Below are 53,761 nucleotides of genomic sequence, written 5' to 3'. Positions count from 1 at the left end.
CCGGCGTCGTCGTGCTGGTGTGGCCTTCGGGCGATGCGCGCGTTCACTCGGGCGGGCTTGCGGCCCTGGTGGCGGCCCCCATCATCTGGTCCTGGGGCACGCTGCACGGGAAACACTTCGTCCACGGCGGTGGGCTGCTCACCAACGTGGGCATCCAGATGGCCACCGCAGCGGTCATCGGACTCACGGTCGCGCCCCTCACCGGCGGGTTCCTGCGGGGACCGCTCACCCACAAAGCCTTGGGGGCGGCCGTCTACCTGGCCCTGTTCGGCTCCATGCTGGCCTTCTCCGCCTACGTCTATCTGGCCAAGGTCTGGCCCCCGGCGAAGATGGGCACCTACGCCTACCTGAACCCGCTGGTGGCCGTCCTGCTGGGCAGCCTCATCCTGCACGAGGCCTTCGGCCTGCGCCAGGTGCTCGGCATGGCCATCATCCTGGGAGCGGTGGCGCTGGTGCAGCTGCGGATGGGGCCCGCCGCTCCGGTGCCGGAGGGCTGACCGCGGGGGGGAAGCCGGGCATGGCTTCCAGATCGTGGAAGAGCTGCGCCATGGCTTTCCGAAGAGACGCCTGGAGCTGGCGCTCGCGCCGGGCCTGCTCGATGGGGGGGAAGGCCTTCAGCTCCCGGCTGGCCCACAAGACGTAGTAGGTTTCCTTCCAGAGCGGCTTCTCCTCGCCGGCGCGAAAGAGCCGTGCCTCCACCACCGCTGGACTGGACCACCGGCCCACGAGGACCGAGCCGCCAATCCAGAAGGCGCTCTCCTCCAGCACCTCGTAGAGGCCGAGGCCCACGGCCAGCCGCGGGTCGTGGGCCAGCAGGCCCACCCCCACGCCCCAGCCCACGCCGCTGGCGATGCCCCAGGCGATGTACTTCGTCCGCACCTCGCCCAGGCTGGTGATGGTCAGGTCCAGGCGCAGGTCCGCGGCTGGATCCAGGTGCAGGCCCCGGGCGGCGGCTTCCGCGCGCAGGTCCGCCTCAAAGGCCGCGCGCTGGACCTCCAGGGCGGCCCGGCGTGTGGCGGGCGTGTCCACCTCCCCTCCGGGATCCTTGAGGCGCGCCAGTTTCCGGCTGTGGTCTTCGATGCGAACGTCGAGCGCCAGGATGGGCCCCCCGGGTTCCGGCCCCAGGGTGGTCAGGGGTGAGCGGCAGGCAAGGCCCGTTAGTGCGAGGGCCGCAAGCAGGAGGGCGGGGAGCCTCATCCGGCAGAGGGTCCCTTCAGGAGTCGCCAGGCCACGGCAGCCAGCATCAGCACGGCGATACCCGCCACCCAGGGCATCCAGGGCCGCGCCCGCTCATCGGCGCCGATGCGGCGCGGGAGGCCCTGGGGATCGGGTTCCCTGGGGCCGAGGACCAAGGGCGCGGTCGAGGCCAGGGCGCGGAGGGAGGGCAGGGCGCCCAGGTTGCCGGGGGCAGGCTTCGCCTCGCCGCCCAGGTGCAGCGCGTAAGCCTGCCCCGCCTCCTCAGGAAGGATCAGCGTCTGCCGCCGGACCAGGACGCGCAGGCTTTGCGGTGTGGCGCCCTCGGGCAGGCTGACGGTGATCGTCTTCACCAACGCGGGCATCAGGGCGATGCGGGTGGAGCGGGTGCGGAGGGCCGGGAGATTCCACACCAGGTCGCTGCAGGCCCAGGGCCGCTCCGCCGCCGGGCCTTCTCCCAGACGGATCTCCGGCGCGAGGGGCGCCGCGGGCGGTGCCAGGACCAGATCCAGGCCCACCACCCGCTCCGTGTCCGGCAGCGTCAGCCGCCACGTGCGGGGCTGGCCTGGTTCGGGGGTGAGGGTCCCGTCGAGGGCCAGTTCCGTCTCCAGGGCCTCGGGACGTGTTTCCGCGCGGACCGAAAGGCCACGGATCCGCGGGGCCTCGCCTTGGGAGGCCGCCAGGGTCAGCCGGTAACGATGGCCATCCCAGGGCAGGACGAGCGTGCGGCGGGTGCCGGAAGACGCCAGGTCGTAGAGGTGCGCTGGCGAGGTGGGATCGTAGGCGATGAAGTCCCCGCCATCGCGCTGGCGTTCGGCCTTCACCTGGGCCACCCAGGGGGCGCGGCCCTCGAGATCGAAGTCGAGCTTCAACGTTTCCCGCTCGCCCACCTGCCAGCCCTCGGGGAGCTTCAGGGAGAACTCCACGGTCGGTCGGCCTTCGGCATCCCGTCCCGTCAGCAGATGCTCCAGGGGCAGGGTGCGGGATTCCCAGAGGCCTTCGCGGGCTTCCAGGAAGGGAATGCTCCGACCGGCGGCATCGCCGATCCAGGCGCCTTTGAGCTGGCGCTGGGCGTCGGCATCCAGGGGCAGGCGCGCCCACCCGCTGGTGGCAGCCGGCGGGATGGGTCGGCGATGCAGAGCGGCGGTGTCCTCGCGGGCGCAGGCGAGACAGAGGATGGACGTGAGCAGGAGAGCCGGTTTCATGCATTCCCCTCGGGGTGGTGCCGGTGGGCGAGGATGGCGGCGGCCATGCCGATGGCGCCCACACCCAGGAAGGCCAGGGCCCGCAGCGGCGTGTCGGCGCGGTCCAGATCGGACACGATGAGCTTGAAACTGGCGATCCCCATCCAGGCATAGCCGGCCGCCAGCAGCGCCCGGCGAGCGGTGTCACGCTGGCCCAGGCCACGCATCCACTGCCAGGCGCCGGAGAGGGCCCAGACCAGGGTCATGGCGATGGAAGCGGCCCGTGAGGGCCCCCAGCCCCAACCCGGGGCGCGGGGTGCCTGCAGCCATTGCACCAGGCGGGCGGCCTCGAAGGCCAAGGTCACGTTGGCCGTCACCTCCAGTGCGAGGAAGGAGATCAGGCCGAGCGGGCCGCCCCTTCGTGTGAGCAGGAACCAGGCGACAGAGGCCAAGGCCCCTTCCGCGAAGGCAGGGTTGAAGACGGGCGTCAGCCCGCCGCCGAAGGAGAACAGGCCGTCCAGGCCATGGATGGCCCAGCGCAGGGTGGTGAGCAGGGCCATGCCCGCCGCCAGCCAACGCAGGGCGGTGGCTTCCTGGGTGAAATCGCCGGCTTCGGCCTTGAGCGAAGCCCAGGCCAGGCCCAGGGCGAAGGCGCCCCAGAGCGGGCCGACCCAGCGCCAGGCCAGGGCCACCGGAACGGCCAGGGCCAGGTGCCCCGCAGCCAGGGCGAGGAGGCCCCAGTCCGCCTGGCGGCTCTCCAGGCGACGACGCAACGGCTTCACCAGGGCCAGATTCAGGGTGGCGATCGCGAGGACGGGCAGGGCGAACGCTTCGGGGGCGAGGCCGAGCTGTTTCCACAGCAGCCACCCGTAGGATGTGGCGAAGATCGAGGCGACGAGCCAGAGCACGGTGGGAGTGCCAGGCTTCTCCTCCCGGCCGGGCAGCCAACTCCAACACCCGGCCAAGGCCAGATGGAGGACCAACAGGCCCGCCAGCATCGTGGCGTCCGCCTTGGTGACCTCAGCGCAGGCGGAGAGCAGCAGGAGCCAGGTGCCGATCAGCGCCGTCCACCGGGCGCCATGCCAGACACCTCCAGTGCCCGCGAGATAGGGGACGGCCAGGGCGGCGGCCATGAGCACCGCCAGATAGATCGCCAGCGCCACTTCGTGGTGGCCGCCCTGGCTGAAGACCAGGGGCGCGGCCAGGCCCGAGACCAGGGCCACCGTCAGGGCCCCGCCGCTGCGGCCCCGAGCCGCCAGCCCGCCTGCCACCAGCGTCACCAGGGCCACGGCCGCAAGGCCAAGCGAGGCTGGGTAGAAGTGGTAGGCCATGGCCCCGGCCCGAAAGGTGAACTGCAGGGTTCCCAGGCCCGCCAGCAGCAGGGCCACGCCCAGGGGGCGGTTGTGCCCGAGGATCAGTTTCGCCGCCAGCGCGGCGATGGCGCCCCCGGCCAGCAGGCCCAGCAGGAAGCGGAGTTCGGCGCCCAGCCAGCCCTGCTGGATGGCCCAACGGAAGAAGAAGATGGCGCCCACGAGGAAGATCGAGGCCCCGGCGCCGGCGATCCACACCACCGGGGACAGCTGCTTCCGGGGTGGGGCGGGGACGGGCCGCGGCCGTGGAGGGGGCGGGGTGGTGGTCGGAGCCGTGGGCGCCTGTTGCCGCTGGAGGAGCCAGGCCACCTGTGCCTCCAGGCGCGCCACCCGGCTGGCAAGGTCCTGCGATCCATCTTGATTCAGTGGCAGGTCGGCCATGAGGTCTCCATACGGAAGCGTATGGAATCATGTGGTGGCGGTCCAGGCCGTGTCAAGAGACCTGGGGCTGCCCGGGAATCAGCCGATGACGCGGTCCCGGCCCGCGGCCTTGGCCTGGTAGAGGGCCTTGTCCGCCCGGGCCAGCATCCGTTCCAACGTGTCGCTGGTGCCTTCCCAGGTGGCGAGGCCGACGCTCAAGGTCACCCGGTCGTTCTGGGGGAGGCCCGGCAGGGGTTCCAGGGTGACGTGCTCGCGGAGCCGCTCTGCCAGCGCCCGGATGCCCTCCATGTCCGTCTGGGGTCCATAGGCCAGGAATTCCTCGCCGCCGATGCGGCCCAGCTGGTCCACCTTCCGCAGCCCGAAGGACATGCGCTGCGCCATGACGCTGAGCACCTGATCGCCGGTGGCGTGGCCGAAGCGGTCATTCACCGCCTTGAAGTGATCGAGGTCGATGAGCATCAGGGACAGGTTCTGGCCGAAGCGTCCGCACTGGTCCACCTCGATCTTCAGCATGTCGAGGATGTGGCGCCGGTTGAACAGGCCCGTCAGGGGGTCGCGGATGGCCTGGTGGTACAGGCGCAGGCGGGAGTCCTCCAGGGTGAGGAGGCGGCCCAGTTCCTCGTTGGCGATCTCGAACAGCCGCTCGTACTCCTCGACCGAACGACGCTCGGCGAAGAACCCCAGGGCGCCCACGGCGGGGTAGCCAGGCATGAGGGCGGGCAGGACCCGCAGGATGGGATCCCGCAGGGCGCGGCGGCGCTCATCGCCATCATCGACGGGATGCCAGTGGCACTCTGCCGGAACACCGATGGGGGCGAGCTGGAGCGCGGCGGTCTCCAGGGCCCTCCGGTCCTCATCGCTGGAGGAAGTCCCGTGGACGCCGTGGCAGACAGTCCCCTCCTCGCCCATGTAGGCCACCAGGAGGGCGCCGGGCAGCACGAGTTCCTGCAGGATCTCGATGAAGCCCCGGATGAGCCGCAGCGTGTCGTGTTCGACGGTGTAGAGCCGGGAAATGGAATCGCGCAGCGCGGTCTCCACCACCCGCTGCTCCAGGGCCTGGGCCAGACGGCGCTGGATGGCGTCCACTCCGAAATTCTCCTGGGCCAGTCTGGGGGTGCCGGGAAGCGGGCGCACTCGGTCCGTCTGCTCCACGAGGGAGGTGGCTGCCTCCACCACATGGTCCAGGTCCCGCCCCTTCACCAGGAAGCGGTCCGCCCCGCAGGTCTTGGCCCAGAAGCGCGCCAGGCCCACGCCTTGGGCGGTCAGCAGGAGCACCGGCAGGTTGCGCGTGGCCCGATCGTCCTTGAGGAGGCGGCAGAGCTGATAGCCGTCCAGGAGGGGCATGACGCAGTCGCTGACCACCACATCCGGGCATTCGGTGGCGAGGACGATGAGGGCTTCGGCGCCGTTCTTGGCTTCCAGAGTGGTGTGCCCATGGCGCTGGAAGAGGTGGTGCAGGAGGCTCAATTGGATAGGGTTGTCGTCCACCAGTAGGACCTGGAGGGTCTTGGAGGCCTTGGGGGCGGCAATCGTCATGGGGTCCAGTATCAGTGAAAGGAGTTCCGGCGGTGAATGGCGGTCCGGGCCATCCCCGGGCCGGGCATGGGATGCTGGGGCAGGGAGGCTGCCCCATCATGGCCATCGTCGGGTGGAAAGAACAGAGAAAGGTGAGTTCGTGGATGCTCCCCTGATTCTAGCCCTGGGACGGGCCTGGCTCCGCGAGCGCGGGGAACTCCCCCTGGAGTCCGTCTGGGCCTCGGGTCGGGCCCTGGGCCTGCGCTGGGCCGGGCGGAAGGCCGCCGAGGGCTGGGTATTGCTGCTGCAGCCGCGGCCCGAACTGTGGCTGCTGGACGCCAACCACCCGGCCTGGCTGCGCCTCCAGGCGGAAACCCCCCGGGACAGCGGGAAGCTGTGGGGCCCCGTGCTTTCGGGGGCCCGCCTGAAGGCCGTCGAAGGAGATCCCCGGGAACGCTGGTTGGGCCTTCTGTTCCAGCGACGGGCCATCACCGGCCGCCTGGAGACCCTGCGCCTGGCCTTCCAGGCCATTCCCGGCCGGGCCGGCATCCGGGTGGATGGCCTGGACGTGCTGGTGCCCCGCCTGGGATTGGGGGCCCCGTTTCCGGCGGCGGCCCCGGAGCCGCAGGAAGACCCGCCCCCCCTCCGCCGCTGGCGGGAGCGCTGGGGCTCCGACCTCGAGCGCGCCCTGGCGGGGGAGATCCCCGAGGTGCTCGAGGGTGAGGGCGGTCTGCTGGATCGGCACCGCGCCTGGTCCGAGGCCCGAGCCGAGGCCCTCGTCCTCGAGCCTGCCCGGGCAGCGGTGGAACGCAGACGACAGGCCGAGGCCGCCCGCATGGAACGCCTGGCCCAGGCCCTGGCCCGGGACCGGGCGAAGCATCTGGGGGTGCTGCCCTTGAAGCTCCAGGCCCAGCGCCTGTCGGCGGAACTCTACCGATTGAAGGGCGTCACGCGGGAAGCGGTGCTGCTGGACGGCACGCGCATCGAGCTTCCTGAAGGAACCCAGGCGGAAACCGCCGTCCAGGCCTGGTTCGCCGTGGCCAAGAAGGCGGAGCGGGGCCTCGCACGGGTGGCCGAGCTGGAAGCCGAACTCGGCCGTGAGCGGGCCGCCTGGGTGAAGCGGCTGGAGGCCGAAGGCGGGGGCCTTGCGCTGGAACCCCCACCCGCGAGACAAACCATTGGCAAGGGCGCGGCCAAGGGCAAGGGCCCGGCGAAGGACAAGGGGACGAAGCGGATGCAGGCAGAAGGTAAGCGGAAGGATGGCAAGGGCGTGGCCTTCCGGAGCGTCATGGTGGACGGCTTCGAGGTGCTCATCGGCAAGGGCGACGCAGAGAACGACCAGCTCACCTTCAAGGTGGCCGACAACACGGACTTCTGGCTGCACGTGGCCAGTGTGCCCGGCAGCCACGTGGTGATCCGCAATCCCGACAAGCTCAGCGAGCTGCCGCGCCACGTGCTGGAGCGCGCTGCCGAGCTGGCGGCCTACCACAGCAAGGCCCGGGATGGCGGCAAGGTGGAGGTCCACCTCGCCCGCATCGCCGATATCAGCAAGCCCCGCGGCTTCGCCCCGGGCAAGGTGATCCTAAAAAAGTGGATTGGCATCCGCGTCTACCCGAAGCCGTGATTCGTCAAGAAGCCGCTCTTCTATTCGGGAGGTTTCAGGTCGGATTGCAGCTGGTTTGATGCGGCGGAAAGCTGACTCAAGGCTCTGTCTGCATTTTCCTCATTTCCCGTCCGTAGAGCCTGGGCGATCTGATGGAACAGTTCCTCCCGCCTGTCCGAATAGCGCTCGACAGACTCGATCCATCCGGCCCGGACTTTCGGGTTCTTTGCCAGCACCTCCAGCCGGGATCGAAACTGGTGAAGCGTGGGGATGACCTCGCCTTCGATGGCGTCGGCAAAACCGATATCGCTCAGGGTTCCTGAACGGACCTTGGTCGCAGCCTCCTCTAACTGACTGAGGGCCAGCTTCTCGATCTTCTCGGCCTGAGCTACTTGGCTAGCAATCCCCCTGTCCTTCGGAAGCGCGAGGACCAGAACGATCAACCCGACCGCACCCCCAGCCAAGACCAGGAGGTTCGTCCGGGTTCGACGCGAGGCGCCTTCGGCCGTGGGGGGGAGGGCGATGGCATAGCCGCAGATAAAGCCTCCCAGAAGGCCGCCCAGGTGGGCTGCCACATCGATTCCGGCCTTGGCCAATCCAAACACGAGGTTGTAGCCGAGGAAGATCAGCGCGTTCTTCGCGGTGTGCTTCAGGACCTCCTTTGGGATGGACTGCCGGTCCCGCAACAGGAACCCAAGGAGGACGCCATAGAGGCCGAAGATCGCCCCGGAGGCACCCGCTGAGACCACATCGGGATCCCATGCGATCGAAGCGAGGCTTCCGCAGAGTCCCGCCAGCAGATAGACCAGTGCGAACCCGGCGTTGCCCACCAGCCGTTCCACGAGGCAGCCGATGCCGAACAGCACGACCATGTTGAACACCAGGTGGATGATCCCGATGTGGAGGAACATCGAGGTGAGCAGCCGCCACCACTGTCCTCCGGCGGTGAGCGGGCCGACATTGGCCCCCCAGGCCGTAAGGTCTTGGATACCCGGTGACAGGATGCCGGCCCCGGTGGCGGCCATGCCGATGAACAAGGCGACATTGAGCCCCAGCAGAGTCACCGTGACCCAAGCGGTCGTGGGCGGGCCCTCCCGGGTCTCGATGAACGTCTGGAGCGGCTCTTCGCCCGGAGTGGATTCCTCACTCTTCAAGGGCGCATGCCCGCAGGCATCGCAGACGGCTCCATGGGCCGGAAGAGGGTGTCCGCACGCAAGGCATTTGGCCGGGTAGTAGGGGATGTCCATCGATGGCCTGGGGAGAAAGGGCTAGGCAGAGCCTCGCTGCGCCGAGAGATCAGAGGGGGCGGGGATGGTGGGGAAAGGGTAGCGCTGGAGAAGGGGAGTCGATAGGGCCTTGGACAGAGGTAGAAACACCACCGGCCAGGGACGGTACAGCGGTGCGCGGGCCTCTCCGCTCCTAGTCCACCTTCACCGCGAAGGGCTTGAACCCGGCCTTCTTCAACTTCTCGGCGGTCTTGTCGATGGCCGCGCGATCCGCAGACTTCGCGAGGCGCACCTTCAGTTGGCCCTTTTCCTTCAGGGTGGTGGTGGGGAAGCCCGCGGCCTTGGCCTTGTCGGCTACGCGCTTGGCCTCGCCCGCATCGGAGGTGGCGACCAGTTGGAGGGTCCAGACGCCGCTTTCGGCGGGTGCGACCTCCCCCTTCGGTTCCGCTTTGGGGGCCGTGGCGTCCACCCTCGGTGTGGTCACGAGCTTGTCCGGGCCTTCGCCTTCGAAGATCTTGAGCTGGTCCAGGAGGGGCTCGGGCAGATCCTTCAGTTCCTCCTCGACGCCCCGCTGGGCGGGCCGGCGCAGGGCGGCGCCCTGCTTGCCCACCTGGACCCCGAGGACGAACGCCAGGGTCACCAGGCCCACGCCCACACCCGCCACCCAGAGGATGGACTGGCTGCCGATGCTGATCTGGTCGCGATGGGTCATGACCGTTCCAGCCTAACGCTGTCGAGAAGGGCCGCGAACTGGGCTCCGGAACTGGCAGGGGCGGTGACGAGGGTCCGGTCGGAGGGTTCCAGCAGGGCCGCCGCCAGCAGCTGGCCGCCCGAACCGCCGAATTCACCCCAGAGGGTTTTGGGGAAGCAGGGGATGGGCCAGTCCGGCTGGGACGCCGCCAGGCGGGCCTCCAGGGCGTCAAGGCGATCCAGGCCGTTGCCGCCACCGATCCAGCGGGTGGGTTGGTTCCCGTCGAGCACCTGCTCCGCGACCCGGGCCATGGCCCTGGATCGCCCCTCCTTGCCAGGGTCCGGTGCGGAGCGTTCGGCCAGGGAGTGCAGACTCGCCCGGGGCCGGACGCCGCGCGCCTGGGCGTGGGCGGAGGTCTCCAGCAGGAAGGCCTGGGCCCCTTCGCCCAGCAGGAAACCCCGGCCGGAGCCCACTTCCGGATCCTGGTGGCGAGCGAGCAGACGGGTCCCGGCGCAAATGTCCGAGAGCAGGGGGAAGAGTCCATCCGCGCCGAGGACGAGGGTGGCGTCCGCCAGACCGGCGTGCAGCCAGTGGACCGCCTGGTCGAGGGCTGCGAAGGTGGCGTTCTCCCGGTCGACAAAAGTGGCGCTGGGGCCCTTGAGACCGAAGGCCAGGGCCAGGTGGCCACTGGCCGCGTTGGCCACGGTGTTGGGGAAGATCAGCGGGGAGGCCCCTTCCGGGCCCCGTTGGAGGTAGGGCCGCATGAAGGCTTCGCTGGCCTCGCTGCCGCCGCTCATGGTGCCCACGGCCACGGCGATGCGGGCGCCCATGGAGGTCGGGTCGAGGTCCGCGTCCCGGAAGGCCTGGTGGGCCGCGACCCAGGCGAACCGGGAGGCCCGGTCCAGGCGGCGCAGCTGCATGGGCGGGATGATGCCCACGGGGTTGAATGATGCGCAGGCGGCGCCGCGGCCGCGCCCCAACGTTTCGGGCAGCTCCGCGAAACAGGGCGTGCCCGAGGCGAGGCTGGCGCGAGCCGCCTCCAGGCCATCTCCGCAGGGCAGCACCAGGCCGAGGCCGGTGATGACGAGGGCGCCACTCATGCGCCCTCCCAGCGGCGGAGGGCCAACGACACGTTGTTGCCGCCAAAGGCGAAGGCATTCACCAAGGCGGCGCGGATTCGCCGCTGCCGGGCCACCAGGGGTGTGCAGTCCAGGTCACAGACCGGATCGGCCTCCTCCAGGCGCAGCGTGGGACTCACCGTCTGATCCCGCAGGGCCAGGAGGGTGGCCGCGGCTCCGAAGGCTCCGGCAGCGCCCAGGGTGTGGCCGAACTGGCTCTTGGTGCTGGTGACGGAGACCGCGTCGGCCGCCGGCCCGAGAGCTCCGCGGATGGCCAGGCATTCGGCCCCGTCGTTGGCGGGGGTGGCGGTGCCGTGGGCGGAGACGAGATCCACCTCCGCGGCGGCCGTCCGTCCCGTGCGCAGGGCCATGGCCATGGCCCGGGCGGCCCCTTCGCCTTCGGGGTGGGGGGCCGTGGGGTGGTGGGCATCCATGCTCGCGCCGTAGCCCAGCACCTCGCCGTAGATCGTAGCGCCCCGGGCGAGGGCCCGGTCCAGGGGTTCGAGGAGGAGCTGGACGGCACCCTCGCCCAGGTTGAGGCCCGCCCGGTCCCGGCTGAAGGGGCGGCACTTCCGGGGGTCCACCGCCTTCAGGCAGGAGAAGCCGGCGTAGGTGGTGCGGCACAGGCCTTCGGCGCCCCCGGCCACGGCCAGATCCAGTTCCCCGGCGGCGAGGCGTTCCCAGGCCTGGCCCAGGGCCAGGAGGCTGGAGGAGCAGGCGTTCATGATGGTGCCCCGGGGACCCTCGGCACCCAGGCGGCGGGCCAGGGCATCGGTGACGGTGCAGGGGCTCTGGTAGGCGGGTTCCACCGCCCGGCCCCGCCGCCCGGCCAGACGGTCCTGCAGGTAGGCCTCTGCCACGGGCAGACCACTGGTGCCCGCGCCCTGGAAGATCCCGATGCGAGCCGGGTCGCCGTCCGGGTGGAAGCCGTCCAGCGCCTCCTCCAGGGCCAGGAGGGCCATGCGCTCGCAGAGGGTCTGATGCCGCCGTGGGCCGAGGGGCACTTGGCCCGCGATCTGGGCGGGCTCCGCAGGCAGATCCAGCCGGGTGAGGGGGCCCAGGCCATCGCGCCCCTCGAGCATGGCGGCCCAGGTACCCTCGCGGCTAAGGGCCAGTGAGCTCACGATGCCAAGGCCCGACACGACGACGCGGTTCATAGGCGCTTCACCAGCAGGGTGGCGGTGCAGAGCTCGCGATCTTCGCAGGTCACGGCGCCCTTCAGCTTCATCAACCCGGCGAAGGCCCCCTCGGAGGTCACCTCCAGCCGCAGCCGGTCGCCGGGGAAGGCCGGGGCCCGGAACCGGGCATCCTTGACGCCGGCCAGGAAGATGGCGGCGTCGTGGAGGGTTCCGGCTTCCAGGAAGCCGCCGGCCTGGGCGAGCATCTCCAGCAGCAGCACGCCAGGCACCAGGGGGCGGCCTTCGAAATGGCCCTGGAGGTAGGGCTCGCCGTTCGTGACGAGCTTCTCCGCCACCACGCGCACGCCCGGTTCCCGCTCCAGCACCCGGTCTACCAGGAGGAACGGGTAGCGGTGCGGCAGGTGGGCCGGGATATCGGTCATGGGGCCTCGGGATCAGCCCTTGGTATGTTCGGCGATGAAATCCGTGAGGGCCTGGACGGACTTGAAGGCCTTCAGGCCCGCGGCCTCGTCCTCGATCTTCACGCCGAACACCTGTTCGATGCCCAGCACCAGTTCGAGGGCATCGATGGAATCGAGCCCCAACCCATCCCCGAAGAGGGGGGCCTGGTCTTCGATCTGGTCGGGGGTCATGCCTTCGAGCTTGAGGCGCTCGATGATCATCTCTTTGACGCGCAGCTTCAAATCGCTCATGACAATCCCGGCAGAAGGGTGGGGAGATTGATTCTATCCCTAACCGGAGACCCCGGTGGGGTTGTGATATTGGCACGGTTTCGGGATCTGCAAAGGGCGCTAAGCTGGATCCTCGCGGAACCCTCCGCCCGAGAGCGCCATGGCCCATCCCGCATCGCCTTTCCTGCCGATCCTGATCCTGCTGCTGATCGCCGCCGTGACGGCCATCGCCATCCTCGTGCTGTCGGGCAAGGTGCTGCCCCTGCTGAAGCCCAACAACCCGCAGGAAGCCAAGCTCCGGCCCTACGAATGCGGCGTGCCGCCCCTGCAGGAAGGCGCCCGGCACAAGTATTCCGTGAAGTTCTATCTCACGGCCATGCTGTTCATCCTGTTCGACGTGGAAGCCGCCTTCCTGCTGCCCTGGGCGGTGAACTTCAAGCATGCCCTCTGGACCTTCGCCGCCATGTTGAGCTTCATGGCCACCCTGCTCGTGGGCTTCATCTACGCCTGGGGCAAGGGCGCCTTCGAGTGGGAGCACTGATCATGGCCGAGATGAACATCAACGACGCGGTGGTGACCACCCGCCTGGACGCGGTGGTCAACTGGGGCCGCAAGAACAGCCTCTGGCCGCTGCCCTTCGGCACGGCCTGCTGCGCCATCGAGTTCATGAGCATGATGGCGTCCAAGTACGACATGAGCCGGTTCGGCGCCGAGGCCATGCGCTTCAGCCCCCGCCAGAGCGACATGATGCTGGTGCTGGGCACCGTCACCAACAAGATGGCCCCCATCCTGCGCACCATCTATGCGCAGATGGCCGAGCCCAAGTGGGTGATCTCCGTGGGCGTCTGCGCCTCCTCCGGGGGCATGTACCGGACCTACGCGACCCTCCAGGGCGTGGACCGGGTGATCCCCGTGGACGTCTACGTCCCCGGCTGTCCGCCCCGGCCCGAGAGCATGATCTACGGCGTGATGAAGCTGCAGGAGAAGATCGAGAAGGAATCGCTCTCCATGCGCAAGGAGCACATCGCGCGGTTCTACGAGAGCCTGGCCCGGCAGGATGCCATCCAGGCGGAACAGGGCCTCACGGGCCAGCAGACCATCCGCAACATGCTGATGGATGCCGCCGAGCGCGGCGCGGGCACCATCTTCTAGGCGGGGCGGACCATGATCATCGAGCACATCGACGCACAGCTGCCGGGCGCCGTCACGGACCGCCACGATTTCCGGGGCGACCAGACCATCGTGGTGGCGAAGGCGAACCTCCTCGCGCTGGTGGACCTCCTCTACCGCGAAGGCTTCCAGCTCCTGGTGGACATCACGGCGGTGGATTGGCCTGAGCGGCCGAATGCCGAAGGCGCCGCCGCCGCTGGGAGGTTCGACGTGGTCTACCACTGGCTGAATCTGGCCAGCCAGGAGCGCCTGCGGGTGAAGGTGGCCGTGGCCGACGGCGAGACCGTGCCCACCCTGGCGGGCCTGTTCAAGACCGCCAATTGGTTCGAGCGGGAAGTCTTCGACCTCTTCGGCATCCGCTTCGAGGGCCACCCGAACATGAAGCGCCTGCTCACCTGGGACGACTTCCCGGGCCACGCCCTGCGCAAGGATTTCCCCCTGGATGGCGGGGATCCCTTCTGCATGGAAGGCTGCACCGCCCCCTACAACAACGGCGAACGGGGTTGAGGACATGACCATGGATTCCATCGCCCTTTCCCGGCAGCAGCTCGACGGCGATCACATGATTGTCAACATGGGGCCCTCGCATCCCACCACCCACGGCACCTTGCGCATCATCCTCGAGCTCGAGGGCGAGACCATCCTGAAGGCCACCCCGGAGATGGGCTACCTCCACCGGGGCGTGGAGAAGCTGGGCGAGAGCCTCAGCTACCAGCAGTTCATCCCCCTCACGGACCGCCTGAACTACTGCAGCTCCATCATGAACAACGTGGGCTACACCTGCGCCGTGGAGAAGCTGCTGGGCATCCAGATCCCCAAGCGGGCGCAGCAGATCCGGGTGCTCGTCTCCGAGCTGGCCCGCATCGCGGACCACATCGTGTGCGTGGGCGTGAACGCCGTGGACATCGGTGCCTTCACCGCCTTCCTCTACCTCTTCCGCCAGCGCGAGACGGTCTACGACCTCTTCGAGATGGCGGCCGGCCAGCGCCTGCACACCAGCTTCACCCGCATCGGCGGCCTCTTCCGGGACATCCCCGAGGGCTTCGTGCCCCTTTGCGAGCGCTTCCTGGTGGAGTGTGCGGCCTCCGTGGACGAGTGCGAGCGCCTGCTCACCCACAACCCCATCTGGCATGACCGCACCAAGGGCATCGGCGCCATCAGCCCCGAGGACGCCGTGAACTGGGGCTACACCGGCCCCTGCCTCCGCGCCGCGGGCGTGCCCCAGGATCTCCGCAAGGCCCAGCCCTACCTGGGCTACGAGACCTACGACTTCGACATCCCCGTGGGCACCACGGGTGATGTGTTCGACCGCTACCTGGTCCGCATGGAGGAGATGCGCCAGAGCCTGCGCATCATCCGCCAGGTGCTGGACCGCCTCGAGCCGGGCCCCGTCAACGTGGATGATCCCAAGATCGCCCTGCCCCCCAAAGAGAAGGTCTACACGCGGATGGAAAGCCTCATCCACCACTTCAAGCTCATCATGCACGGCATGGAGATGCCCGTGGGCGAGGTCTACAGCGCCACCGAGGCCGCCAACGGCGAACTGGGCTTCTACATCGTGAGCGATGGCGGCAAGAACCCCTATCGCATCCGGGTCCGTCCCCCCTGCCTCCCCATCTTCAGCAGCTTCCACGACCAGGTGAAAGGCGGCCTGATCGCTGACGCCGTCGCGGTGCTCGGGGCTATGAATATCATCGCCGGCGAACTGGACCGCTAAGCAACCACAACCTGCAGCGGCGCAGGCGCCATGAGGACGAGCACAACGAGTCCCACGGTGCCGCAGGCACCGCCCGAAGGGCGAGGCGTGAGGCGCCGAGTGAGAATTATTGAGGGTGAGCTGGACCGCTAAGGCCGCATCCGCTGGCTACTTCCCCAAGGCCTCCAGCTGGGTCCGATAGTCGTCCCGCAGGCGCTCCAGCATGGCCAGAAGCTGATCGCGTTCCTCCGCGCTGAGGCAACGGTCCACCTGTCGGCTGAGGGCCTGATGGCAATCATGCATCCGGGCCTCGAGGGCCAGGCCCTTGGCCGTGATCTGCACCCGGCTGCCCCGCCGGTCGGCCGGGTTCTCGCAGCGCTTCACCAGGCCCCGGGCCTCCAGGCGGTTCACGAGGCGGGGCACGTCGGCGAAGCGGTAGATCATCCGGCAGCGGATCTCCTTCACCAGATAGCCATCCTTCCCGCCGCCCTTGAGGATGCGCAGCACGTTGAACTGCTGGTCGGAGAGATCCTCCGGTTCGTAGAGGGCCTGGTCGAAGAGACGGGCCACGTATTCCCGGGTCAAGAGGAGCGCCAGGGCCACTTCGTGACCCGGCTCGAGCGGCTTGGTGATCTGGAGTTCTTCCTGGATGTGCATGGCCCTGCTCCTGCAGATCCAAGATTGACAGATTTTTCAAAAAAGGTGTTGCAACTTCTTAAAAGGGGCCTACGATGAAATGCATGGTGAAACACCTATTCCCTGGAGGCTTCATGCGACACCCCTTCCGCGTTCTGCTCGCCACCCTCGCCCTGGCGACGGTTCCTGCCCTGGCCGGTGAGGACACCTACAAGATCGATCCCGTCCACAGCGAGGTGAGCTTCAAGGTCAGCCACCTGCTGGCCAAGGTGAGCGGCCGCTTCACGAAGTTCGAGGGGCTCATCAAGGTCGACACCGCCGACATGAGCAAGTCCAGCGTGGACGTCACCATCGACGCCACCAGCCTCACCACCGACAACGAGGCCCGGGACAAGCACCTGAAGTCCCCCGATTTCTTCGACGTGGCGAAGTTCCCCGTCATCACCTTCAAGAGCACGGCCGTGAAGGAAGTGGCCAAGGGCAAGCTGGAGATCACCGGTGACTTCACCCTGCACGGCGTGACGAAGCGGATCACCTTCCCCATCACCAACGCGGGGACCCAGCCCGGCATGGCGCCCGGCACCGTGATCGCGGGCTTTATTGACGGCGCCCTCAGCCTCAACCGCAATGAGTACGGCATCAAGACCTTCCCCGGTGTCATCGGCGAGACCGTGGCCGTCAGCCTGAATGCCGAGGCCGGCAAGGTCACCCCGGCCGCCAAGAAGTAAGCAGATCGTCCTGTTCGTGATGGGGGGCACCCGCTTTGGCCGGGTGCCCCCTTTCCGTTTCGGGCTAAACTGGCCGTTCATGCGAGCGCGCCCATGAATCATCCCCTGCCTCCCGACACCGCGAACGAGCCCATGGCCCCGGGCCTGCGGCTTCCGGAATCCGAGCGAAAGGAATTCAGCCCCGAGGCCCTGGCTGAGATCCAGGCCATCATGGCCAAATTCCCCGACAAGCTCGCGGCCACGCTGCCGGCCCTGCACATCGCCCAGCGCGAGTTCGGCTTCGTGAGCCTGTCGGCCATGAAGGCTGTGGCGAAGGCCATCGGCATCCCCGAGGGCCATGTCTTCGGCGTCGCCACGTTCTACACGATGTACCAGAAAGCCCCGGTCGGGAAATTCCATTTCTCGGTCTGCACCAACATCAGCTGCGCCCTGCGTGGCGCCGCCCAGCTGCTGGAGAAGGTCTGCGAGAAGACCGGCGTGAAACCGGGGCAGGGCCCCAGCGCCGACGGCCTGTGGAGTGTGGAGGAAGTGGAGTGCCTCGCCGGCTGCGGCAGCGGTCCCTGCGTGCAGGTGAATCACGATGTCTACGACGAGTTCGTGGATGAGCAGAAGCTCATCGAAGTCATGGAAGCCTGCAAGCGGGGTGACTACCGCCCCTGGGCGAAGTAGGGGGAATCAATGGCCGCCATCCGCACCAAGCCCGATCCCCAGATCTACACCTTCCCCGGTTTCGGCACGGACAAGTACCCGAACCTGATGCTCCGCGGCGCGGGGGATCTGGACAACTGGCACCTCAAGGTCTATGAGCAGAGGCACGAGGGCTACGTGGCCATGAAGGCCGCGCTGAAGCTGGAACCCGTGGCCGTGGTCGAGGAGATGAAGGCCTCCGGCATCCGCGGTCGTGGCGGAGCGGGCTTCCCCTGCGGCCTGAAGTGGTCGTTCATGCCCAAGGACACGCCTGAGCGCAAGTTCACTCGCTACCTGGTCTGCAACGGCGACGAGGGCGAGCCCGGCACCTTCAAGGATCGCGCCATCCTCGAGTACAACCCGCACCAGCTCATCGAGGGCATGATCATCGGCGGCTGGGCCATGCAGTGCAAGCTCGGCTTCGTCTACATCCGCGGCGAGTTCCTCTGGCTCATCGAGAAGCTCGAAGCCGCCCTCCAGCAGGCCCGCGACGCCGGCTACCTCGGCAAGAACATCATGGGCACCGGCTGGGATTACGACATCCTCGTCTACCGCGGCGCCGGCGCCTACATCTGCGGCGAGGAGACGGCCCTGCTGAACTCGCTGGAAGGCCGCCGCGGTGAGCCCCGCGTGAAGCCGCCCTTCCCGGCGGCCAAGGGCGCCTTCGGCCAGCCCACCACCGTGAACAACGTGGAGACCCTGGCCGCCGTGCCCCCCATCCTCCGCATGGGCGGCGCCGAGTACGCCAAGCTGGGCACCCCCAAGAACACGGGCACCCGCATCTTCGGCGTCAGCGGCCACGTGAAGCGCCCCGGCCTCTTCGAGCTGCCCCTGGGCACGCCCATGGATTTCGTGGTGAACGAGCTGGCAGGCGGTTCCAGCACCGGCAGGAAGATCAAGGCGATCATCCCCGGCGGCGCCAGCGCCCCCATGTTCGACGAGAAGGACTTCGACTGCCCCCTGGACTTCGACACCGTGAAGGCCCGCGGCTCCATGGCCGGCTCCGGCGGCCTCATCTGCATGGACGAGGACACCTGCATGGTGCAGGCTACGCTCCGCCTCATCCGCTTCTACGCCCACGAGAGCTGCGGCCAGTGCACGCCCTGCCGTGAAGGCTGCAACTGGATGGAGATGGTCCTCTACCGCATCGAACACGGCCAGGGCCGCATGGAGGACCTGGACCTGCTGGCCAGCCTCACGCCCCGGATCGGCCTGAGGACCCTCTGTCCCCTGGGCGACGCCGCCTGCGGTCCCATGGATTCGGCGCTCCAGAAGTTCCGCCACGAGTTCGAGCATCACATCACCCACAAGACCTGCTACGCCACGGGGTCGCGGCTGCTTTCCACGGTGGGGGCGCACTAGGTTTTGCCGCTCCTATCTTCAGAAGCGGGCGCCTTGGGCGCCCGTTTCTGAAGACAGGGATAATGCTTCATGCGAACCCTGCTGCTCGTTCTTCTCACGGTGTTCCTGCAGGCCCAGGACGCCTTCCTGGTGAAGCCCTACCTCCAGCTGGGTGATGCGCCGAAGGTGGCTGTCAGGGAGCGCCTGGATTTGATGTGGCATGCGGAGGACCGGGACGCCGTGTGGAGTGTGGAGGTGAAGCAGGGTCGCGGTTGGACTGCGCAGGCCGCGCCCTCATTCCGGCGCCTGGATGCGCCGCCTCTTCCCGGGCATCGCATCTATCGCGCCATCCTGCGGAACCTGACGCCTGGCGCATGCGTCCCCTACCGCGTGAAGCGGGATGGGGCGGTGGTCTTCGAGGCTGAAGCGCAGGCGCGCAAGGCGGGAACCCACCGGATGATCGTCTTCGGCGATGCGGCCGATGGATCGAAGGAGCAGGCATCCGTCGCGAAGGCCGTGGCGGCGCAGAAACCCGACGCCGTCTTCATCACCGGAGACCTGGTATACGGCCGAGGCCGCGCCGCCGAGTACCGGCAGTACTTCTTCCCGATCTACAACGCCGAAGAGGCGCCCCTCCTGCGCCGGGTGCCTTTCCTCGGCGTGCCCGGCAACCATGACATCCCCTTCGCCAAGTGGACCGATGCCTCCGCCTATTTCGCCTACTGGTCCCTGCCCCTGAATGGTCCCGCCCTGAAGGCCGGGGCGCTGAATGCCGCGCCTGTGACAGGGGGCATCCATGATGCGATGGTGGCAGCCGCGGGCCCGGCCTTTCCGCGCATGGCCAGCTACAGCTTCAACTACGGCAAGGTCCACTGGACGGTACTGGATTCCAACGTCTACACAGACTGGGAGAGCCCTGTCCTGAAAGCCTGGCTGGAGGCGGATCTGAAGGCCGCCCAGGGTGCCGCCTGGCGCATCGTGGCCCTGCATCACCCCCTGTTCCAGAGTTCGCGCAGCCACCTGGACGACCAGTGGATGCGCCCCATCAGCCCGCTTCTCGAACAGTACGGCGTGGATCTGGTGCTGGCTGGCCACGTCCACAACTACCAGCGCACGGCACCCCTGCGTTTCAAGCCCGCCAAGGTGGGGCCCCGCGGCAAACCCGTCGAGGGCACCTTCTCCGTGGACGAAACCTTCGACGGCAGGACCGCCACCCGCGCCAAGGGCATCATCTACATCGTGACGGGTGCCGGTGGCGCCGAGCTCTACGACCCCTGGCAGACCGACGCCAAGGCCAGTTGGCAGCCCTGGACCCGCGCCTTCGTGTCCGACAAGCATTCCTTCACGGTGCTGGATGTGGAAGCAAAGAAACTGAAGCTGCGCCAGCTCGACGCCGAGGGGCGCGAGCTGGATGCCATCACAATGACCAAGTGATCCGGGGCCAGCTAGCGTTTCCCCGAGGCGAGCGAGTAGGCGTGGATCTTGTGGTTCTTCATCTCGAAGATCCAGGTGTCCGCCCAGATGACATCCGTCTGGACTTTGACGCTGGCATGGATGGCCCCCTGGACGACCTTCAAGGAGTCGACCTCGACCTGCAGGTTCGGGTACTTCCGGAAGGTGGCCTGGAAGAAGTCCCGGATCTTCGGCTTGGGCAGGGGCGCGCCTGAACCGCGGAAGACCGCATCCTCATCCAGGTACCGCATCATCACGTCCAGGTCTCGTCTGCCGTAGGCTGTGAGGAAGGCGACGACAACCTTGGCATTCGCATCGCTGGGCGCAGGAAGGGACAGTGGCGAACGCTGGCACGCGGCCAGGATCGCGATCACGGGGAGGGCGGTGAGCCGGGCTGCGAGCTTCATGATTCGCTCCGCATGAAATCAAGCCCGCGAGCCAGGCGGCTCACGGGCTCGGTTTCCTAGCGCCCGAAGGTGATGGAGTAGGTCAGCGGCTTGGGGAGCTTGGGGCTCTTCACGGTGGCGGTCATGGTGAGGGTCTTGCCGTCAGGACTCATGTGGAAGACGTTGGTGCGCTCGCCCTCGTCGTTCTTGAAGGTCTGGATCATCTGATCCCTGGTCACCTGGGCGGCCACCATGAATTTGTCACCATCCTCGCGGGTCCAGGGCGCGGCCTTGCCGCCAGGGGGCATGTGGATGGGCGCGCGCTCATCGAGCTTCACCACTACCTCCTTGCCGGAGACGGCGATCATCACCTTCTTGTAGGCGGGATTCACCTTGGTGAGGCGCCCCCGGGCGATGGGACGCTTGATGAAGTTCATGCCGGCCACGGTGCTGTTGATGGCGGCGGCGATATCGTCGGCCTTGGTCTGGGTCCAGGTGCCGGAGAGCGAAGGCTCCTGGGCCGCCAGGGACAGAGCCGCGAGTACGGGAACGACGAACAGTCGGGCCATGCGCATGGTGCCTCCGTTGGGGTGGGTGGTCCCAACCATAGCACTTTCATGCACGGAAATGGCCCCAGGCGGGACCATTTCCGCGCATGGGGCCTGCGGCCCTAGCCGATGGTGGCCACCATCACCGCCTTGATGGCGTGCATGCGATTCTCGGCTTCGTCGGAGACGACGCTGTGGCGGCTGCGGAAGACCTCATCCGTGGCCTCCCGGATGTCATGGCCCAGGGCCTTCTGCTCCTTGGCCAGCTTGGCCTCGAAGTCGTGGAAGGCGGGCAGGCCGTGGAGGAACTTCATATCGGGGCTGTCTGACTTCGAAATCACATCCCTGGTGCCCAGTAGGTATAAAATCAAGGCGAATTACCTAGGCCAACTACTGGCCATCGCTCACGATTTATGAAGAGAAGAGCTTCATCTTCAGGAGTGTGGGATGAACATCCACAAGCGATGGCGGGTGTGTATTCCCTTGTTGATTGTTTGCTTGGGATTTTCGATTTTGATCAATTGTGGCGGGGGATCGCGAACGAACGGTCCGCTCGGCCACTCCTTGAAAATCCCCCGAATCTTTCCTTCCGCAACGCGCCTCAAAGACGGGCGAATCCTCGTGGTGGGCGGTGCCACGAACACCTCTGGCGGGGTGAGTACATGTTTAAGCAGTGTGGAGATTGTTGATCCAGGGACCGGCAGCGCCTTCTTGACCGGTTCTATGGCACAACCCCGCAAATGGCACACGGCGACTCTTCTTCCAGACGGCAGGGTATTGGTGACGGGAGGCTCGCCTGGTACGGGCAACCCGATCGCTCTGGATGGGGCTGAATTATTTGACCCCGCCACAGGACGGTTTCAGCCTACCGGTTCCTTGAACTTTCCCCGGCATTCCCACACGGCCACCCTGATGAAAGACGGGCGTGTACTCATCACGGGTGGAGATGGGCCGACTCCAGATCAAGTCTGGAGTGCCACGGAGATATACGACCCCGGCACAGGCCTGTTCCAGATAGCCAGCGGCATGACCCAACCCCGGACAGAGCACGCGGCTTGTCTGCTGGCGTCTGGCGAGGTGCTGGTGGCAGGAGGTATAGATTGGAGCACTACTGCCAGTATGCTGGATGTGGAAGTCTATGATCCGGTGAGTGGGAAGTATCGACTGCTTTCGAAACTTCTGCCGAATTACATGGTCCTTGCTTCCTTCCTGGATCTTCCGAGTGGCAAGGTTTTCCTTGCAGATGCCTTCGGTGGGGTCGTCCTGGATCCAGTCACCTTGACCTGTGGCCCACTCGTTCCGGCACTGGAAACAAGGAGCTATTCAGCATGGGTGCCCTGGCCTGGGGGTGCTCTGGTGATCGGAGGATACAACCCGGCAAATCCCGGCGCTTGTTACGCCAATGGAGAGCATTTTGTGGAGATGGAAAATCGCTTCAAACCCGCCACCTTCAGATTGAGTCATCCTCGCATGGGGCACGTTGCAATGAACCTGGACGATGTGACCGTGCTCGTGATAGGTGGGAATGGATCTGATGGATTACCCCTCTCCGAAATGGAATGGATCAAGCCATAGCTGCGATAAAGGCCAACACCTAGTTTGGGTCTTTTACTTCACCCGATGGTGGCCACCATCACCGCCTTGATGGTGTGCATGCGGTTCTCGGCTTCGTCGAAGACGACGCTGTGGCGGGACCGGAAGACCTCGTCGGTGACCTCGCGGATGTCGTGGCCGAGGGCCTTCTGCTCCTTGGCCAGCTTGGTCTCGAAGTCGTGGAAGGCGGGCAGGCAGTGGAGGAACTTCACGTCGGGGTTGCCGGTCTTCTGGATCATCTCCATGGTGACCTTGAACGGGGTGAGCAGCTTCACGCGCTGGGGGATCTGGTCCTCTTCGCCCATGCTGGCCCAGACATCGGTGTAGAGTACGTCGGCGCCCTTCACGGCGGCGGCGACGTCATCGGTAACCTCGATGGTGGCGCCGGTCTCCTCGGCAGCCTTGTGGGCGGCGGCCAGCACGGCGGGATCGGGGGCCAGTTCCTTGGGGCCCAGGGCGACCATGTGCATGCCGGTCTTGGCGGCACCGTACATCAGGGCGTAGCTCATGTTGTTGCGGATGTCGCCGCAGAAGACGAGCTTCACCTTGTGCAGGGGTTTGGCCACGTGCTCCTCGATGGTGAGGAAGTCCGCCAGGATCTGGGTGGGGTGGTCGGTGTCCGTGAGGCCGTTCCACACGGGCACGCCGCTGTGCTGGGCCAGGGCCTCGACGACCTCTTGCTTGTAGCCGCGGTACTCGATGCCGTCGTAGAAGCGGCCCAGCACCTTGGCGCTGTCCTCGATGGATTCCTTCTTGCCCACCTGGGAGCTGGCGGAATCCAGGAAGGTCACGTGCGCGCCTTCTTCCAGGGCGCCGACCTCGAAGGCGCAGCGGGTACGGGTGCTGGTCTTCTCGAAGAGCAGCACGATGTTCTTGCCTTTGAGCAGGTAGTTGAACACACCCATGCGCTTCTTGGCCTTCAGGTCCTTTGACAGGTCCAGGAGGTAGCGCACCTCCAGGGGCGTGAAGTCCATCAGCGTGAGAAAGCTGCGTCCCTTGAGATTGACGGCCATGGGTTCCTCCAATGCGAATCCTGGCCCCAGGGTAGCCGTTCGACACGGTGACTGCGGTCCGGAAGGGGAGGGGCCGGAGAGGGGTTTACACAGTGTCAGGATCGCGGCGGAGCACCACCAGGAGCTGCCCCTTGGCCACGGTGTCACCGGGAACGGGGGCCACCTCCTGGACGGTGCCATCCAGGGGGGCGGCCAGATGGTTCTGCATCTTCATGGCTTCCAGGACGAGAAGGCTCTGGCCCCGCCGCACCCGGTCCCCGGGCTTCACGAGCACCTCGAGGATCAGGCCCGGGATGATGGCCGCCACGCGCCCGGGATCCTTCGGCGCGTAGGGCTTCCGGAGGGCGTATTTGCGAGTGAGGGTGGTCTCGTAAGCCGTGTCGTTCAGGAGGAAGGTCTGCCGGATGGTCATGGGAGCTCGCTCAGAAGGGGGGCACGCCGTGCTTCCGGGCGGGTCGCTGCTCGGCCTTCTGCTCGGAGATCTCCAGGGCGTGGAGGAGGAAGTCCCGGGTCTGCCGGGGGGCGATGACCGCGTCCACATGGCCGTTGGCGGCAGCCACGTAGGGGCTGGCGAACTTCTCGGTGTATTCGCGGACCTTCTCCTTGCGGAAGGCCTCGGGGTCGGCCGCGGTGGCGATCTCGCCCTTGAAGATGATGTTGGCGGCGCCTTCGGGGCCCATGACGGCGATCTCGGCGCAGGGCCAGGCGAAGACGAAGTCGGCCCCCAGGTGTCGTGAGCACATGGCGATGTAGCCTCCGCCGTAGGCCTTGCGGAGGATCACGGTGATCTTGGGGACCGTGGCCTCGCTGTACGCATAGAGCAGCTTGGCGCCGTGGCGGATGACGCCCGCGTGTTCCTGATCCACGCCCGGAAGGTAACCCGGCAGGTCCACGAAGGTGACCAGGGGGATCTGGAAGGCATCGCAGAAGCGGATGAAGCGGGCGGCCTTGTCGGAACTGTCCACGTCCAGCACACCGGCCAGCACCATGGGCTGGTTGGCCACCATGCCCACGGTACGGCCGTCCATGCGGGCGAAGCCGACCACGATGTTGGCGGCCCACAGCTCCTGGACCTCCATGAAGTCGGAGCCGTCGCAGACCGCGCGCATGACATCGCGCACGTCGTAGGGCCGGTGGGCTTCGGAGGGGATGATGCGCTCGAGGTCGAGGGCGGCATCCGGCGCCTTGGCCCCGAAGGGATCGGCCTTCTTCCGGTTGTTCCACGGGATGAAGGTGACCAGGCGTTTCACCTGCTCGAAGCACTCGGCCTCGCTCTCGGCGTAGAAGTGGGCGTTGCCCGAGATCTCCGACTGCACCCGGGCCCCGCCCAGGTCCTCCATGGAGATTTCCTCCCCCAGGACCGTCTTGATGACCTCGGGTCCCGTGATGAACATCTTGGAGATCTGGTCCACGACGAAGACGAAGTCCGTGAGGGCCGGCGAGTAGACTGCGCCGCCCGCGCAGGGGCCTAGGATGATCGAGATCTGGGGGATCACTCCGGAGGCCAGGGTGTTGCGGTAGAAGATCTCGCCGTAGCCCGCGAGGGAGTTCACCCCCTCCTGGATGCGTGCTCCGCCGGAGTCGTTGATGCCGATCAGGGGGATGCCCAGCTTGATGGCGTGGTCCATGATCTTGGTGATCTTGCGGGCGTGGGCCAGCCCCAGGGATCCGCCGGCCACGGTGAAGTCCTGGGCGTAGATGGCCACGGGATGGCCCAGGATCGTCCCTGTGCCGGTGATGACCCCATCTCCCGGCAGCTGCTTCTTGGCCATGCCGAAATCGGAGCACTTGTGCTCCACGAAGAGGTCGTACTCGTGGAAGGAGAATGGATCGAGGATGGCCGTGATGCGCTCCCGGGCCAGGAGCTTCCCCTGGGCCGCCTGTTTCCGGGCCGCCTCGGGGCGGGGCTCGGTGGCCTCGGCATGCCGGGCGGCGTGATCCTTGAGTTTCCTGGGCAGGGACATCGGGGGATCCTTCGAAGGGTTCCGGGCCTGGAATCCGGGGTTGGGCAGGTTCTCAAAAAGCTGACCCATGCATCATAAATGACCATGCCAGGGGAATTCTGCGGCATGGATCACGGATTCTGGAGACCAGGGGATCCCCCCGGGCCCCCCTTGGCCGTATAGTCATGGCCACGAAGCGCACCGCCACTCATCCAGCCGAAGCCCGGGAGGCACGCATGCGACCACTCGCCCAGTTGATCCAAGGCAAGCCGCCGGTGGTGTCGGTGGGGCCCGACGACACGGTGCTCACGGCCCTGGCCCTGCTGGCCCAGCACGACATCGGAGCCCTGCTGGTATTGGAGGGGGGCCGCCTGGTGGGGATCTTCTCGGAGCGGGACTATGCGCGGAAGATCATCCTCAAGGGCAAGTCCTCGAGGGACACCCTCGTGCGGGAGATCATGAGCGACCGGGTGAGCTGCGTGACCCTGGGCGAGACCGTGGAGGAATGCATGGCCCTCATGACGGGCAAGCACATCCGCCACCTCCCCGTGCTGGGAGAGGACAACGAGGTGCTGGGCATCCTCTCCATCGGCGACCTGGTGAAGGAGACCATCTCCGATCAGAAGTTCACCATCGACCAGCTGGTGCATTACATCCAGAACTGATCAGGCCCGCGGCTGCCTAGCTCCGGGTCTTTTCCGGGACCTTGCTGTGCCGGTACGAGCCGATCAGGAGATTGGGCCCCAGCTTGGCCACGCCATCTTCCAGCGGCTCGGCGCCGTAATAGAACTGGTGCTGCATGTACACCAGGGAATGCCCGGCGAGTTCCGGAATGCTGCGGAGCACGGCGAAGGCCAGGTGGATGAGGGCATCGGTGGTCTGGTACTGGGTCATGGAGACCCGGTCCAGCAGCAGATGATCCTCGTACTTGTTCATGGGGCGGGAATAGAAGATGGTCTTCCCGTTGAACAGGATGTCGGATCCGTCCGTGGCGATGGTGTAGGTCTTCGCCTTGTCCGTGACTTCGAACTTGAAGGCCGTGCCTTTCTTGAAGGCGGTCATCAGGCTCTGGAACTTCGGATGGTTCAGGTAGGCGACGCCGTAGTTGACCTTCTTGGCGGCGGGTTGCATTTCCTTCGCCGTCGGCCCGTACATCATGCGGTTGTAGCGCATGGCTTCCAGGCGTTGCTCCGGCGTCTGCTTCTTCGCCTTTTCCTTCTTGGGGGCTTTCTCAGGCTTGGAAGTCATGGGATCCCTTGTCGCTCGTCGCTGGCGGATGCCGATCATCTCCATTGGATGCCGATCATCGCGGTTGGATGCATTGTCGCATAGAGCCCCGCCTAGCGGCGGTCGCGCTGCCTCCGGAATGACTGGCGAACCAGGTCAGCCCTTGGTTTTGGCGGCCTCGCGCCACGCGGTGATGAGCTTGTTCTCCTGCTCAGCGGTGGGACCCGCGAGCTTGGTGCGGCCCTTCTCGACTTTCTCCTGGGTCTTGTACCAGGTGAGCGTGTCCTTCACGGTCTCGAGGGCGGGGCGGAAACGCAGGCCGGCCTTCACGGCGCGGTCGTTGCGCCAGGTGTGGAAGCCCTTGGTCTCGCCCGCGTAGGGGGCCCAGATGGGGAACTCGATGTCCTTCTGCTTGGCCAGGAAGTCCGTGGGGATCCAGACGGGCTTGGCATTCGCGTTCCCGGCCTTCTGGAAGGCCTCCACCAGACTGCCCCAGGCCAGGCGCTTGTCCGGGCCGCAGGCGTTGAAGGTGCCCACGGTGCCCTGCTCGACTAGATGCACCAGCCAGGCCGCCAGGTCGCGGACATCGATGATCTGCACGGGATCCGAGGGGCCGCCGGGCACGGCCACCTCGCTGCCCTTGTCGAAGCGCACGGGCCAGTAGGTAAAGCGGCCCGAGGGATCGTCGGGGCCCACGATGTAGCCGGGGCGGATCAGGGCCGTGCGGCCGGGCAGGGCCTTCTGGGCCGCCTGCTCGCAGAGGGCCTTGAGGCCGCCGTAGTTCTGGTATTCCTTCCCCATCTCCTCGACCGCAGGATCGGCGAGGGTGGCCAGGGGCGCGTCCTCGGTGCCGTTCTCGGGGTTGGGCTCCTTGTAGGCGCTGATGCTGGAGATGATCAGGTACTGCTTCACCCGCGGGGCCAGCAGGCCCGCGGAGGCTGCCACCATGCGCGGGTAATAGGCGCTGTTGTCGATGACGGCGTCCCAGGTGCCCGTCTCCAGGGCCTTCAGGCCCTCGCCTTTCTTGGGGTCGCGGTCGCCGTGCAGCTTCTCCACGCCGGGGAAGAGGTCGGGGCGCGTCTTGCCGCGATTGAACATGGTCACGTGGTGGCCGCGGCTCTGAGCGATCTCGATGGTGGCGGGGCCCAGGAAGCCCGTGCCGCCCAGAATGAGGATCTTCTTGGGAGCGGTCTTCACCGCTGGTTTTGCGGACAGGTCGAGTCCAGTGGCCGCCAGGGCCGAGGCGGCGGCGGACCACTGGAGGAACTCGCGGCGGGAGACTGTCATGGGAACCTCCGGCGATGGGACTGGGGTTGATGCATCGTGAATCGATATATACTCCTCCCATTCGCATCCGCAACATCTTTTCCGGAGTCCCATGACGCCCACCCGCCTGCTCCGTCGCCTCGTGATGCTGGAGGAGGGCGAGGCCCCGGCCCTGGCCTGGTCCGCCTTGTACTTCTTCCTGCTGCTCTTCGGCTACTACCTGCTGCGGCCCGTGCGCGAGGCCATGGGCATCGCCCGGGGCGCGGACAAGCTGCCCTGGCTCATGACGGGCACCCTGCTGGCCATGGCCCTGGCGAACCCGGCCTTCGCCGCCCTGGTGTCGAAGCTGCCGCGGCGGCGCTTCATTCCCTGGGCCTACCGCTTCTTCGCTTTGAACATGGTGGCCTTCTTCCTGGCCTTCCGCCTGCTGCCGGGCCATGGGGGCGCGGCGCTGGGCTACGCCTTCTACATCTGGCTCAGCGTCTTCAACCTCTTCGTGGTGTCCGTGTTCTGGGGCCTCATGTCCGATGTGTGGTCCGAGCCTCAGGGCAAGCGGCTCTTCGGCGTCATCGCCATGGGCGGGAGCCTGGGGGCCATCGCCGGCGCCGCGGTGACGGGGGCCCTCACGAAGGGGGCCGCCCTGGGCGGCCTCCAGGTGAAGATGGATCCCCTCTCCCTGCTGCTGCTCTCCGCGCTGACGCTGGAACTGGCCGTGCAGTGCGTGAAGCGGCTGGCGGCGATCTTCGCCCTGGGCAACGTGGCCCACGGGACGCGGGAGCCGGGGCCGGGCCTGCTGGCGGGCTTGCGCCTCATCGCCACCTCCCGCTACCTCCAGCTCATCTGCGCCTACATCCTGCTCTTCACCATCACCAGCACCTTCCTTTACCTCCAGCAGGGCGCCATCGTCGAGCGCGCCTTCCACGGCACGGCGGCGCGCACAGCGGCCTTCGCCCGCATCGACCTCTGGGTGAACGTGCTGACCCTGGTCACCCAGGTGTTCTTCACGGGCCGCCTCATTACGGCCCTGGGCGTCCCGGTGGTGCTGTCCATCCTCCCGGTGCTGAGCCTGGCGGGCTTCGGCGCCCTGTGGGCCTGGCCCACCTTCGGCGTCATGGCCCTGTTCCAGGTGCTGCGCCGGGGCCTGCACTACGCCGTGGACCGCCCGGCCCGCGAGATCCTCTACATCCCGCTGGGCCCCGAGGAGCGCTACAAGTCGAAACCCTTCATCGACACCTTCATCTACCGCGGCGGCGACCTGCTGGGCGTGTGGGCCCCCACAGCCCTCGCAGCCCTGGCCATTCCCGTGGGGCTGGCGGCCGTGGGTTGCTCCGGCCTCTGGCTGGGCAGCAGCGTGGCCCTGGGGCGCCGAGTGGCATTAAACAGGCAGACCGAGGATCCCCGTTGACTTTTGGCCGTCTTCCCGGATGATGTCGGACATGGTTCGAGTGTCTGAACAGCTCCTGAGTGCCTCGCGGATCTCCGCGATGGGCGCGAGCATGTCCAGCTTTATGACCACCACCAACGGTACCATTACGCACCCGGACCCCCGCGGCGCCTGACCTGACCTTTCCTTCAGATTCGGCCCCGCGCACCCCGCGGGGCTTTCTGTATTGAGCCACCGGAGCCCCCATGCAGCCCGCCCTCATCCGCGTCATGAAATTCGGTGGCACCAGCGTCGCCGGTGCCGCGCGCCTCCGCGTCGTGGCGGATCTGGTGGCCGCCGCCCGGGCCACCCACCGCGTCTGCGTCGTGGCTTCGGCCATGGCCGGGGTGACCAACCTGCTGGTGAACGAGGGCCGCGTGCCGGATCCCGCCGCCGCGGACCGCCTCCTGGACACCTTCCGGGCCCTCCACGCCGAGGTGGTGGAGGCGCTGGCCGACGAGCTGGGTGCTGGCGCGGCGAACCTCCGGGCGGAGCTGGGCGAACTGGAAGCCCTGGGTCGCCGGCTGCTCCATGGCATGGCCCTGCTGGAGGAGGGACCACCCTCCGTGCTGGCCCAGGTGGCGAGCCTGGGCGAGCGCGCCTCCTGCGCCATCCTGGTGGCCTTGCTGGCGGCGCGGGGCCTGGAACCGCGTTATCTGGATCCGGTCGCGCATGTCCGCGTGGAGGGCGATCCGCTCCAGGCCCGCCCCTGCCTGGCGGAAACGGAAGCCCGCTTTGCCGCCGTGAAGGCGGGCGAGGGCGGCCTCTGGGTGCTGCCGGGGTTTTTCGGCGGCGATGCGCAAGGCCGCATCCTGTCGCTGGGGCGAGGCGGGTCCGACCACAGTGCGGCGCTGGCCGCCGCGGCCCTGGGCGCGGACCTGCTGGAGATCTGGACCGACGTGGTCGGCCTCTACAGCGCCGATCCCCGCCTGGTGCCCGAGGCCTTCCCCCTGCCGGAGGCCAGCTTCGAGGAGGCCATGGAGCTGTCCTTCTTCGGCGCCAAGGTCCTCCATCCGAAGACCATCCCCCCCGTACGAGAGCGCGGCATCCCCGTGCGGGTGTGCAGCAGCTTCGATCCCGCCCACCCCGGCACGGTGATCCGCGAGTCGGTGCCGCCGCCCCCCAGCGGCGTGCGGGGCATCTCCTTCCTCCGGGGTCTCTCTGTGGTGAACCTCACGGGGCCGGGCATGTTGGGCGTGCCCGGCATCGCGGGCCGCGTGTTCGGCGCCCTGGCGCGCAAGGGCATCTCTGTGGTGCTCATCACCCAGAGCTCGTCGGAGCTGTCCATCTGCTTCGCCGTGCGCCAGGCGGATGGCCCCGGCGCCGTGGCGGCCATCCAGGAGGCCTTCCCCGCGGAGCTGGCGGCGGGCTTCCTGGATCCTCTGGACCTGCGCGACGGCCTCTCCGTGCTCAGCATCGTGGGCGATGGCATGCGCACCCGACCCGGTGTGGCGGGCACCTTCTTCGACGCGCTGGCCGAGGTGGGCTGCAACGTGGTGGCCATCGCCCAGGGGGCCAGCGAGCGCATCATCTCCGCCGTGGTGGAGGAGGCCGAGGGCGCCCGCGCCCTGCCGCACATCCACCGCCGCTTCTTCCAGACCCAGGTGGTGGTGGATGTGCACCTGCTGGGGGCCGGCAATGTGGGCGGCAGCCTCCTGGGCCAGATCCAGCGGCAGCAGAGCAAGCTGGCGGCGCAAGGGCTCGACCTGCGGGTGACCACCGTCGCCACCAGCCGCCGCATGCGCCTGGACGCCAAGGGCCTGGACCTGGACCACTGGCGCGAGGACCTGGCCCAGGGCGAGCCCATGGACCTGGACCGCCTCCTGGCGGTGGTCCGCAACGGCCCGCCGGCCCTCTCCGTGCTGGTGGACTGCAGCACCAGCGGTGAACTGGCGGCGCGGTATCCCGAGATCTTCGACGCGGGTTTCCACGTGGTCACCGCCAACAAGAAGGCCAACAGCGCCTCCCAGGCCTTCTACCGCGAGCTGCGGGAGCGCTCCTCCCGCCGCGGTCTGCGCTTCCTCTACGAGGCCAACGTGGGTGCGGGTCTGCCCATCATCGATACCGTGAAGAACCTGGTGCTCACGGGCGACCGCGTGCTCCGCGCCGAGGGCATCCTCTCGGGCTCCATGTCCTACATCCTGGGCCTCCTGGGGGACGGCGTGCCGCTGTCCGAGGCCGTGCGCGCCGCCAAAGAGAGCGGCTTCACCGAGCCCGATCCCCGCGACGACCTCAGCGGCATGGACGTGGCCCGCAAGCTCCTCATCCTGGCCCGGGAGCTGGGCATGGAGCTGGAGTTGTCGGACGTGGTGGTGGAGGGCCTGCTGCCTGCGACCTTCGACGCCACCGGCGACATCCCCGCCTTCATGGCGCGGTTGCCGGAGCTGGACGCGCCCTTCCGCGAGCGGCTGGCGGCCCTGAAGGCCGAGGGGAAGACCCTGCGCTACGTGGGCAGCCTTTCGGACACTGGCTGTCGCGTCGGGCTGCTGCCGGTGGATGGGGAGCATCCCTTCATGGCCATCAAGGGCGGCGAGAACGCCCTGGCCCTGCTCACTGAGCGCTACCAGCCGCACCCCATGGTCATCCGGGGCTACGGCGCGGGCGCGGAGGTGACCGCCGCCGGTGTGCTGGCGGACGTGCTGCGTCTGGTGCCCGGCGGCGCCCGGCCGTCGCGGCGGAGGCCCTCATGATGGATTCCGCGTCCCCCGTGAGCGGCGTGACGGCCTACGCCCCCGCCAGCATCGGCAACTTCGCCGCGGGCTTCGACCTGCTGGGCGCGGCCCTCGCGCCCCTGGACGGCAGCCTCCTGGGTGATCTCGTGCACGCGGCACCCGCCGCCGAGGCCTCCTTCCAGCTGGAGGGGCCCTTCGCGGCGGCCCTGGCCGGCGATGCCCGCCCCAACCTCGTCCTGCGAGCCACGGGCCTCTACCAGGACGCGCTCAAGGCCCTGGGCCGCCCGTCGGGTCCCTTCGCCCTCCGGCTGGAGAAGCAGCTGCCTGTGGCCAGTGGCCTCGGTTCCAGCGCCAGCTCCATCGTGGCCACCCTGGCGGCCCTCCAGGCCCTCTGCGGCGATCCCCTCGGCGTGCCCGAGCTGCTGGAGCTGGCGGGGCGTGCCGAAGGCAGCACCAGCGGCGGCATCCACCTGGACAACGTGGCGCCCTCCCTGCTGGGCGGCCTGCAGCTGACGGTGCCAGGCCGGGACGGGAAGCCTGCGTCCCGGCGGCTGCCCTGGCCCGCGGAGCTGCTCCTCGTGGTGGCGCACCCCGAGTACCAGCTGCCCACGGTGCGAAGCCGCGCCGCCCTGCCGGAGCGCCCGGCCTGGGGGGACACGGTGGAGTTCGCGGGCAACCTCGCGGGCTTCGTCCATGCCCTCCACACCGGGGACCGGGCCCTGCTGGCGCGCTGCCTGCGCGATCCCCTGGTGGAGGCCCATCGCGCCCCCCTGGTGCCGGGCTTCCGGGCCGCCCAGGCCGGAGCCCTGGCCGCCGGAGCCCTGGGCTGCACCCTGTCGGGCTCCGGGCCTTCGATTTTCGCCGTAACCGGGGACGAGGCGGACGCCGGCACTGTGGCCGCGGCCCTCCAGGAGGGCTTCGCCCAGGCGGATCTGCCCAGCCGAGCCTGGATCTGCACCTTGGACCTGGAAGGCGCCCGCATCCTGTCGCCCGTGCCCCGCCATCTTCTTCTCGAGGCCCACCCATGAAGCTCGCCAGCACCCGGAATCCCGCCATCCGGGCCACCTTCCTGGAGGCCGCCCGGATGGGTCTCGCGCCGGACGGCGGCCTCTTCGCCCCCGTGGAGATCCCGCGCTTCGCCGATGCCGGAGATCTGCTGAAGCTCGACTTCCTGTCCCGGTCCTCAGAGATCCTGCATCGTCTCCTCGGGGACGAGTTGCCCAGGGCGGCGGTCGAGGAACTGGCCCGTGCCGCCTTCACCTTCCCCGCGCCCCTGGTGCCGGTCCGGCCGGGGCTCTCCGCCCTGGAGCTCTTCCATGGGCCCACCCTGGCCTTCAAGGATTTCGGCGCCCGCTTCCTGGCCCGGGTGCTGGCCCTGGACGCCGGGGAGCAGCCGCGCACAGTCTTGACGGCCACCTCCGGCGACACCGGCGCGGCCGTGGCTAGCGCGTTCCTGGGCCTGCAGGGCGTGCGCGTGGTGGTGCTCTACCCCGCGGGTCGCGTGTCGCCACTGCAGGAGCGCCAGTTCGCCACCTGCGGCGGCAATGTGCTGGCCCTGGCGGTGGACGGCGTCTTCGACGACTGCCAGCGTCTGGTGAAGGGGGCCTTCGAGGATCCCGAGCTCGTCGGAAGTCTGGGCCTCACCTCCGCCAACAGCATCAACATCGCGCGGCTTCTGGCCCAGCTGCTGTACTACTACGAGGCCGCGGCCCAAGTCGAGTCGGGCGCTCCACTGGCGGTGGCGGTGCCCAGCGGCAACTTCGGCAACCTCTACGCGGGCCTGCTGGCCCAGGCCACGGGCGCCCCCATCGACCGCTTCGTGGTGGCCACCAACGCCAACCGCGTGGTGCCCGACTACCTCGATACCGGGGTGTACCGCCCCCGGCCCTCTGTGGCCACGCTCTCCAATGCCATGGATGTGGGCGCGCCCAGCAACTGGGAGCGCATCCACGCGCTGTTCCGCGGCGACCACGACGCCATGGCCGCGGCCCTGCGCTGGGGTGTCCGCAGCGACGCGGAGACCCGGCAGACCGTCCTCGACCTCGACCGCGAAGGCTACCTGGCGGATCCCCATGGGGCCGTCGCCTGCGGCGTGCTCCAGGCGCGGCTGCGCGCGGGCGAGCAGGGCATCTTCCTGGCCACCGCGCACCCCGCCAAGTTCCGCGAGTCCCTGGAGCCCACCCTGGGCCGGGAGATCCCCTTGCCCAAGGTCCTCAGCGACCTGTTGGAGAAGCCGCTGCTTAGCGAGCCTCTGGCGGCGGACCAGGCCGTGCTGAAGCGAAGGCTGACTTGACGCCTGCTCCGGGCCAAGTCACTTGGTCTGCAGGCTCTCGAGGTGCTTAATCAGGTTCCCCACACGGATGCGGACGACAGGTTCCTGACTGTTGTCCAGGCTGCGGAAGACGGGCCCCCACACGGGCATGTCCGGGAGGCCGTGAGTCCCAGTGCCCACCTCGCCACGGATGACCTGGGCCACACGATTTTTGGGGAAGGTCCCCTTGTTCCGTTGGGCCAGGGTGGTCAGATCCGGGACTGCGTTCTTCAAGTGGGCCGCCACCGGCCCGTCGCCCAGGCCGTTGGAACCATGGCAGCTGGCGCAGTAGGCCAGGTACATCTCGGGCCCTGAGGCCGGCGATGTGTAACGTGCGGGGACCATCTTGATCGCCGGGTCCCGGGCCAGGATGGGGCAGGCGATGGCGGTGGCGAAGAGCAGCGAGGTGGCGCGAGAGGACATGGGCTTCTCCTGGGGAATGGGTGGAACGGAAACACGCTCCCGCCCTTCAGGGCCGTGAAAGGCTCAGCGGCGGCCACCTCGCGGCTCAGATCAGGAATGAAGATAGATCCGGGGGTAGATCAAACAAGATCTTTAGATCGTGTTTCATGAATAGGGCAGCCGTACCCAGGGTCAGGCTCACAAAGCGTCAAGATGGGTGGGACCTCACCAGAGGGCGTAGGGGACTTCGCGGTGCCACTGCCCGCCCGGGAGACCGTGGCGCGTGATCTCGTTGGAGGCCAAATCGAACGTGTAGGCCTGTCGGAAGGGCTTGAAGCGGCTGACACAGTAGAGGCGCAGGTACCGGGCCCGACCCAGCGCCGCACCACGCATCTGGATCCAGGTTTCGTCGAAGCAGGCTGCGTGGATCAGGGTCTGCTCCCCCAGGGCTGGATCCTGATCCACCAGCTGGTACTGGGGGTCATCGAGGATGGCCTGAAGCACCTGCGTGTAGGGACGGGTGCCCTTCAGGGCCTCGTGGTCCTCGAGGGCCTGCTTGACCTGGCTGCGACCGACCTCGGTGTCGGCCAGGGTGGAGAACCAGAGGTTGCCAAGCCAGCCGAAGAATCAGAGATCACCCAGGCTGCGCCAGAACGAGCCCAGGCTGCCGCCCAAGTCCACCACGCTGAAGCTGGTCTCAGAGGCCATCGGCGATGAGCACCGCGGGCACGAAGGGCAGGTCCTTCGCTTCGGCAGGGGTCTGCATGCCCCAGAGGGCCAGCCGGTCCGCGTAGGGCAGCCAGAGGCGGGGCATGGCCTTCACGGCCTTGAGGGGCGGGTGGAACCAGAGGGCTTCGGGCAGGTCGGCCAGTTCCTCCGGGCTGAGATCCAGGGCCTCGTCCACCTCCCACAGGAAGCCGCAGCGGGCGGTCTCGCAGGCGGCCCAGAGCTGGAGGACCTCGCTGTGCTCGAAGCTGCTGAACAGCACGCGGTCCAGGGCCTCGGCGGCCTCCACGGTGGCCAGGGCCTGCTGCCAGCCGGGTTCACCCTTCAGCTCGACGTTGATGAGTTTCGCCGGCAGCTCCAGCGCATCGGCCAGGCGGGGCAGGGGTTCGCCGTTCTTCAGGGGAGGCAGTTCGGCGGTCTTCATCTTCCGGAGGATGCCCGATCCATTCGCGGTGCGGGCCAGATCCTCATCGTGCAGCACGACGCAGACGCCATCGCGGGTGGGTTGGACGTCCAATTCGAAACCGGCCATGCCCGCCGCCAGGGCGGCGCGGAAGGCCTCCATGCTGTTTTCCAGATGCTTCGCGGACAGGCCGCGATGGCCGAGGACCAGGGACTGCTTGGACATGGGAACCCCCTTCAGATCACTTTGCCTGGATTGAAGATGCCCTGGGGATCCAGGGCCTGCTTGAGGGTCCGCAGGATCTGGATCTGGCCGGGATCGGACAGGGTGAGAAAGGCCTCGCGCTTGGTGAGGCCGATGCCGTGTTCCCCGCTGAGGGTGCCGCCGAGGGATAGCGCCAGGCGGAAGAGCTCCATGAGCTGCTGTTCGAGCGCGGCGGGATCGGCCTCGCCAGCGCCCAGCAGGTTCACATGGAGGTTGCCATCGCCCAGGTGGCCGTAGGTCACGCTGGGGATATCCAACCGCTCCAGCCCTGTGAAGAACTCCCGCAGGCGGCTGCGGGGGACCACGATGTCTTCGCTGACCTTCTTCGGGTGGCGCTCCTTGAGGAAGGCGCTGGTCATGCGGCGCACGGCCCAGATGCCCGCCCGCTGGCGCTCGTCCGAGGCGATCTCCAGGCCCTCGGCCATGGGTCCCAGCAGGTCCATCAGGCCTTCGAGGAAGGGCTCGGCGGTGCTGCCACGGTCGTCGAATTCGAGGATGGCCAGGGCCTCGCCGGGCAGGCGCCGGGCCTCTTCGGAGCCGTAGGCTCGCAGCTCCGCCAGCACGGCAGGGTCGAAGAACTCGAAGGCGCTGGGCAGGTAGCCGGCGCCGCAGAGGCGCCCGGGCAGGTCCAGCAGGTCCTCCCAGCGCTTTGTGGGCAGCAGCAGCGTGGCGTGTTCCCGGGGCAGGGGCGTCAGCCGCAGCGTGGCGCCCACGATGAAACCGAAGATGCCTTCGCTGCCGATGAGCAGCTGCCCCAGGGCTGGGCCCGCATTGGCCTTCACGCTGTGGATGCCGAAGGTGTGGACCTCGCCATCCTCCAGCAGGGCATCCACGGACAGCACCCAATGACGGGTCATGCCGTATTTGCATGCGTTGGGCCCGCCCGCATTGGTGGCGAGGGTGCCGCCCAGGGCGCAGCTCTCCCAGGAGTTGGGATCGGGTGGGTAGAAGAGGCCCGCGACGGCGGCCGTGGCCTTGACTTCGCGCAGCGGCGCACTGACGGGAGCGCTGAGGCTGAGGTCCTGGGGCGACAGGCGAAGCTCACCGCGCCAGGCCGAGAAGTCCACCACGACGGCGCGCCCGCCCGTGGGCACACAGCCGCCGGCCTTGCCCGTGCCGGCGCCCCGGGGCACCAGACCGAAGCCCTCGGCCTTGGCCAGGCGCACCAGCTCCTTCAGGGCCGCGGGACCCTTGGGCAGCACCACGGCCAGGGGCAGGCTCCCCTGCACGTGGGATTCGTCCCGGCGGTACGGTTCCAGCGCCTCCGGATCCGTGAGGACCGTAGCATCGGGAAGGTTCGGGAACAAGGCCATGCCCCAGTGTGACGGATGGCTGTCCGGTTAGGAAACCAGCGTGCCCACGGGCTCGCCCTGCACGGCGGCCACCAGATTGCCGGGCTTGTTCATGTCGAAGACGAGGATGGGCAGCCTGTTTTCCATGCACAGGGCGATGGCGGAGGCGTCCATGACCCGCAGGCCCTTCTCCAGCACGTCCTGGAAGCAGATGCGGTCGAAGCGGGTGGCGGTGGGGTCCGTCTTCGGGTCGGCGGTGTAGATGCCGTCCACGTTGGTGGCCTTCATCACCACCTCGGCGCAGATCTCATTGCCGCGCAGGGCGGCGGCGGTGTCGGTGCTGAAGTAGGGATTCCCCGTGCCCGCACCGAAGATCACCACGCGACCCTTCTCCAGGTGGCGGGTGGCGCGGCGGCGGATGTAGCTCTCGGCCACCTTGGGCATCTCCAGGCCCGACAGGGTGCGGGTGTTCACGCCCTTGTGCTCCAGGGCGTCCTGGAGGGCCAGGGCGTTGATCATGGTGGCCAGCATGCCCATGTGATCGGCGGTGGTGCGGTCCATGCCCTTGGTGGCGCCCGCCACGCCGCGGAAGATGTTCCCGCCGCCGATGACCAGCCCCACTTCCACGCCCAGTTCCCGGATGGCCTTCACCTGGTCGGCGATCATGTTCACCACCGAGGGATCGATGCCGTACTTCTGTTCGCCCATGAGGGCTTCGCCGGAGAGCTTGAGAAGGATGCGCTTGAATTTCATGGATTCTCCGTGCGGAGGACGATGGGCTGATCCTACCTACAAAAAGGGCGGCCGGAACGGCCGCCCTTTTTGTAGCAGGTTAAAACCTACTTGGCGGCGGCGACTTCCGCGGCGAAGTTCTCGCTGCGCTTCTCGAGGCCCTCGCCCATGACGTATTTGGTGAACCGGCGGATGCTGAGCTTCTCGCCGATCTCGGCGGTCTTCTGGGACAGGTACTGCTGGATGGTGAGGTCGGGGTTCATGATGAAGGGCTGTTCGAGGAGGCAGACCTCCTTGAAGATGCTGTTCATCTTGCCTTCGACGATGCGCTCGACGATGTTCTGGGGCTTGCCGGTGGCCAGGGCCTGCTCCATGGCGATCCGCTTCTCGGTTTCCAGGAAGTCCTGGGTGACCTCTTCCTTGGTGACGAAGCGGGGCGCGGGATCGGCGGCCGCGATGTGCATCGCGATCTCCTTCACCAGACGCTGGAAGGCCTCGTTGCGGGCCACGAAATCGGTCTCGGAGTTCACTTCGACCAGCACGCCCACGCGGCCGCCGGGGTGGATGTAGGCCTCCACGATGCCTTCGGCGGCGATGCGGTCGGCCTTCTTCGCAGAGGCGGCCATCCCCTTCTTGCGGAGCCATTCGATGGACTGCTCCATGTCGCCGTTGTTCTCTTCCAGAGCCTTCTTGCAGTCCATCATGCCGAGGCCGGTCTTCTCGCGCAGCGTCTTCACGTCATTGGCGGTGAATGCCATGGGTCATCTCCTGGATCGTGGGGGCTTCAGACCATCAGCCATCAGCGGGCGGACCCTCTGATGGCTGACGAAGGTAGTGGGGGAGGGTCTAGCCCTCGACTTCCATCTTTTCGGCCATCATCTTCTTCATGTCCTCGCTGTCGCCCTTGTCGCGGAAGGACTGGCGGCCCTCGAGGATGGAGTCGGCCACGCGCTCGGAGAAGAGCAGGATGGAGCGGATGGCGTCGTCATTGGCGGGGATCACGTAGTCCACCATGTCGGGATCGCAGTTGGTGTCCACAATGCCCACCACCTTGATGCCGATCTTCTTCGCTTCGGTCACGGCGATGTCTTCGCGATGGGGATCGATGACGAAGATGATGTCGGGCAGCGAACGCATGTCGCGGATGCCGTGGAAGGAGGCCTCCAGCTTCAGGCGGGTGCGGTTCAGGGTCAGCAGTTCCTTCTTGGAAAGCAGGGCCGTGCGGGCGGGATCCGCCAGGGTGGCCTCGATCTCGCGGAACTTCTCAAGGCTCTTCTTGATGGTCGCGAAGTTGGTCAGCATGCCGCCCAGCCAGCGGTTGTTGACGTAGAAGGCGCCGCAGCGGGCGGCCTGCTCGGCGATGAGCTCCTGGGCCTGGGGCTTGGTGGCCACGAAGAGGAAGTTCTTCCCCTCGCCGGCGGCCTTGGTCAGGAAGTTCGCGGCGGTGTTCCAGAGGCGCAGGGTCTTCTGGAGGTCGATGATGTAGATGCTGTTGCGGGCCCCGAAGATGTACTTCTTCATCTTGGGATTCCAACGCTTGGTCTGGTGTCCGAAATGGGCACCGGCCTCGAGGAGTTCCTTCATCTGGATGGCAGCCATGCTGGCCTCCCTGGTCAAGCGGCGCATGCGAGTGAAGGAGCGCCGCGGGTGGGATGAAAGGCTTGGGGTTGGTCCCCTTCGCCCGAATCGTCCACGGAATCCCGTGGACCGGAGAAACGGGAAGGGGGATCCGAAGATCCCCCTTCCAGAGAACGACTAGCGCTTGCTGAACTGGAAGCGACGACGAGCGGCCCTGCGACCGGGCTTCTTGCGCTCCTTCATGCGGGGGTCGCGGGTCAGAAGGCCGGCGCCACGCAGGAGGGACTTCAGCTGCTCGTTGTAGCCCAACAGGGCGCGGGAGATGCCCATGCGGATGGCCGAAGCCTGTCCGGCAGGGCCGCCGCCACACACGCTGATGATCATGTCGAACTTGCCGTCGAGGTCGGCCAGCACCAGGGGCTGGTGAACCATCATGCGGAGCACGGCGTTCGGGAAGTAGCTCTCGAGGCTGCGGCCGTTGACGGTGATCTTGCCGGTGCCGGGACGAAGGAAGGCGCGGGCGGCCGCACTCTTGCGGCGACCGGTTCCGTAGTTCTGGGAAATGGCCATGGGTTCCTCGCCTCTACTTCTGGATGGTCAGGATCTGGGGCTGCTGGGCGGCCTGCTCGTGGTCGGGACCGGCATAGACCTTGAGCTTGCGGTACATCGCCCGGCCGAGGGGGCCCTTGGGCAGCATGCCCTTGACCGCGCTCTCGATGATGCGCTCGGGGAAGGTGGCCTTCATCACCTCGGCGCGGACTTCCTTCATGGAGCCGGGCTGGGTGGTGGTGCGGCGGTAGAACTTCTGCACGCCCTTCTTGCCGGTCAGCACCGCCTTCTCGGCGTTGATGACGATGACGTGGTCGCCGGTGTCGAGGAAGGGGGTCCAGGTCGGCTTGTTCTTGCCGGAGAGGACATCCGCCACGGCGGTGCTCAGGCGGCCCACGGGGATGCCGGTGGCATCGACCAGGAACCACTGGCGCTTCAGGTCGTTGGCTTTCGGGAAGTACGTGCTCATGGCCTGCTCCGGAATCGGGATCGGGCTGCGGGGACACCACCCTACGGGCGGCGAGTCCACAGAAGGGAAAGCTTATCGTTGAGGGGCCGGGGGGTCAAGCCGGGATTTCAGCCCTAGGGCCTGTTTTCAAAGTGGGACGCCGCCGCGACGGTGCCCAGCCGCGCTCATGGCAAGGCGGCGGCCGAAGGGCGATGCGGGACATCGTTCGAGGCCGGCAACGCAGCCAGGGGTGCGGCTGGTCACCGTCCCGGAGGGCAAGGGGCGGCGCCCGGCGCGATGCTGCGTCAAGCTCCTCGACGAGGGGTCCACCATCGCCCTCGTCGCTTTCCTTGCCTCGCTTGGGCGGCGCCCCTTGCGCGGCCACGCCCCACTTTGAAGACAGGCCCTAGCGCTCCGCCAACCGCCACAACTCCTGGGCGATGCGCGAGGCGCCCAGGCCATCCACGAGGGCCATGCCGTCGCGGACCTGTTCCTGGCGGTTGTCCTGGCCCTCGGGCCCCAGCCACTGGGCCAGGGCCTCCCGCACGATGGCCAGGTCGGCCTCGGGGCCCACGCCCAGGTCGAAGCAGCCGTTGGCCAGGGCGAGATCCGCCAGAATGCCGTGCTGCCGCTCGTTCTGCCCCCAGACTGTCGCTGGGATGCCCATGCAGAGGGATTCCGCCAAGGTCACCCCGGCGGAGCACCAGATGGCGTCGTAGTCCGGAATGCGCCGGGTGAGACCGGGAATGCTCTTGACGACCGAGCAGCCCGGGAAGGCGGCCCCCTGGATGCCGTTGGGGGCCAGCAGGGTGCAGGCGCCCCGCCAGCGGTCCTCCGCCGCGAGGCGGGCCAGGGTGTCGAAGGCCTTCTGAGCCAGATTCGGGCCGTCGCTGCCGCCGAAAGTGATCAACAGCTTGTGGACGGCCAGGGGCTGCAGGGGCACCCGCTTGGGGCGCAGTTCCAGGGCCGTCTTGTCCACCACGATGAAGTTGGAACCGCGCACCACGCGGCAGGCACCGGACTTTGTCTCGTAGGGCCGCACCTTCCTTCCCTCCAGCACCTTCACCGGATGGTCCGGCCAGCGCACGCCCTCCAGGAAGGGCTGGAAGAGCAGATCCGCCGTTTCGTGGGCGTCCGTGTCGTCCTCCATCACCGCCACCTTCAAGGGACGCAGGGCCTGGAGGAAGGTGGTGCTGGTGTCCCACTGGTCCACCAGCACGACGGCGGCACGGGCCTGCAGATCAGCGGGCAGCGGCGCATGGATCGCTGCGCCCAGGTAGACGGCTTCGCAGGGGAGGGGCTGGTCCAGGAAGGGATGGGTGCCGCCGCCCACCCGTCGTGCGCGGTCATCCCCGGATGCGGCCAGGCAGGCCTGTCCTCCCAGGGCGCGCCAGGCCTCCTGGAGGGCGAGCGCCCGGGCTACGTGCCCCAGCCCGAGGCGCAGATCGGCGTGGACGCGGAGGATCAGCAGGGGGGACATGATCCGGAGAGTCTAGCGGTATGGCCCGGGAATGGGGAGTGGTAAGCCGAAAAGGCTTGAGATATCCCGAGCCGTCGTGAAAGGCTTGGCTGATCCCATCGGAGATGCGCATGTCCGCTTCCCAGCTCCCGCAGGCCCCCGGCGCAGGCGCCGCCAAGGTCTGCGGCATCCTCGCCATCGTCTGCGCCCTCACTTGCGTGGGCATCCCGCTGGCCATCATCCTCGGCATCGTGGCCCTGGTGCAGCAGGCCAAAGCCAAGCGCACGGCCAAGGCGGACCCCCAGGCCTACGCGCCCGTGCCATCCACGGGCCTGGTCACGGGCATCATCGGCCTGGTGCTCCCCGTGCTGATGCTGCCCTTCGTGGGCATCGTGAGCGCCATCGCGATCCCGGCCCTGCTCTCCCAGCGGGAGCAGGCCCGGTCTATGGCCATCCAGCACAACCTCGATCTCGTGCAGGCCAGGGCCGAAGCCGCCGTGTTCGCCTGGCAGGCCAGGAACCCCGGCCAGCCGGCCGCAGCGGACGTCATCATCCAGGACCTCCTGAAGGATCCCGAGGTCTCGGCGCTGAAGAATCCTGTGGATCCGAAGGCCCCGGCGATCCAGGCCGGCCGGGTCGGCGCCCTCGGCACCATCCTGGTCTACGCGGACCGGGAGGAGGAAGGCGGCGTCACCACCTGGTCCATCAGATTCCAGGCCCATGTCCGACGTGGGAGCGGGGAGAAGGTTCTCGAGCGCCAGGTCGTCACGCACACGCAGGAGCATGTCCGGGGCCACACCGAGGATGGGTGGGAAGTGGTTAATCCTCCCGTGGAACCGCCGGCCCCGCACAACTAGGCAAAGGCCTACGGATAAGGATGACCCTCGGCGAAGCCGGGCCGGGGCGTGTCGATCACGGGCGCTTCGGCGATGGGCCAGCCATCGGCGAAGTAGGCCTCCTTGTACCGCACGTAGCGGGCCCAGATGCTGGCGACAAGGGCGCGCTGCTTCTCACTGAGGGGCCCCTTCACTTCGGCGGGCCAGCCCGCCACTAGGCTATGGGGCGGAGCGTGGAAACCCTCGCGCACCAGGCTGCCCGCGGCCACGAGGCAGCCCTCGCCGATCTCGGCGCCGTCCATGATCGTCGTGCTCATGCCGATGAGGGCGTTCTTCCGGATGGTGCAGCCGTGCAGCATCACGTTGTGGGCGATGCTCACCTCTTCTTCGACGATGAGCGGCCACTTTTCGTTGGTGACATGCAGGCAGCAGGCGTCCTGGATGTTCGTGCGGGCCCCGATGCGGATCCAGTTCACGTCGCCGCGGATGGCGCAATTGAACCAGAGGCTGGCGTCGTCGCCGATGGTCACGTCGCCCAGCACCAGCGCGCTGTCCGCCACGAACACGCGGGAACCGAGCCTGGGGACCATGCCTTGGAAGGAGCGGATCATGAACACCTCGAAAAGCCAGACCTGCATTATCGGGCCCACCTGAATGGATGAAAGGCAGGAACCGCGAAAGACGTGAATGAACGCGAAAGGGCAAGTGAGGCCTTTCACGCTTTGTTTTCGTGTCATTTCGCGTGTTTCGCAGTTGCTTTCAGTTGACCGTGAGCAGCCCCAGCTTCACGGCGCCGAGTCCCAGCGAGCCCACGATCAGCCACAGCAGCAGGCCCTGCAGGAAGGGGCGCAGGCCCACGTTGCGCAGGGCTTCCCGGCTGAGTCCGGCGCCGATGAGGAAGAGCGTCAGCACCAGCATGCGACGGGCGACGACGGCGACGAGGTGGCCGGGCGCGTGCAGGACCGGCACGAACGTCACGCAGGCGGCCATGGCCAGGAAGCCGGCGATGAACCAGGGCTTCTTCACGGGCGGCGCATCGGCGGAGACGGCTTCGCGGCGGGCCATGAGCCAGCCGATGCCCAGGGTGAGCGGCACGATCCACAAGGCCCGCGCCAGTTTCACGGTGGTGGCCACTTCCAGGGCCCGGGGGCCATAGGCCAGCCCGGCGCCCACCACGGAGCTGGTGTCGTGGATGGCCAGGGCCGACCAGAGGCCGAAGGCATCCTGGCCCAGCCCAGCCGCATGGCCGAGAGGCGGGAAGAGCACCAGGGCCGCCGCGTTGAGGAGGAACACCGTGGCCAGGGCCACGGAGATGGCCTGCTCCCGGGCCCGGACCACCGGTGCCACGGCGGCGATGGCGCTGCCGCCGCAGATGGCCGTGCCCACGGAGATGAGCAGGCCCGCCTCCCGATCCACCTTCAGGAGCCGGGCCAGCCAGAGGCCCAGGGCCAGCACCAGGACCAGGCTCAGGGCGGTGTAGCCCAGGCCGTGCAGGCCCGCCCTGGCCACGGCGCGCAGGTTCATGTCCGCGCCCAGGCCCACGACCGCGAGGGGCAACAGGCGATGCGTCCAGGTGCGCGTCAGGGCCACCCGCGGGTTCCCCACGGTCAGGGCGAGGAGGGCGCCGCCCACCAGGGCCGCCGCGGCAGGCGTGAAGGGCGCCAGGGCGAGCAGCGCGCCGAGGAACAACAGGGAGCTGGCAAACCAGGACGGCCTCATGCCTTCAGGGTACCCTGAGGTGATGACCGATCAGCTCATCCCCACCCGCCGCGCCTTTCCGGCGGACGATCCCATCTTCGCCCTGAACGCGGAGGCCCAGCGCCGGAAGGCCGCGGGTGACGCCATCCTCAACGCCACCGTGGGCGCCCTGCTGGACGAGGCCGGACAGCTGGTGGTGCTCGATACGGTGATGGACCTCTGGCGTGAGCTGACGGCCATGGAGGTGGCGCCCTATGCCCCCATCGCCGGTGATCCGGCCTTCCTGAAGGCCCTGGTGCAGCGGCACTGGCCCCAGCTCGGCAGTGCGGGCGCGGCCTGCGCCACACCGGGCGGCAGCGGGGCCCTGTCCCTGTCCCTGCGGAACTTCCTGGAGCCGGGCCAGACCCTGCTCACCACGGCGCCCTTCTGGGGGCCCTACTCGACCATGACGGCGGAGAACGGCCAGGGTCTAGCCACGGCCCCCTGGCCGGCCGCGGGTCAGGCCCTGGATGCGGCGGCCTGGGAGACGGCGCTGCGGACCCGGATGAAGGCCCAGGGGCGAGTGATGGTCTGGCTCAACGACCCCTGCCACAACCCTTCGGGCCGCAGCCTCACCCCCCCGGACCGGGCGGCGCTGATGGGGCTGCTGCGGGACGTGTCGGCCCTGGGGCCCGTCACCCTGCTGCTGGATCTCGCCTACCTGGACTACACCCGGGAGCCGGAGGCCGTGGCGGCGGCCTTGAAGGACTACGCGGCCCTGGGCGCCGATGGCCGGGTGCTGGTGGGTGCCGCCATGTCCCTCTCCAAATCCATGACGCTCTATGGCGGCCGGGGCGGCGCCCTGGCCTTCCCCTGGTGCGACGATCCGGCCCTGCAGGCGGCCCTGACCCAGGCCTGCCGGGGCACCTGGTCCAACTGCGCCCGGGCGCCCCAGGCCCTGCTTCTGCGCCTGGCGAAGGACGGCAAGGCGCAAGCGCGCCTCGCGGCGGAGCACCGCCACTGGTCCGAGGTGCTTGCGGCCCGCGCCCTGGCGCTGGATGCGGCCCTGGTGGCCGAGGGCATGGATGCGCTCCACTGGCAGGGCGGGTTCTTCGTGACCGCACCCGCGGCCGACCCGGAAGCCGCCTGCGAAGGGCTGAAGGCGCACGGCGTGTTCACGGTGCCCCTGCCGGAAGGCCTGCGCGTGGGCCTCTGCGGGTTGCGGGCCGACGAGGCCCCCCGGTTCGCCCGGGCCCTGCGGCAGGTGGCTCCCCGGTGATCCGGGCTTGGAAACGGACGGATCCTGGGATATTCTGGTTGACCGCGGGCGTATAACTCAGCGGTAGAGTGCTACCTTCACACGGTAGAAGTCCCAGGTTCGAATCCTGGTACGCCCACCACTCCAAGCTAAGGCCCTGATCGTGATCGGGGCCTTTTCTTCTTCCAGCCAGTCCTCATTCCTTCGGGAGTCTTCCATGCCTCTGATCCTCGCCACTCAGGTTCGCGCCGGGATGATCGTCAACTTCGAAAACGAACTCTGCCGCGTCATCAGCGTCGAACACCAGACGCCCGGCAACCTGCCGGCCCGGGTCCAGGTGAAGATGAAGCGCCTCAAGGACGGCATCAACCGGGAGAACCGCTTCGGCAGCTCCGACAAGGTGGACAAGGCCAGCCTCGAGCAGCACATGCTGGAGTTCCTCTACGAGGACGGCAGCAACCTCGTCTTCATGAACAACGAGACCTACGAGCAGCTGGAAGTGAACAAGGAGATCCTCGGCGAGGACATGGTCTTCCTCGAGCCGAACATGCAGGTGGAAATCGAGTTCTACGAAGGCCAGCCCATGGGGGCGACCCTGCCCCCCAGCGTGGTGCTGGAGATCGTGGAAACCGATCCCGTCATGAAGAACGCCAATGCCACCGGGTCCTACAAGCCCGCCAAGCTGGACAACGGCATCACGGTGGGTGTCCCGCCCTACATGGAAGCCGGACAAAAGATCCGAGTGAACACGGTGGACCGCACCTTCATGGAACGCGTGAAATAGACATGTTCTCAATCTCGAGGCCCCGGTAGGCAGTTGCCGCCGGGGCCTTGTCTTGTACGAATTCCGCCGGACGAAATTCCAACCCCGCGGTAAAGTACTGGTCGCCTGGTTCCCGGGTGCGTGACCAGAATCACAATCCGATGGAAATGTGCGATAACTGATCTAGTGCCTTGGTGGAGCCCCATGCCTCAAGCAGTCCTCAATCTGAGACGGATCGAGTTCCTGGCAGGGCTGCCGATGAACGCTGCCGAGGAATTGGCCAGCATCGCCGAACTCCGGCGCTTCGCGGATGGCGCCCGGGTCTATACCCAGGGCGACCAGGTGCCAGGCGTGTACGTGGTGGTGAAGGGTGGCCTCAAGGTCTTCCGCACGGATGGGCGGGGGCGGGTGCAGGTGCTCCAGTTCCTCAAGGTCGGCGATTGCGTGGGCGAAGTGGCCGTGTTCGACGGCGCCTCCATCGCCTCCAGCGCCGAGTCCCACGGCGAGACCGAGTGCTGGCTGATCCCCTCCGCGCCCCTGCGCCAGATCGTCCACCGCCACCCCGAAGTGGCTGAGATGCTCATCCACCACTTCGCCGCCAAGGTGCGCCACCTGGTGACCCTGGTGGAGACCCTCAGCCTGCACAGCGTGCCTGAGCGCGTGGCCCAACTGCTGCTGGAGGCCCACGAGTCGCATCCCATGCGGTCCCTGGTGGAGTTCCAGGAAACGCAGGAGGACCTGGCCCAGTGCATCGGCGCCAGCCGCGAGGCCTTCAGCCGAGCCCTGCGTCTGCTGACCGACCTGGGCCTCATCCAGAGCACCTTCCCGGTAGTGCGGATCCTGGACCTGGGGAAGCTGCAGCGGTACGCGAAGGGCTGAGCCCGGCTCCAAAACCGCTGCGCGTTTTTGGAGTAGAAAAGATCTGTTCTGCTCCCAATCGCCGCAGGTGATTGGGAGCAGAGGCTACATGACCGTCAGGTAGCGGACCTGATCCCCAGTCTGCTGGCCGGGAGCCTCGATCCACGCGAAGGCGTCGGCCCGGGCCAGAGTGACGAGGTCAGCGGAACCTTTGCCGGGCAGGGGGTGGAGCTGGCCGTCCTCGAGGCGACAGGGATGCAGCAGGGGACGGTCCCCCTTGTGGCGCACCGAGGCGGCCAGGGGGGCCCGGCGCCAGGGGTCGGGGAGGGCGCGGCCCTCCAGCTTGGCCAGGGCCACCGGCAGGAAGAGGAGGGCGTTGACATAGGCCGACACGGGGTTGCCCGGCAGGCCCAGCACCAGCAGGTCGCCCAGCTGGGCCGCCAGCATGGGCTTGCCGGGCTTGAGGCGGATCTTGTGGAAGAGGATCGTGGCGCCGAGATCCATCAGCACCGCGGGCAGGTGGTCGTGCTCGCCCATGCTCACGCCGCCGGAGGTCAGGAGGATCCGGGCGTCGCCGGGGTTCCTCAGGGCCGCGGCCAGGGCCGCCGGGTCATCCGGCAGGGCGGGGCGCCGCTCAACTTCGGCGCCCAGGGTGTGGGCCAGGGCGACGAGCATGGGGCCGTTGGAATCGCGGATCTGGTGGGACAGGGGGTCGGCCACCAGCTCGTCGCCGGTGGAGGCCACGGCCACGCGGATGCGCGCAGGCGGAGGCAGGGGCCGACCCACCCAGGCCCGGAGGGCCGTGCGGGCCACGTTCATGGGCTGGTCCGCGGGCAGCAGCAGGTCGCCGGCATGGGCCTGGCTGCCGCGGCGGCGCACATGGTCGCCAGCTTCCGGGGCCGCCTGGGGATGGATGAGGCCGTCGGCCTCGCGAAGCTGCTCCACGGGCAGGATGGCGTCCGCCCCGGCGGGCAGGGCCGCGCCGGTCATGATGCGCACGGCGGTGCCGGGCGTAATTATGAAAGCCGCGGGATCATCGCCCGCGTACAGCGTGCCCAGCAATCGGCGCGGGGTGCGCCCATCTTCCGAGCGCAGCGCCACGCCATCCATGGCCGCCAGGTCCGCAGCTGGATCGTCCCGGTCCGCCCGCACCTCGGGAAAGAAAGGTGCCGGCAGGGCCGCCCAGAGCCGGGCCAGGGCCTCATCCAGGGGCAGCAGGTCGGGATGGTCGCAGCTCATGGCCATGGGCGAAGGATACCGCCAAGGCCTTGGAAGACGTGATGCCTGAGCTCTGCCCAGGCATCACGTGGGGGTCCAAGGGGGACGCAGAGCGAAGCCCTGGCGAGCGGGCGGTCCCCCCTTTCATGCCAGGGCACTGTCAGCAGTGCACCTCGGCGCCCCGCCGCGTGTAGTACCACCAGTTGACGGCGAGACAGACCACATAGAAGGCCGCGAAACCGTAGAGGGCGTACTGCACGGTGCCCGCGGCGATCTGGGACTTGAAGACCGTGGGGATGACGTAGCTGCCGTAGGCCGCGATGGCGCCGGTCCAGCCCAGCACGGGACCCGCAAACTGGGGCTCGAAGATGAAGGGCACCATCTGGAAAGTGCTGCCGTTGCCGATGCCCGAACCGAGGAAGAGCAGCAGGAAGCTCAGCAGGAAGGGCATGAAGAGGTGGGCGGGGTTGGGGTTCCCCTGGGCCTGCTTGATGACCACGGCCACGGCCAGCGCGCCGATGATCTGGATGACCGTGGACCACTGGGTGATGACGGAGCCCCGGAACTTGTCCGAGAGCCAGCCGCCCACGGGCCGGATGAGGCTGCCCACCAGGGGGCCCAGGAAGGCGTAGGTGGCGGGGTTGGTGACGCTCTTGCCGAAGAACAACTTGAGCAGCAGGGGGAAGGCGGCGGAGTACCCGATGAAGCTGCCGAAGGTCATGATGTAGAGCAGGGTCATGAGCCAGGTGTGCTTCATGCGGAAGATGGCGAACTGCTTGTCGAGGCTCGTCTTCACCTTGCCGGGCAGGAGCTTGAGCAGGGCCAGGCAGACGGCGATGGCCAGCAGCACCAGGCCCAGCTGGGCGCCGAGGCCCAGCTTGGGGTAGCGCACCACGATCCAGGCCACCAGCCCCGCGGCGGCGAAGGCGGGCAGATGCAGCCCCAGGATCTTGCCGAGGGCGGTCGGGGTGTGGTCGCTGTCGTGGTGGGGCAGGTTGTGCATGCCGAACCAGGAGGCCACCGCCAGTACCACCAGGAAGGGCAGCCACACGAGGGCGCCGTTCTGCACCCACATCTGCTTTCCGAGGGCCGTGATATGCGGCGCACCGGAGAGGGCACCGAACAGGGCCGAGCCCATCACGGCGGGCACCACCAGCTGCATGACGCTCACGCCCAGGTTGCCGATGCCCGCGTTGATGCCCAGGGCCAGGCCCGCGGAGCGCTTGGGGAAGAAGCTGTTGATGTTGGACATGGAGGAGGAGAAGTTGCCTCCGCCCACGCCGGAGAGCACCGCCAGGATCGCGAAGGTGGAGAAGGGTGTCGCCTTGTCCTGCAGGGCGATGCCCGCGCCCAGGGCCGGGGCGATGAGCATGGCCGTGGTGAGGGCCACCACGTTGCGTCCGCCCGCCAGGGCCACCATGAAGGAGTTGGGGATGCGCAGCGTGGCGCCGGAGAGGCCCGCGATGCTGATGAGGGTGAAGAGCTGGGCATCCGTGAACGGGAAGCCCGCGTCCTTCATGCGCACGGTGAGGATGGACCAGAACATCCACACCGCGAAGGCGCAGAGGAGGCTGGGCACGGAGATGGCGAGGTTCCGGTGGGCGATGCGCTTGCCGCCGAGCCAGAAGGTCTCGTCCTCGACGTTCCATTCGGTGAGTTTGGCCATGGGATCTCCAGTTCGAGGGTCGTGGTCGGGTCAGGCGGGTTCGGCGTCGGCGCCGGCAAGGCCGGGGGCAAGGGCAGGGACGGGTACGGGCTTGGGGTGCTCGAAGCGGGTGAAGAGGGTCTCATTCTGCTCGCGGGTCAGGCGCCGCACCACCGTGTGGAGCCAAACCAGGCAGATGACGGACAGGACCGTGAGGAATAGCCACATGGTGGTCCACAGGCCCGTGGCCTTGAGCAGGTAGCCGAAGAGGATGGGCCCCACGAAGCCGCCCAGGCCGCCGATGACGCCCACGATGCCGCCCACCACGCCCACCTCGTCGGGGAAGTAGTCGGGGATGTAGCGGTAGACGGCGGCTTTGCCGATGCCCCACACGATGCCCACCACGAAGACCAGGAAGGTGAAGATCCACACATTGGCCTGGAAGAACACATGGGTGGTGCCCGAAGCCAGCAGCTGCTTCTTCTTCACGCGGTCGCCCACCTTGACCGCGGGCGTCTGCCAGAAGCGGCTCTGGGGCAGCACCAGCAGGCGTTCATTCTGCGCCTCCGGTTCCATCTCCTTCGTCCGGAAGGCGTAGGCCATGTCCCCCACCACGATGCGGCCGGGTGTCACCTCCGTCACCACGCCGCCCACCTGGGCCAGCACCGAGGGCCCCGGGCTTTCGATGGACATGCGCGGCACCATGAGCGCCGCGCAGGCGAAGATGCTGAGGCCGAAGGTCCAGTACATCACCGCCCGGGCGCCGAAGCGGTCGGACATCCAGCCCCCCGCGGCGCGGATGAGGCCCGAGGGCAGGCTGAAGAGGGAGGCCAGGAGGCCGGCCATGGCGAGGCTCATGCCGTAGACGCCCACATAGTAGGGGATGAGCCACTGGGCCAGGGCCACGAAGCAGCCGAAGACCAGGAAGTAGTAGAGGCCGAAGCGCCACACGCGGACATGGCGCAGGGGCGAGAGCATCTGGACGAAGGTCTTGCCCTTCGCACCCTCCGCCTTCTTCTCATGGGTGAGCAGGAAGAAGGCCACGGCCATGACCAGCAGGACGACCGCATAGAGCTTCGGCAGCATGCGCCAGGCGTCCAGGTTCGCGCCGCCGGCCGTGAGCTTCTTCAGGAGGAAGGGGGCGCCCATGCTGGTGAGGGCCGAGCCCGCGTTGCCCGCGCCGAAGATGCCGAGCGCCGTGCCCTGGCGCGCCTTGCTGAACCACACGCTGGAGTAGGCGATGCCCACGGCGAAGGCCGCGCCCGACAGGCCGAAGCCGAGCGAAGCCAGGAGGAAGCCCTGGTAGCTCTGGACGCTGCCCAGCAGCCAGGTGGGCAGGGCCGCCAGCAGAAGGAGGATGGTGTAGACCTTCCGCCCCCCGAAGCGGTCCGTGAGCAGGCCCACGGGCAGGCGCATGACCGAGCCCGTGAGCACGGGGATGCCGATGAGCCAGCCGATCTGGGCCGTGTCCCAGCGGAAGAGGCCATTCTCCACCAGGAAGGTGACGAGGACGCCGTTCAGCGTCCACACGGCGAAGCAGAGGGTGAAGGCCAGGGTGCTCATGGCCAGGGCGGTGGCGGCTCGGGTTCGATCCGACATGGGCGGCTCCGGGGAGGATTAATAAACGGATTAAAATATCCTAAAATAAAACGAGGGTTGGATCGGAGATCGTGATGGGGATCACGGACTCCTGAACTGTCAAACGGGAGCGGCCACCGATCGGTCTGGATCCTCGGGGGGGCCGTGGTGGGCCTGGGCCACCTGGAGGTCACGGAGCGAGGTCCGGGCCAAGGTCGTGGTGAGGAGGGTCTGGAGGACGTCCCAGGCCGGGCGGATGGGGCAGTGGCAGCCCCCCCCTCCCACAGCGTGGCCCAGCAGGCAGTCCTCGAAAGGTTCCGGGCCCTCCATGGCCACCACGACCTCCCGCAGGGTGATGCGTTCCGGGGCGCGGGTCAGGCGGAAGCCCCCGGTGGGGCCGCGGAGCGATTCCAGGATGTCGGCGTGGGCCAGGGTCTGGAGGATCTTGGCCAGGAAGGGGCCGGGCAGGTCCAGCTCGGCGGCCAGGTTCCGGGCCAGCCGGTAGGTTCCGTCCCCGGGCATCCGCACGAGGGCCTGGAGCGCATAGCGCGTGGGGGCATGGAAGAGGCTGCGCGGATGGGGACAGCCGGGCTGGGGATGGTTCATGGACCTTCCAGGGGATTCAGATAAAAAGAATTGATAGTCTGAATATAAATCGAACTTAAAACGGCGCCATGCCTGATTTTTGCGATTTTCGAGGGACCAGGTGGCGATGGGAATGTCGGGCCAGATGGCGAGGGCGCGGATGTGTTTTTCAGCACCACTGGATGAGCATTAATATTTAATAGTTAATAATAAACGATTTATAAAATAGTTTTGATTCATATTTTTCTGAACCGCCCCCCTTGCGCTGGTCCAGGAGGGGGGGGCATACTTGGGACCAATTTCCGAGTCATCAATCCTAAAAATGCCGCGCCCGGTGCCGGCTGCTCCCCCGAGGAGGTGTTGTGTTCCCCAGGATCACGCCACGACAGGTGCTTGCCTGGGCCGCCCTCGCGACCCTGGCCCCGATGTTGGCTCCAGGTCTGGCCGCCCAGGACGCCGAGGCCCAGTTCCGCAAGAGCTGCATGAGCTGCCACACCATTGGGGCGGGTCGGAAGGTGGGTCCCGACCTCAAGGGCCTGGGTCAGCGCCGGCCCCACGAGTGGTCGTCTAAGTTCATCCAGATGCCCTCGGCCCAGCTGGACGGGGGGGATCCCACGGCCGCGGCCCTCCTCCGGGAGTTCAACGGCACGCGCATGCCGGACCTGGGCGTGACTGCCGCCGAGGCCCAGGCCCTCCTCAAGCTCATCGACGACACCACCGCGGCAGGGAGGACCCTCGGCAGCGCGGCCATCGCCCGGGCCGCCACGCCCGCGGACATCCGGAACGGCCAGCAGCTCTTCATGGGCCTCACGCGCTTCGCCTCCGGAGCCCCCGCCTGCATGTCCTGCCACAGCGCCCAGGGGCTGGGCGGCTTCGGGGGCGGGCGCCTGGGGCCTGACCTGACCGGGGCATCCGGGAGGTTGGGCGTGGGCCTTGTGCCCGCCATCGAGAACCCGGCCTTTCCCACCATGCAGGGCGTGTTCCAGAAGACGCCGCTCACCGCGGATGAGGCCTTCCAGGTGGGCAGCTTCATCAAGAGCCTGGCAGCCCAGCCACCGGCCCGCACGGACATGGCCTTCCCCGTCCTGGGCATCGTGGGCCTGGTCTCCGGCATGCTGCTGGCCGGCCGCCTGGGCCGCCGGCGCTTCCGGGGCCTGCGCCGCAACCTCAAGCCACGCGCCTGATCCAGAAGGAACCGAGACATGACCGAGCGCAAGCAGAGCCACTGGATCACCGACATCGTCGACCCCGAGACCCGCTCCTGGGAGGAGTTCTACCGGAACCGCTGGGCCCACGACAAGGTGGT

Annotated in this window: 56 protein-coding genes, 1 tRNA gene and 1 pseudogene (2 of these 58 only partly in view); 23 read left to right on the top strand and 35 right to left on the bottom strand. The window is 67.7% G+C overall.

All coding sequences use genetic code 11. The annotated features are described in order from the left end of the window. Positions 1–497 carry the 3' portion of an EamA family transporter gene (locus NOV65_RS13120; protein ID WP_257306918.1) on the top strand. 376 nt of this gene lie to the left of the window's left edge, so the window shows 497 of its 873 coding nt (coding positions 377–873); the start codon falls outside the window, past its left edge; it ends in the stop codon at positions 495–497. Here NOV65_RS13120 and NOV65_RS13115 read toward each other — a convergent pair. The 4 genes from NOV65_RS13115 to NOV65_RS13100 all read right to left on the bottom strand — a co-directional run bounded on the left by NOV65_RS13115 (position 430) and on the right by NOV65_RS13100 (position 5,665). Beyond that, positions 430–1,197: a hypothetical protein gene (locus tag NOV65_RS13115; protein ID WP_257306917.1), complete on the bottom strand. Its 768-nt coding sequence runs from the start codon at positions 1,195–1,197 to the stop codon at positions 430–432. The genes NOV65_RS13120 and NOV65_RS13115 overlap by 68 nt on opposite strands. Beyond that, positions 1,194–2,399 carry a hypothetical protein gene (locus NOV65_RS13110; protein ID WP_257306916.1) on the bottom strand — a complete coding sequence of 402 codons (1,206 nt, stop codon included), beginning with the start codon at positions 2,397–2,399 and terminating at the stop codon, positions 1,194–1,196. The genes NOV65_RS13115 and NOV65_RS13110 overlap by 4 nt, the downstream gene beginning before the upstream one ends. Next, positions 2,396–4,129 carry a DUF2339 domain-containing protein gene (locus tag NOV65_RS13105; RefSeq protein ID WP_257306915.1) on the bottom strand — a complete coding sequence of 578 codons (1,734 nt, stop codon included), beginning with the start codon at positions 4,127–4,129 and terminating at the stop codon, positions 2,396–2,398. Before NOV65_RS13105 ends, NOV65_RS13110 begins: the two co-directional genes overlap by 4 nt. A 78-nt stretch (positions 4,130–4,207) precedes the next feature. Then, positions 4,208–5,665: a GGDEF domain-containing response regulator gene (locus NOV65_RS13100; protein ID WP_257306914.1), complete on the bottom strand. Its 1,458-nt coding sequence runs from the start codon at positions 5,663–5,665 to the stop codon at positions 4,208–4,210. A gap of 139 nt (positions 5,666–5,804) precedes the next feature. Between NOV65_RS13100 and NOV65_RS13095 the strand changes: the two genes are divergently transcribed. Continuing rightward, entirely contained in the window at positions 5,805–7,268 is a 1,464-nt protein-coding gene (locus NOV65_RS13095; protein WP_257306913.1) for an NFACT RNA binding domain-containing protein, read from the top strand. A gap of 20 nt (positions 7,269–7,288) precedes the next feature. Here the strand turns inward: NOV65_RS13095 and NOV65_RS13090 are convergent, their stop codons facing one another. The 6 genes from NOV65_RS13090 to NOV65_RS13065 all read right to left on the bottom strand — a co-directional run bounded on the left by NOV65_RS13090 (position 7,289) and on the right by NOV65_RS13065 (position 12,113). After that, positions 7,289–8,494, bottom strand: coding sequence for a rhomboid family intramembrane serine protease (locus NOV65_RS13090; RefSeq protein ID WP_257306912.1), 1,206 nt, complete (start codon positions 8,492–8,494; stop codon positions 7,289–7,291). 172 nt (positions 8,495–8,666) lie between these two features. After that, positions 8,667–9,185: an SPOR domain-containing protein gene (locus tag NOV65_RS13085; RefSeq protein WP_257306911.1), complete on the bottom strand. Its 519-nt coding sequence runs from the start codon at positions 9,183–9,185 to the stop codon at positions 8,667–8,669. Then, entirely contained in the window at positions 9,182–10,264 is a 1,083-nt protein-coding gene (locus NOV65_RS13080; protein WP_257306910.1) for a beta-ketoacyl synthase N-terminal-like domain-containing protein, read from the bottom strand. The genes NOV65_RS13085 and NOV65_RS13080 overlap by 4 nt, the downstream gene beginning before the upstream one ends. Further along, positions 10,261–11,439: a beta-ketoacyl-[acyl-carrier-protein] synthase family protein gene (locus tag NOV65_RS13075; protein ID WP_257306909.1), complete on the bottom strand. Its 1,179-nt coding sequence runs from the start codon at positions 11,437–11,439 to the stop codon at positions 10,261–10,263. Before NOV65_RS13075 ends, NOV65_RS13080 begins: the two co-directional genes overlap by 4 nt. Further along, positions 11,436–11,843 (bottom strand): 3-hydroxyacyl-ACP dehydratase FabZ, encoded by a 408-nt coding sequence (gene fabZ, locus NOV65_RS13070; protein ID WP_257306908.1) that lies wholly within the window; start codon positions 11,841–11,843, stop codon positions 11,436–11,438. The genes NOV65_RS13075 and fabZ overlap by 4 nt, the downstream gene beginning before the upstream one ends. Before the next feature lie 12 nt (positions 11,844–11,855). Then, a complete protein-coding gene (locus tag NOV65_RS13065; protein WP_257306907.1) occupies positions 11,856–12,113 on the bottom strand; it encodes a phosphopantetheine-binding protein in 258 nt (85 codons plus the stop codon). Positions 12,114–12,252: 139 nt separating this feature from the next. Here NOV65_RS13065 and NOV65_RS13060 point away from each other — a divergent pair, with 139 nt between their 5' ends. From NOV65_RS13060 to nuoD, 4 genes are read left to right on the top strand one after another with little or no spacing between them, the layout of a single operon-like run. Further along, the gene (locus tag NOV65_RS13060) at positions 12,253–12,633 is read left to right on the top strand and encodes an NADH-quinone oxidoreductase subunit A (protein ID WP_257306906.1); all 381 of its coding nucleotides are present in this window, start codon (positions 12,253–12,255) and stop codon (positions 12,631–12,633) included. Between the two features lie 2 nt (positions 12,634–12,635). Continuing rightward, positions 12,636–13,244, top strand: coding sequence for an NADH-quinone oxidoreductase subunit B (locus NOV65_RS13055; protein WP_257306905.1), 609 nt, complete (start codon positions 12,636–12,638; stop codon positions 13,242–13,244). 12 nt (positions 13,245–13,256) lie between these two features. Next, complete coding sequence (locus NOV65_RS13050) at positions 13,257–13,769, top strand: NADH-quinone oxidoreductase subunit C (RefSeq protein WP_257306904.1); 513 nt, start codon at positions 13,257–13,259, stop codon at positions 13,767–13,769. A gap of 55 nt (positions 13,770–13,824) precedes the next feature. Then, the gene (nuoD, locus tag NOV65_RS13045) at positions 13,825–14,979 is read left to right on the top strand and encodes an NADH dehydrogenase (quinone) subunit D (protein WP_425250860.1); all 1,155 of its coding nucleotides are present in this window, start codon (positions 13,825–13,827) and stop codon (positions 14,977–14,979) included. A 147-nt stretch (positions 14,980–15,126) separates the two neighbouring features. On the opposite strand, the gene NOV65_RS13040 is transcribed toward nuoD, so the two are convergent. Next, a complete protein-coding gene (locus NOV65_RS13040; protein WP_257306902.1) occupies positions 15,127–15,615 on the bottom strand; it encodes a MarR family winged helix-turn-helix transcriptional regulator in 489 nt (162 codons plus the stop codon). Positions 15,616–15,728: 113 nt separating this feature from the next. Here NOV65_RS13040 and NOV65_RS13035 point away from each other — a divergent pair, with 113 nt between their 5' ends. The 4 genes from NOV65_RS13035 to NOV65_RS13020 all read left to right on the top strand — a co-directional run bounded on the left by NOV65_RS13035 (position 15,729) and on the right by NOV65_RS13020 (position 19,784). Beyond that, positions 15,729–16,322 (top strand): YceI family protein, encoded by a 594-nt coding sequence (locus tag NOV65_RS13035; RefSeq protein WP_257306901.1) that lies wholly within the window; start codon positions 15,729–15,731, stop codon positions 16,320–16,322. Between the two features lie 93 nt (positions 16,323–16,415). Continuing rightward, positions 16,416–16,991 (top strand): NADH-quinone oxidoreductase subunit NuoE family protein, encoded by a 576-nt coding sequence (locus NOV65_RS13030; protein ID WP_257306900.1) that lies wholly within the window; start codon positions 16,416–16,418, stop codon positions 16,989–16,991. A gap of 9 nt (positions 16,992–17,000) precedes the next feature. Beyond that, entirely contained in the window at positions 17,001–18,371 is a 1,371-nt protein-coding gene (nuoF, locus tag NOV65_RS13025) for an NADH-quinone oxidoreductase subunit NuoF (protein ID WP_257306899.1), read from the top strand. Positions 18,372–18,440: 69 nt separating this feature from the next. Next, positions 18,441–19,784: a metallophosphoesterase gene (locus tag NOV65_RS13020; RefSeq protein ID WP_257306898.1), complete on the top strand. Its 1,344-nt coding sequence runs from the start codon at positions 18,441–18,443 to the stop codon at positions 19,782–19,784. Positions 19,785–19,795: 11 nt separating this feature from the next. On the opposite strand, the gene NOV65_RS13015 is transcribed toward NOV65_RS13020, so the two are convergent. The 3 genes and pseudogenes from NOV65_RS13015 to NOV65_RS13005 all read right to left on the bottom strand — a co-directional run. Beyond that, entirely contained in the window at positions 19,796–20,209 is a 414-nt protein-coding gene (locus NOV65_RS13015; protein WP_257306897.1) for a nuclear transport factor 2 family protein, read from the bottom strand. Positions 20,210–20,265: 56 nt separating this feature from the next. Further along, a complete protein-coding gene (locus NOV65_RS13010) occupies positions 20,266–20,763 on the bottom strand; it encodes a hypothetical protein (RefSeq protein WP_257306896.1) in 498 nt (165 codons plus the stop codon). A gap of 95 nt (positions 20,764–20,858) precedes the next feature. Beyond that, positions 20,859–21,080: pseudogene (locus NOV65_RS13005) on the bottom strand (ornithine carbamoyltransferase); the annotation flags it as partial. Positions 21,081–21,183: 103 nt separating this feature from the next. Here NOV65_RS13005 and NOV65_RS13000 point away from each other — a divergent pair. Then, on the top strand, positions 21,184–22,311 hold the full coding sequence (locus NOV65_RS13000) for a Kelch repeat-containing protein (protein ID WP_257306894.1): 1,128 nt from the start codon (positions 21,184–21,186) through the stop codon (positions 22,309–22,311). Positions 22,312–22,349: 38 nt separating this feature from the next. Here the strand turns inward: NOV65_RS13000 and argF are convergent, their stop codons facing one another. From argF to NOV65_RS12985, 3 genes are all read right to left on the bottom strand, one after another. Then, positions 22,350–23,342, bottom strand: coding sequence for an ornithine carbamoyltransferase (gene argF / locus NOV65_RS12995; protein WP_257306893.1), 993 nt, complete (start codon positions 23,340–23,342; stop codon positions 22,350–22,352). A gap of 85 nt (positions 23,343–23,427) precedes the next feature. Beyond that, positions 23,428–23,754 (bottom strand): acetyl-CoA carboxylase biotin carboxyl carrier protein subunit, encoded by a 327-nt coding sequence (locus NOV65_RS12990; RefSeq protein ID WP_257306892.1) that lies wholly within the window; start codon positions 23,752–23,754, stop codon positions 23,428–23,430. 10 nt (positions 23,755–23,764) lie between these two features. Further along, on the bottom strand, positions 23,765–25,306 hold the full coding sequence (locus tag NOV65_RS12985; protein WP_257306891.1) for an acyl-CoA carboxylase subunit beta: 1,542 nt from the start codon (positions 25,304–25,306) through the stop codon (positions 23,765–23,767). A 215-nt stretch (positions 25,307–25,521) separates the two neighbouring features. Here NOV65_RS12985 and NOV65_RS12980 point away from each other — a divergent pair, with 215 nt between their 5' ends. Continuing rightward, positions 25,522–25,950, top strand: coding sequence for a CBS domain-containing protein (locus NOV65_RS12980; protein ID WP_257306890.1), 429 nt, complete (start codon positions 25,522–25,524; stop codon positions 25,948–25,950). 16 nt (positions 25,951–25,966) lie between these two features. On the opposite strand, the gene NOV65_RS12975 is transcribed toward NOV65_RS12980, so the two are convergent. Together NOV65_RS12975 and NOV65_RS12970 are read right to left on the bottom strand one after the other, a co-directional pair. Then, a complete protein-coding gene (locus tag NOV65_RS12975; RefSeq protein WP_257306889.1) occupies positions 25,967–26,533 on the bottom strand; it encodes a hypothetical protein in 567 nt (188 codons plus the stop codon). A 135-nt stretch (positions 26,534–26,668) separates the two neighbouring features. Beyond that, complete coding sequence (locus tag NOV65_RS12970; protein ID WP_257306888.1) at positions 26,669–27,799, bottom strand: twin-arginine translocation signal domain-containing protein; 1,131 nt, start codon at positions 27,797–27,799, stop codon at positions 26,669–26,671. A 91-nt stretch (positions 27,800–27,890) separates the two neighbouring features. Between NOV65_RS12970 and NOV65_RS12965 the strand changes: the two genes are divergently transcribed. The 4 genes from NOV65_RS12965 to thrC all read left to right on the top strand — a co-directional run bounded on the left by NOV65_RS12965 (position 27,891) and on the right by thrC (position 34,166). Further along, the gene (locus tag NOV65_RS12965) at positions 27,891–29,183 is read left to right on the top strand and encodes an NTP/NDP exchange transporter (RefSeq protein WP_257306887.1); all 1,293 of its coding nucleotides are present in this window, start codon (positions 27,891–27,893) and stop codon (positions 29,181–29,183) included. 224 nt (positions 29,184–29,407) lie between these two features. After that, on the top strand, positions 29,408–31,891 hold the full coding sequence (gene thrA, locus NOV65_RS12960; protein WP_257306886.1) for a bifunctional aspartate kinase/homoserine dehydrogenase I: 2,484 nt from the start codon (positions 29,408–29,410) through the stop codon (positions 31,889–31,891). After that, positions 31,888–32,901 carry a homoserine kinase gene (locus NOV65_RS12955; RefSeq protein WP_257306885.1) on the top strand — a complete coding sequence of 338 codons (1,014 nt, stop codon included), beginning with the start codon at positions 31,888–31,890 and terminating at the stop codon, positions 32,899–32,901. The genes thrA and NOV65_RS12955 overlap by 4 nt, the downstream gene beginning before the upstream one ends. Next, complete coding sequence (thrC, locus tag NOV65_RS12950; protein WP_257306884.1) at positions 32,898–34,166, top strand: threonine synthase; 1,269 nt, start codon at positions 32,898–32,900, stop codon at positions 34,164–34,166. The genes NOV65_RS12955 and thrC overlap by 4 nt, the downstream gene beginning before the upstream one ends. A gap of 18 nt (positions 34,167–34,184) precedes the next feature. On the opposite strand, the gene NOV65_RS12945 is transcribed toward thrC, so the two are convergent. From NOV65_RS12945 to NOV65_RS12900, 10 genes are all read right to left on the bottom strand, one after another. Then, the gene (locus NOV65_RS12945; RefSeq protein ID WP_257306883.1) at positions 34,185–34,607 is read right to left on the bottom strand and encodes a c-type cytochrome; all 423 of its coding nucleotides are present in this window, start codon (positions 34,605–34,607) and stop codon (positions 34,185–34,187) included. A 204-nt stretch (positions 34,608–34,811) separates the two neighbouring features. Further along, positions 34,812–35,090: a hypothetical protein gene (locus NOV65_RS12940; protein WP_257306882.1), complete on the bottom strand. Its 279-nt coding sequence runs from the start codon at positions 35,088–35,090 to the stop codon at positions 34,812–34,814. 193 nt (positions 35,091–35,283) lie between these two features. Further along, complete coding sequence (locus NOV65_RS12935) at positions 35,284–35,940, bottom strand: glycerophosphodiester phosphodiesterase (protein ID WP_257306881.1); 657 nt, start codon at positions 35,938–35,940, stop codon at positions 35,284–35,286. A gap of 11 nt (positions 35,941–35,951) precedes the next feature. Beyond that, complete coding sequence (locus NOV65_RS12930) at positions 35,952–37,286, bottom strand: FAD-binding oxidoreductase (RefSeq protein WP_257306880.1); 1,335 nt, start codon at positions 37,284–37,286, stop codon at positions 35,952–35,954. A gap of 33 nt (positions 37,287–37,319) precedes the next feature. Next, positions 37,320–38,024, bottom strand: coding sequence for a UMP kinase (pyrH, locus tag NOV65_RS12925; RefSeq protein ID WP_257306879.1), 705 nt, complete (start codon positions 38,022–38,024; stop codon positions 37,320–37,322). 86 nt (positions 38,025–38,110) lie between these two features. Continuing rightward, the gene (gene tsf / locus NOV65_RS12920) at positions 38,111–38,761 is read right to left on the bottom strand and encodes a translation elongation factor Ts (protein WP_257306878.1); all 651 of its coding nucleotides are present in this window, start codon (positions 38,759–38,761) and stop codon (positions 38,111–38,113) included. 88 nt (positions 38,762–38,849) lie between these two features. Continuing rightward, complete coding sequence (gene rpsB / locus NOV65_RS12915) at positions 38,850–39,602, bottom strand: 30S ribosomal protein S2 (protein ID WP_257306877.1); 753 nt, start codon at positions 39,600–39,602, stop codon at positions 38,850–38,852. Between the two features lie 156 nt (positions 39,603–39,758). Next, positions 39,759–40,151 carry a 30S ribosomal protein S9 gene (gene rpsI / locus NOV65_RS12910; protein ID WP_257306876.1) on the bottom strand — a complete coding sequence of 131 codons (393 nt, stop codon included), beginning with the start codon at positions 40,149–40,151 and terminating at the stop codon, positions 39,759–39,761. A 13-nt stretch (positions 40,152–40,164) separates the two neighbouring features. Further along, positions 40,165–40,599, bottom strand: coding sequence for a 50S ribosomal protein L13 (gene rplM, locus NOV65_RS12905; RefSeq protein WP_257306875.1), 435 nt, complete (start codon positions 40,597–40,599; stop codon positions 40,165–40,167). A 385-nt stretch (positions 40,600–40,984) separates the two neighbouring features. Then, complete coding sequence (locus NOV65_RS12900; protein WP_257306874.1) at positions 40,985–42,058, bottom strand: hypothetical protein; 1,074 nt, start codon at positions 42,056–42,058, stop codon at positions 40,985–40,987. Between the two features lie 110 nt (positions 42,059–42,168). Between NOV65_RS12900 and NOV65_RS12895 the strand changes: the two genes are divergently transcribed. Further along, the gene (locus NOV65_RS12895; RefSeq protein ID WP_257306873.1) at positions 42,169–42,894 is read left to right on the top strand and encodes a DUF4190 domain-containing protein; all 726 of its coding nucleotides are present in this window, start codon (positions 42,169–42,171) and stop codon (positions 42,892–42,894) included. Between the two features lie 8 nt (positions 42,895–42,902). Here the strand turns inward: NOV65_RS12895 and NOV65_RS12890 are convergent, their stop codons facing one another. Continuing rightward, on the bottom strand, positions 42,903–43,484 hold the full coding sequence (locus tag NOV65_RS12890; RefSeq protein WP_257306872.1) for a gamma carbonic anhydrase family protein: 582 nt from the start codon (positions 43,482–43,484) through the stop codon (positions 42,903–42,905). Between the two features lie 148 nt (positions 43,485–43,632). Beyond that, positions 43,633–44,592: a YeiH family protein gene (locus NOV65_RS12885; protein ID WP_257306871.1), complete on the bottom strand. Its 960-nt coding sequence runs from the start codon at positions 44,590–44,592 to the stop codon at positions 43,633–43,635. 22 nt (positions 44,593–44,614) lie between these two features. Here NOV65_RS12885 and NOV65_RS12880 point away from each other — a divergent pair, with 22 nt between their 5' ends. The 4 genes from NOV65_RS12880 to NOV65_RS12865 all read left to right on the top strand — a co-directional run bounded on the left by NOV65_RS12880 (position 44,615) and on the right by NOV65_RS12865 (position 47,450). After that, positions 44,615–45,829 (top strand): pyridoxal phosphate-dependent aminotransferase, encoded by a 1,215-nt coding sequence (locus NOV65_RS12880; RefSeq protein ID WP_257306870.1) that lies wholly within the window; start codon positions 44,615–44,617, stop codon positions 45,827–45,829. 46 nt (positions 45,830–45,875) lie between these two features. After that, positions 45,876–45,950 (top strand) — tRNA-Val (locus NOV65_RS12875). 75 nt (positions 45,951–46,025) lie between these two features. Beyond that, the gene (gene efp, locus NOV65_RS12870; RefSeq protein ID WP_257306869.1) at positions 46,026–46,592 is read left to right on the top strand and encodes an elongation factor P; all 567 of its coding nucleotides are present in this window, start codon (positions 46,026–46,028) and stop codon (positions 46,590–46,592) included. A gap of 183 nt (positions 46,593–46,775) precedes the next feature. Beyond that, positions 46,776–47,450, top strand: coding sequence for a Crp/Fnr family transcriptional regulator (locus tag NOV65_RS12865; RefSeq protein ID WP_257306868.1), 675 nt, complete (start codon positions 46,776–46,778; stop codon positions 47,448–47,450). A gap of 84 nt (positions 47,451–47,534) precedes the next feature. Here the strand turns inward: NOV65_RS12865 and NOV65_RS12860 are convergent, their stop codons facing one another. From NOV65_RS12860 to NOV65_RS12845, 4 genes are all read right to left on the bottom strand, one after another. Beyond that, positions 47,535–48,674: a molybdopterin molybdotransferase MoeA gene (locus NOV65_RS12860; RefSeq protein WP_257306867.1), complete on the bottom strand. Its 1,140-nt coding sequence runs from the start codon at positions 48,672–48,674 to the stop codon at positions 47,535–47,537. A 133-nt stretch (positions 48,675–48,807) separates the two neighbouring features. Then, positions 48,808–50,313, bottom strand: a complete 1,506-nt coding sequence (locus NOV65_RS12855) for an MFS transporter (RefSeq protein WP_257306866.1) — start codon at positions 50,311–50,313, stop codon at positions 48,808–48,810. Positions 50,314–50,343: 30 nt separating this feature from the next. Next, positions 50,344–51,891, bottom strand: coding sequence for an MFS transporter (locus tag NOV65_RS12850; protein ID WP_257306865.1), 1,548 nt, complete (start codon positions 51,889–51,891; stop codon positions 50,344–50,346). A 99-nt stretch (positions 51,892–51,990) separates the two neighbouring features. Further along, complete coding sequence (locus NOV65_RS12845; RefSeq protein WP_257306864.1) at positions 51,991–52,476, bottom strand: RrF2 family transcriptional regulator; 486 nt, start codon at positions 52,474–52,476, stop codon at positions 51,991–51,993. Positions 52,477–52,817: 341 nt separating this feature from the next. On the opposite strand from NOV65_RS12845, the gene NOV65_RS12840 reads away from it, so the two are divergent. Both NOV65_RS12840 and NOV65_RS12835 read left to right on the top strand, forming a co-directional pair. Beyond that, on the top strand, positions 52,818–53,639 hold the full coding sequence (locus tag NOV65_RS12840) for a cytochrome c (RefSeq protein WP_257306863.1): 822 nt from the start codon (positions 52,818–52,820) through the stop codon (positions 53,637–53,639). 18 nt (positions 53,640–53,657) lie between these two features. Next, a protein-coding gene (locus tag NOV65_RS12835) for a nitrate reductase subunit alpha (RefSeq protein ID WP_257306862.1) crosses the window boundary here: on the top strand, positions 53,658–53,761 show its beginning. It continues 3,523 nt past the right edge of the window; only the first 104 of its 3,627 coding nucleotides appear in the window; it begins with the start codon at positions 53,658–53,660; its stop codon lies off the right edge, out of view.

It is taken from the genome of Geothrix campi, from assembly GCF_024609265.1.
Classification (GTDB): Bacteria; Acidobacteriota; Holophagae; order Holophagales; family Holophagaceae; genus Geothrix; species Geothrix campi.
Note: the sequence above shows the minus strand (reverse complement) of the source record. Positions and strands in the feature narration are given on the sequence as shown.

Bases quoted from the DNA above. Each gene is read 5' to 3' on its own strand.
- NOV65_RS13115 (WP_257306917.1), bottom strand. From the start codon at position 1,197: ATGAGGCTCCCCGCCCTCCTGCTTGCGGCCCTCGCACTAACGGGCCTT.
- NOV65_RS13110 (WP_257306916.1), bottom strand. From the start codon at position 2,399: ATGAAACCGGCTCTCCTGCTCACGTCCATCCTCTGTCTCGCCTGCGCC.
- NOV65_RS13105 (WP_257306915.1), bottom strand. From the start codon at position 4,129: ATGGCCGACCTGCCACTGAATCAAGATGGATCGCAGGACCTTGCCAGC.
- NOV65_RS13100 (WP_257306914.1), bottom strand. From the start codon at position 5,665: ATGACGATTGCCGCCCCCAAGGCCTCCAAGACCCTCCAGGTCCTACTG.
- NOV65_RS13090 (WP_257306912.1), bottom strand. From the start codon at position 8,494: ATGGACATCCCCTACTACCCGGCCAAATGCCTTGCGTGCGGACACCCT.
- NOV65_RS13085 (WP_257306911.1), bottom strand. From the start codon at position 9,185: ATGACCCATCGCGACCAGATCAGCATCGGCAGCCAGTCCATCCTCTGG.
- NOV65_RS13080 (WP_257306910.1), bottom strand. From the start codon at position 10,264: ATGAGTGGCGCCCTCGTCATCACCGGCCTCGGCCTGGTGCTGCCCTGC.
- NOV65_RS13075 (WP_257306909.1), bottom strand. From the start codon at position 11,439: ATGAACCGCGTCGTCGTGTCGGGCCTTGGCATCGTGAGCTCACTGGCC.
- fabZ (WP_257306908.1), bottom strand. From the start codon at position 11,843: ATGACCGATATCCCGGCCCACCTGCCGCACCGCTACCCGTTCCTCCTG.
- NOV65_RS13065 (WP_257306907.1), bottom strand. From the start codon at position 12,113: ATGAGCGATTTGAAGCTGCGCGTCAAAGAGATGATCATCGAGCGCCTC.
- NOV65_RS13060 (WP_257306906.1), top strand. From the start codon at position 12,253: ATGGCCCATCCCGCATCGCCTTTCCTGCCGATCCTGATCCTGCTGCTG.
- NOV65_RS13055 (WP_257306905.1), top strand. From the start codon at position 12,636: ATGGCCGAGATGAACATCAACGACGCGGTGGTGACCACCCGCCTGGAC.
- NOV65_RS13050 (WP_257306904.1), top strand. From the start codon at position 13,257: ATGATCATCGAGCACATCGACGCACAGCTGCCGGGCGCCGTCACGGAC.
- nuoD (WP_425250860.1), top strand. From the start codon at position 13,825: ATGATTGTCAACATGGGGCCCTCGCATCCCACCACCCACGGCACCTTG.
- NOV65_RS13040 (WP_257306902.1), bottom strand. From the start codon at position 15,615: ATGCACATCCAGGAAGAACTCCAGATCACCAAGCCGCTCGAGCCGGGT.
- NOV65_RS13035 (WP_257306901.1), top strand. From the start codon at position 15,729: ATGCGACACCCCTTCCGCGTTCTGCTCGCCACCCTCGCCCTGGCGACG.
- NOV65_RS13030 (WP_257306900.1), top strand. From the start codon at position 16,416: ATGAATCATCCCCTGCCTCCCGACACCGCGAACGAGCCCATGGCCCCG.
- nuoF (WP_257306899.1), top strand. From the start codon at position 17,001: ATGGCCGCCATCCGCACCAAGCCCGATCCCCAGATCTACACCTTCCCC.
- NOV65_RS13020 (WP_257306898.1), top strand. From the start codon at position 18,441: ATGCGAACCCTGCTGCTCGTTCTTCTCACGGTGTTCCTGCAGGCCCAG.
- NOV65_RS13015 (WP_257306897.1), bottom strand. From the start codon at position 20,209: ATGAAGCTCGCAGCCCGGCTCACCGCCCTCCCCGTGATCGCGATCCTG.
- NOV65_RS13010 (WP_257306896.1), bottom strand. From the start codon at position 20,763: ATGCGCATGGCCCGACTGTTCGTCGTTCCCGTACTCGCGGCTCTGTCC.
- NOV65_RS13000 (WP_257306894.1), top strand. From the start codon at position 21,184: ATGAACATCCACAAGCGATGGCGGGTGTGTATTCCCTTGTTGATTGTT.
- argF (WP_257306893.1), bottom strand. From the start codon at position 23,342: ATGGCCGTCAATCTCAAGGGACGCAGCTTTCTCACGCTGATGGACTTC.
- NOV65_RS12990 (WP_257306892.1), bottom strand. From the start codon at position 23,754: ATGACCATCCGGCAGACCTTCCTCCTGAACGACACGGCTTACGAGACC.
- NOV65_RS12985 (WP_257306891.1), bottom strand. From the start codon at position 25,306: ATGTCCCTGCCCAGGAAACTCAAGGATCACGCCGCCCGGCATGCCGAG.
- NOV65_RS12980 (WP_257306890.1), top strand. From the start codon at position 25,522: ATGCGACCACTCGCCCAGTTGATCCAAGGCAAGCCGCCGGTGGTGTCG.
- NOV65_RS12975 (WP_257306889.1), bottom strand. From the start codon at position 26,533: ATGACTTCCAAGCCTGAGAAAGCCCCCAAGAAGGAAAAGGCGAAGAAG.
- NOV65_RS12970 (WP_257306888.1), bottom strand. From the start codon at position 27,799: ATGACAGTCTCCCGCCGCGAGTTCCTCCAGTGGTCCGCCGCCGCCTCG.
- NOV65_RS12965 (WP_257306887.1), top strand. From the start codon at position 27,891: ATGACGCCCACCCGCCTGCTCCGTCGCCTCGTGATGCTGGAGGAGGGC.
- thrA (WP_257306886.1), top strand. From the start codon at position 29,408: ATGCAGCCCGCCCTCATCCGCGTCATGAAATTCGGTGGCACCAGCGTC.
- NOV65_RS12955 (WP_257306885.1), top strand. From the start codon at position 31,888: ATGATGGATTCCGCGTCCCCCGTGAGCGGCGTGACGGCCTACGCCCCC.
- thrC (WP_257306884.1), top strand. From the start codon at position 32,898: ATGAAGCTCGCCAGCACCCGGAATCCCGCCATCCGGGCCACCTTCCTG.
- NOV65_RS12945 (WP_257306883.1), bottom strand. From the start codon at position 34,607: ATGTCCTCTCGCGCCACCTCGCTGCTCTTCGCCACCGCCATCGCCTGC.
- NOV65_RS12935 (WP_257306881.1), bottom strand. From the start codon at position 35,940: ATGTCCAAGCAGTCCCTGGTCCTCGGCCATCGCGGCCTGTCCGCGAAG.
- pyrH (WP_257306879.1), bottom strand. From the start codon at position 38,024: ATGAAATTCAAGCGCATCCTTCTCAAGCTCTCCGGCGAAGCCCTCATG.
- tsf (WP_257306878.1), bottom strand. From the start codon at position 38,761: ATGGCATTCACCGCCAATGACGTGAAGACGCTGCGCGAGAAGACCGGC.
- rpsB (WP_257306877.1), bottom strand. From the start codon at position 39,602: ATGGCTGCCATCCAGATGAAGGAACTCCTCGAGGCCGGTGCCCATTTC.
- rpsI (WP_257306876.1), bottom strand. From the start codon at position 40,151: ATGGCCATTTCCCAGAACTACGGAACCGGTCGCCGCAAGAGTGCGGCC.
- rplM (WP_257306875.1), bottom strand. From the start codon at position 40,599: ATGAGCACGTACTTCCCGAAAGCCAACGACCTGAAGCGCCAGTGGTTC.
- NOV65_RS12900 (WP_257306874.1), bottom strand. From the start codon at position 42,058: ATGTCCCCCCTGCTGATCCTCCGCGTCCACGCCGATCTGCGCCTCGGG.
- NOV65_RS12895 (WP_257306873.1), top strand. From the start codon at position 42,169: ATGTCCGCTTCCCAGCTCCCGCAGGCCCCCGGCGCAGGCGCCGCCAAG.
- NOV65_RS12890 (WP_257306872.1), bottom strand. From the start codon at position 43,484: ATGATCCGCTCCTTCCAAGGCATGGTCCCCAGGCTCGGTTCCCGCGTG.
- NOV65_RS12885 (WP_257306871.1), bottom strand. From the start codon at position 44,592: ATGAGGCCGTCCTGGTTTGCCAGCTCCCTGTTGTTCCTCGGCGCGCTG.
- NOV65_RS12880 (WP_257306870.1), top strand. From the start codon at position 44,615: ATGACCGATCAGCTCATCCCCACCCGCCGCGCCTTTCCGGCGGACGAT.
- efp (WP_257306869.1), top strand. From the start codon at position 46,026: ATGCCTCTGATCCTCGCCACTCAGGTTCGCGCCGGGATGATCGTCAAC.
- NOV65_RS12865 (WP_257306868.1), top strand. From the start codon at position 46,776: ATGCCTCAAGCAGTCCTCAATCTGAGACGGATCGAGTTCCTGGCAGGG.
- NOV65_RS12860 (WP_257306867.1), bottom strand. From the start codon at position 48,674: ATGGCCATGAGCTGCGACCATCCCGACCTGCTGCCCCTGGATGAGGCC.
- NOV65_RS12855 (WP_257306866.1), bottom strand. From the start codon at position 50,313: ATGGCCAAACTCACCGAATGGAACGTCGAGGACGAGACCTTCTGGCTC.
- NOV65_RS12850 (WP_257306865.1), bottom strand. From the start codon at position 51,891: ATGTCGGATCGAACCCGAGCCGCCACCGCCCTGGCCATGAGCACCCTG.
- NOV65_RS12845 (WP_257306864.1), bottom strand. From the start codon at position 52,476: ATGAACCATCCCCAGCCCGGCTGTCCCCATCCGCGCAGCCTCTTCCAT.